General features: G+C 72.3%; 41 protein-coding genes. 24 read left to right on the forward strand and 17 right to left on the reverse strand.

Translation table 11 applies throughout. The features are described from left to right. Nucleotides 1–68 precede the first annotated feature (68 nt). The 4 genes from WME83_RS12730 to WME83_RS12745 all read right to left on the reverse strand — a co-directional run bounded on the left by WME83_RS12730 (nucleotide 69) and on the right by WME83_RS12745 (nucleotide 7,537). On the reverse strand, nucleotides 69–2,570 hold the full coding sequence (locus WME83_RS12730; protein ID WP_437319546.1) for a TonB-dependent receptor domain-containing protein: 2,502 nt from the start codon (nucleotides 2,568–2,570) through the stop codon (nucleotides 69–71). Nucleotides 2,571–2,637: 67 nt separating this feature from the next. Continuing rightward, complete coding sequence (locus WME83_RS12735; RefSeq protein ID WP_437319547.1) at nucleotides 2,638–4,728, reverse strand: serine hydrolase; 2,091 nt, start codon at nucleotides 4,726–4,728, stop codon at nucleotides 2,638–2,640. A 63-nt stretch (nucleotides 4,729–4,791) separates the two neighbouring features. Further along, nucleotides 4,792–5,886 carry a hypothetical protein gene (locus WME83_RS12740; protein WP_437319548.1) on the reverse strand — a complete coding sequence of 365 codons (1,095 nt, stop codon included), beginning with the start codon at nucleotides 5,884–5,886 and terminating at the stop codon, nucleotides 4,792–4,794. Nucleotides 5,887–6,031: 145 nt separating this feature from the next. Beyond that, a complete protein-coding gene (locus WME83_RS12745) occupies nucleotides 6,032–7,537 on the reverse strand; it encodes a lysyl oxidase family protein (protein WP_437319549.1) in 1,506 nt (501 codons plus the stop codon). A gap of 316 nt (nucleotides 7,538–7,853) precedes the next feature. On the opposite strand from WME83_RS12745, the gene WME83_RS12750 reads away from it, so the two are divergent. Both WME83_RS12750 and WME83_RS12755 read left to right on the forward strand, forming a co-directional pair. After that, nucleotides 7,854–8,333, forward strand: a complete 480-nt coding sequence (locus WME83_RS12750; protein WP_437321991.1) for a helix-turn-helix domain-containing protein — start codon at nucleotides 7,854–7,856, stop codon at nucleotides 8,331–8,333. Continuing rightward, on the forward strand, nucleotides 8,330–10,930 hold the full coding sequence (locus WME83_RS12755) for a VIT domain-containing protein (protein WP_437319550.1): 2,601 nt from the start codon (nucleotides 8,330–8,332) through the stop codon (nucleotides 10,928–10,930). Before WME83_RS12750 ends, WME83_RS12755 begins: the two co-directional genes overlap by 4 nt. A gap of 289 nt (nucleotides 10,931–11,219) precedes the next feature. Here the strand turns inward: WME83_RS12755 and WME83_RS12760 are convergent, their stop codons facing one another. Beyond that, nucleotides 11,220–12,260, reverse strand: a complete 1,041-nt coding sequence (locus WME83_RS12760; RefSeq protein ID WP_437319551.1) for an OmpA/MotB family protein — start codon at nucleotides 12,258–12,260, stop codon at nucleotides 11,220–11,222. 357 nt (nucleotides 12,261–12,617) lie between these two features. On the opposite strand from WME83_RS12760, the gene WME83_RS12765 reads away from it, so the two are divergent. After that, nucleotides 12,618–13,823 carry an AAA family ATPase gene (locus WME83_RS12765; RefSeq protein WP_437319552.1) on the forward strand — a complete coding sequence of 402 codons (1,206 nt, stop codon included), beginning with the start codon at nucleotides 12,618–12,620 and terminating at the stop codon, nucleotides 13,821–13,823. Further along, a complete protein-coding gene (locus WME83_RS12770) occupies nucleotides 13,820–14,512 on the forward strand; it encodes a hypothetical protein (RefSeq protein WP_437319553.1) in 693 nt (230 codons plus the stop codon). Before WME83_RS12765 ends, WME83_RS12770 begins: the two co-directional genes overlap by 4 nt. A gap of 90 nt (nucleotides 14,513–14,602) precedes the next feature. Here the strand turns inward: WME83_RS12770 and WME83_RS12775 are convergent, their stop codons facing one another. The 3 genes from WME83_RS12775 to WME83_RS12785 are packed head-to-tail and all read right to left on the reverse strand — an operon-like array spanning nucleotide 14,603 to nucleotide 17,396. Then, nucleotides 14,603–15,715 (reverse strand): NAD(P)/FAD-dependent oxidoreductase, encoded by a 1,113-nt coding sequence (locus WME83_RS12775; RefSeq protein ID WP_437319554.1) that lies wholly within the window; start codon nucleotides 15,713–15,715, stop codon nucleotides 14,603–14,605. Then, a complete protein-coding gene (locus WME83_RS12780) occupies nucleotides 15,712–16,305 on the reverse strand; it encodes an isoprenylcysteine carboxyl methyltransferase family protein (RefSeq protein WP_437319555.1) in 594 nt (197 codons plus the stop codon). The genes WME83_RS12775 and WME83_RS12780 overlap by 4 nt, the downstream gene beginning before the upstream one ends. After that, nucleotides 16,299–17,396 (reverse strand): type III polyketide synthase, encoded by a 1,098-nt coding sequence (locus WME83_RS12785; protein ID WP_437319556.1) that lies wholly within the window; start codon nucleotides 17,394–17,396, stop codon nucleotides 16,299–16,301. Before WME83_RS12785 ends, WME83_RS12780 begins: the two co-directional genes overlap by 7 nt. Nucleotides 17,397–17,580: 184 nt before the next feature. Here WME83_RS12785 and WME83_RS12790 point away from each other — a divergent pair, with 184 nt between their 5' ends. The 4 genes from WME83_RS12790 to WME83_RS12805 all read left to right on the forward strand — a co-directional run bounded on the left by WME83_RS12790 (nucleotide 17,581) and on the right by WME83_RS12805 (nucleotide 20,543). Continuing rightward, a complete protein-coding gene (locus WME83_RS12790) occupies nucleotides 17,581–17,952 on the forward strand; it encodes a DMT family transporter (protein WP_437319557.1) in 372 nt (123 codons plus the stop codon). A gap of 78 nt (nucleotides 17,953–18,030) precedes the next feature. Further along, nucleotides 18,031–18,471 carry a DUF3574 domain-containing protein gene (locus tag WME83_RS12795; RefSeq protein ID WP_437319558.1) on the forward strand — a complete coding sequence of 147 codons (441 nt, stop codon included), beginning with the start codon at nucleotides 18,031–18,033 and terminating at the stop codon, nucleotides 18,469–18,471. 262 nt (nucleotides 18,472–18,733) lie between these two features. Further along, nucleotides 18,734–19,423 (forward strand): SCO family protein, encoded by a 690-nt coding sequence (locus tag WME83_RS12800; RefSeq protein WP_437319559.1) that lies wholly within the window; start codon nucleotides 18,734–18,736, stop codon nucleotides 19,421–19,423. Nucleotides 19,424–19,571: 148 nt separating this feature from the next. After that, the gene (locus WME83_RS12805) at nucleotides 19,572–20,543 is read left to right on the forward strand and encodes a glycoside hydrolase family 43 protein (protein WP_437319560.1); all 972 of its coding nucleotides are present in this window, start codon (nucleotides 19,572–19,574) and stop codon (nucleotides 20,541–20,543) included. Here the strand turns inward: WME83_RS12805 and WME83_RS12810 are convergent, their stop codons facing one another. Further along, complete coding sequence (locus tag WME83_RS12810) at nucleotides 20,544–23,906, reverse strand: DNA methyltransferase (protein WP_437319561.1); 3,363 nt, start codon at nucleotides 23,904–23,906, stop codon at nucleotides 20,544–20,546. A gap of 791 nt (nucleotides 23,907–24,697) precedes the next feature. Between WME83_RS12810 and WME83_RS12815 the strand changes: the two genes are divergently transcribed. The 8 genes from WME83_RS12815 to WME83_RS12850 all read left to right on the forward strand — a co-directional run bounded on the left by WME83_RS12815 (nucleotide 24,698) and on the right by WME83_RS12850 (nucleotide 34,321). After that, nucleotides 24,698–25,066 carry a response regulator gene (locus WME83_RS12815; RefSeq protein WP_437319562.1) on the forward strand — a complete coding sequence of 123 codons (369 nt, stop codon included), beginning with the start codon at nucleotides 24,698–24,700 and terminating at the stop codon, nucleotides 25,064–25,066. 181 nt (nucleotides 25,067–25,247) lie between these two features. Next, nucleotides 25,248–25,679, forward strand: coding sequence for a chemotaxis protein CheD (locus WME83_RS12820; RefSeq protein ID WP_437319563.1), 432 nt, complete (start codon nucleotides 25,248–25,250; stop codon nucleotides 25,677–25,679). Nucleotides 25,680–25,693: 14 nt separating this feature from the next. Beyond that, on the forward strand, nucleotides 25,694–27,391 hold the full coding sequence (locus WME83_RS12825) for a chemotaxis protein CheA (protein ID WP_437319564.1): 1,698 nt from the start codon (nucleotides 25,694–25,696) through the stop codon (nucleotides 27,389–27,391). 55 nt (nucleotides 27,392–27,446) lie between these two features. Next, nucleotides 27,447–28,001: a chemotaxis protein CheW gene (locus tag WME83_RS12830; RefSeq protein ID WP_437319565.1), complete on the forward strand. Its 555-nt coding sequence runs from the start codon at nucleotides 27,447–27,449 to the stop codon at nucleotides 27,999–28,001. Then, on the forward strand, nucleotides 27,998–28,993 hold the full coding sequence (locus WME83_RS12835) for a CheR family methyltransferase (RefSeq protein ID WP_437319566.1): 996 nt from the start codon (nucleotides 27,998–28,000) through the stop codon (nucleotides 28,991–28,993). The genes WME83_RS12830 and WME83_RS12835 overlap by 4 nt, the downstream gene beginning before the upstream one ends. Next, nucleotides 28,972–30,651: a methyl-accepting chemotaxis protein gene (locus WME83_RS12840; protein WP_437319567.1), complete on the forward strand. Its 1,680-nt coding sequence runs from the start codon at nucleotides 28,972–28,974 to the stop codon at nucleotides 30,649–30,651. The genes WME83_RS12835 and WME83_RS12840 overlap by 22 nt, the downstream gene beginning before the upstream one ends. A gap of 219 nt (nucleotides 30,652–30,870) precedes the next feature. Next, nucleotides 30,871–31,986 (forward strand): CehA/McbA family metallohydrolase, encoded by a 1,116-nt coding sequence (locus WME83_RS12845; RefSeq protein WP_437321992.1) that lies wholly within the window; start codon nucleotides 30,871–30,873, stop codon nucleotides 31,984–31,986. 256 nt (nucleotides 31,987–32,242) lie between these two features. Next, on the forward strand, nucleotides 32,243–34,321 hold the full coding sequence (locus WME83_RS12850) for a sulfatase-like hydrolase/transferase (RefSeq protein WP_437319568.1): 2,079 nt from the start codon (nucleotides 32,243–32,245) through the stop codon (nucleotides 34,319–34,321). Nucleotides 34,322–34,553: 232 nt separating this feature from the next. On the opposite strand, the gene WME83_RS12855 is transcribed toward WME83_RS12850, so the two are convergent. Continuing rightward, nucleotides 34,554–37,295, reverse strand: a complete 2,742-nt coding sequence (locus WME83_RS12855; RefSeq protein WP_437319569.1) for an MXAN_6577-like cysteine-rich protein — start codon at nucleotides 37,293–37,295, stop codon at nucleotides 34,554–34,556. Nucleotides 37,296–37,837: 542 nt separating this feature from the next. Here WME83_RS12855 and WME83_RS12860 point away from each other — a divergent pair. After that, the gene (locus WME83_RS12860) at nucleotides 37,838–40,363 is read left to right on the forward strand and encodes a DUF3656 domain-containing U32 family peptidase (protein ID WP_437319570.1); all 2,526 of its coding nucleotides are present in this window, start codon (nucleotides 37,838–37,840) and stop codon (nucleotides 40,361–40,363) included. Nucleotides 40,364–40,424: 61 nt separating this feature from the next. Here WME83_RS12860 and WME83_RS12865 read toward each other — a convergent pair whose 3' ends face one another. From WME83_RS12865 to WME83_RS12880, 4 genes are all read right to left on the reverse strand, one after another. Next, entirely contained in the window at nucleotides 40,425–41,510 is a 1,086-nt protein-coding gene (locus WME83_RS12865) for a hypothetical protein (RefSeq protein WP_437319571.1), read from the reverse strand. 751 nt (nucleotides 41,511–42,261) lie between these two features. Next, nucleotides 42,262–43,560, reverse strand: a complete 1,299-nt coding sequence (locus tag WME83_RS12870) for a S1 family peptidase (protein ID WP_437319572.1) — start codon at nucleotides 43,558–43,560, stop codon at nucleotides 42,262–42,264. Between the two features lie 371 nt (nucleotides 43,561–43,931). Continuing rightward, entirely contained in the window at nucleotides 43,932–44,828 is an 897-nt protein-coding gene (locus WME83_RS12875) for a LysR family transcriptional regulator (RefSeq protein ID WP_437319573.1), read from the reverse strand. Between the two features lie 298 nt (nucleotides 44,829–45,126). Continuing rightward, nucleotides 45,127–45,822, reverse strand: a complete 696-nt coding sequence (locus tag WME83_RS12880) for a hypothetical protein (protein WP_437319574.1) — start codon at nucleotides 45,820–45,822, stop codon at nucleotides 45,127–45,129. A gap of 275 nt (nucleotides 45,823–46,097) precedes the next feature. Between WME83_RS12880 and WME83_RS12885 the strand changes: the two genes are divergently transcribed. From WME83_RS12885 to WME83_RS12905, 5 genes are all read left to right on the forward strand, one after another. Further along, nucleotides 46,098–46,313, forward strand: coding sequence for a hypothetical protein (locus WME83_RS12885; RefSeq protein WP_437319575.1), 216 nt, complete (start codon nucleotides 46,098–46,100; stop codon nucleotides 46,311–46,313). Nucleotides 46,314–46,519: 206 nt separating this feature from the next. Continuing rightward, nucleotides 46,520–47,410, forward strand: a complete 891-nt coding sequence (locus tag WME83_RS12890) for a hypothetical protein (RefSeq protein WP_437319576.1) — start codon at nucleotides 46,520–46,522, stop codon at nucleotides 47,408–47,410. Next, complete coding sequence (locus WME83_RS12895; RefSeq protein ID WP_437319577.1) at nucleotides 47,410–49,293, forward strand: hypothetical protein; 1,884 nt, start codon at nucleotides 47,410–47,412, stop codon at nucleotides 49,291–49,293. The genes WME83_RS12890 and WME83_RS12895 overlap by 1 nt, the downstream gene beginning before the upstream one ends. 207 nt (nucleotides 49,294–49,500) lie before the next feature. Then, entirely contained in the window at nucleotides 49,501–50,787 is a 1,287-nt protein-coding gene (locus tag WME83_RS12900; RefSeq protein ID WP_437319578.1) for a PAS domain-containing protein, read from the forward strand. Between the two features lie 202 nt (nucleotides 50,788–50,989). Then, nucleotides 50,990–52,069: a cyclase family protein gene (locus tag WME83_RS12905; protein WP_437319579.1), complete on the forward strand. Its 1,080-nt coding sequence runs from the start codon at nucleotides 50,990–50,992 to the stop codon at nucleotides 52,067–52,069. A gap of 31 nt (nucleotides 52,070–52,100) precedes the next feature. Here the strand turns inward: WME83_RS12905 and WME83_RS12910 are convergent, their stop codons facing one another. Beyond that, nucleotides 52,101–52,877 (reverse strand): NAD(P)H-dependent oxidoreductase, encoded by a 777-nt coding sequence (locus WME83_RS12910; protein ID WP_437319580.1) that lies wholly within the window; start codon nucleotides 52,875–52,877, stop codon nucleotides 52,101–52,103. 143 nt (nucleotides 52,878–53,020) lie between these two features. On the opposite strand from WME83_RS12910, the gene WME83_RS12915 reads away from it, so the two are divergent. Together WME83_RS12915 and WME83_RS12920 are read left to right on the forward strand one after the other, a co-directional pair. Beyond that, the gene (locus WME83_RS12915) at nucleotides 53,021–53,923 is read left to right on the forward strand and encodes a LysR family transcriptional regulator (RefSeq protein ID WP_437319581.1); all 903 of its coding nucleotides are present in this window, start codon (nucleotides 53,021–53,023) and stop codon (nucleotides 53,921–53,923) included. Between the two features lie 115 nt (nucleotides 53,924–54,038). Then, nucleotides 54,039–55,262 carry an FG-GAP repeat domain-containing protein gene (locus WME83_RS12920; protein ID WP_437319582.1) on the forward strand — a complete coding sequence of 408 codons (1,224 nt, stop codon included), beginning with the start codon at nucleotides 54,039–54,041 and terminating at the stop codon, nucleotides 55,260–55,262. Nucleotides 55,263–55,294: 32 nt separating this feature from the next. Here the strand turns inward: WME83_RS12920 and WME83_RS12925 are convergent, their stop codons facing one another. Then, nucleotides 55,295–55,771: a hypothetical protein gene (locus tag WME83_RS12925; protein WP_437319583.1), complete on the reverse strand. Its 477-nt coding sequence runs from the start codon at nucleotides 55,769–55,771 to the stop codon at nucleotides 55,295–55,297. A gap of 317 nt (nucleotides 55,772–56,088) precedes the next feature. Next, nucleotides 56,089–57,621, reverse strand: coding sequence for a hypothetical protein (locus tag WME83_RS12930; protein ID WP_437319584.1), 1,533 nt, complete (start codon nucleotides 57,619–57,621; stop codon nucleotides 56,089–56,091). Nucleotides 57,622–57,671 lie beyond the last annotated feature (50 nt).

Consider the following 57,671-nt stretch of genomic DNA (forward strand, 5'->3'; position numbering starts at 1 on the left):
GGCACATCGCGCCCCGCAGCCAGGCCCGCCGTCCGGCGCGTCCTCCAGGCTCACCTCATCTCACACCATCAAAACCCGCCCTCCAGCCCGAGGCTCGGCACCGTGACCGGCCCGAACTCGGTCGGCTCGCACCGCTCGAACGCGTCGCACATCCCCGGCATGTTCTCCTTCGACATCGTCGCGTTGAGCACGTCGAGCACCACCGCCAGCCAGCCCGATTTCCCAATCGACCAGCGCTTCTCCAGGCGGACATCGAGGCGGAAGAACGGCGGCAGCCGCTCCCACCGGGGCTCCGCGCCGGCGGCCGACCCGAGCCCCCCGGGGACGCTGCTGCCCGGCGGGAACGTCACGCCGCCAACCCGCTGGGGAAGCCCGGAATAGAACACGAAGCGCCCGCCAGCCCTGTAGCCGCGGCCGAAATCGTAGGTCAACGCGGCGTTCGCCACGTGGGTCCGATCGACCGAGGTCACCTGCCGGCTGCGTCCGATGCTCCGCGTGGAGCGGGACAGCGTGTACGACGCGAATCCACCGATGCGCTTCGTGAGCCGCCGATGCGCGGACAGCTCCACGCCGGTCGCGGCGCCGAGCGCGCGGAGCGTGAAGGCCTCGTCGATCGACCCGAAGCCGACGGCGCCGAGCGCGTCGGTCATGTTGAAGAACGCGTTGTGGAACACCGAGACCGTCGCGTTGATGTCCTCCGGCAGCGCGAACTCGAGGCCGGCGCTCGACTGGAAGCTCCGCTGGAGGCCGTCGTCGAGGCGCGGGCGGATGCCAGGGATCGGAACGACAAAGCTCGGCAGCTGGGACGCGAGGCCGTGCGCCTGCACGAACGTGACGCCGCGCCCCAGAGAGAGCCGCGCCGAGAGCCGCGGATCGACGCCGAGCGCGACCGTGCCGTCCGAATGGTAGAGATCGAGCCGGAGCCCCGGGGTGATGCGCAGGCGCGGGGTGATCGCAATGTCGGCTTCGATGTAACCACCCGTCGTGAAATCGACGCGGCTCAACAGGAGATCGCCGACCGAGACATCGTCATCGTCGTCACCGTCCGGCGCGACGTCGCCCGGGGAGTCGCCGACGTCCGTCCCGAGGTCGAGCACGTTGTCGTCGACCACGGCGTCGATGCCGGCCCGGATCACGGTCTCGTCGCGCAGCCGGTGAGCGAGCGCGAGGCGCGCGCCGAGGCTCCGCGTCAGCGCCTTCTGGCCGCCCTCGATCCCCGTCTCGTCGTGGCCGAGCGTCAGCGCGCCGCGCAGCGCGCTGCCCTGGCCATAGGCATGGTCGTACCGGAGATCGATCCGGTGGAATGTCGTGTCGAAGAGGGTCGTCGTCTCGCCGTCGGATTCGTCTCCGAGGAAGTCGTGGGCGCCGAACGCGAAGAGGCTCACCCGGCCATGCGGCGCGACCTGGTACGATAGCCGGGCCTGATAATCCCAGTAGTCGAGCGCCACCTCGGGCGCGGCCAGCGAGAGGAGCAGCGCCGTGTAGGAGTAGCGGCCGCCCACGAGCGCGACCCCGCGTCCGTCGGCGAACGGGCCCTCGACGAGCCCGCCCACGTCGACGAGCCGGAGCATGCCCTCACCGTGCCAGTACGGGAGCGGCGGCGTCGTCTCGCCAGCGACGATCCCGCCCGCGTACCGACCGTGACGCGCGGGGTAGCCGCCCGGGTAAAGGTCGACGCGATCGACGATGCCAGGATGGACCACGGACGGCCCGAGGCCGAGGTGATAGAGGTAAGGGACACGGACGCCATCGAGAAAATAACCGACGTTGCCCGGCGGCGACCCGCGGACGTAGAAGAACGGCAGCCCCGTGACGAGCGGGGTCACCCCGGGGAGCATCTCGATCGCGCGGAAGGGGTCGCCGAACGCGCCGGGGACGATCCTGACCTCGCCGCGGCTCAAGCTGGAGACGCCGGGCGCCTGCTGCTCGCCGCGCACCGTGACCTCGAGCGACCGCGGCGCGCCGGGCGGCGGCGCGGGCGCCCGGGCCGGGTCGCCGCCGGGCGTGGGCGAAGGAGCCGCTGCAGGCGCGGAGGCGTCGGGCGGCGCGGGCGGCGCGGCCTCGGTGAAGCGGACCTCGACGCGGATCTTCGCGGCGACCGGCGCGCCGTTCCGGGTGGCCGGCGCGAAGCGGAACGACGTCGCGGCGGCCACGGCGGCCGAGGCGAACGGCTCCTGCCCCTCCTCGGCGACCGCGGAGCGGACCGTCCCGTCCGCGTTGACGGTGAGGACGAGGCGGACCAGCGCGTCGCCGCGCGCTCCAGCAGGGTAGTCGGCGCCGAGCGGCGTGAGCGGTGTCGGCGGCACCAGCGCGTCCTTCGGCGCAGCGCCAGGCGGCTCTGTCGGCAGCGCATCGCGCGGCGGCTCCGCCGGCGGCACGTCGCGCCCGGCCGGCGGCGCATCGCGCCCGGCCGGCGGCGCGTCGCGCCCGGCCGGCGGCGCGTCGGCGGTCGGCTCGGCCGGCGGCTTCGCATGGGGCAGCGGGGCGTCGGGCGCGGCAGCGGCGAGGCCCGGCGCGAGCGCGCTCGCGAGCAGCGCCGCGGCTGCCGTGGATCTCCGGAGAAAGCTCATCGCCGCGCCATGGAGATGGGAAAGATCAGCCGCCGCCATCAGCCACGATCTACGCCCAACGACGCGCTCACTTCCCCTTCACCGGCTCGAACACCACCTTGCGCTGCCAGGCCCTCATGTGGAGCGTCATCTTCCCGTCCACCTCCCTGGGCACGAGCTCGGGCCAGCCGATCCACGGAGGGCTCGTGAGCACGAGCTTGACCGTCCCGTCCTCCTCCGTTTTCCGACCGACGCTGCTCTGCCACTCTCCAACATCGAAGACGCCTCGATTCCCCTCCACCCGGAGGCTCACCTTGCCAAACCAAGGGTGCTCGTACGTCCCGGCGAGGCGCTCGAGCCACGCCCGGTCGGGCTCGAGGTCGACCTTCCCGATCTCGCGGCGGAAGTCCGCTTCCTGGGTCTTCGCGGCGTAGGCCAGGTCCTCCCGCGCCTCGTCGCGACCGTCGAAGAGCAGCTCGAAGATCTTACGGCGCAAGACGCCGCCGCTGAACGGGGTCGGAGAATCGACGTTCGAGAGCATGACCACCCCGACGTCGTGCTCGGGCAAAAAGAACAGGTCCGAGCTGTAGGCCCAGACCGCGCCAGGGTGGCCGAGCACCTGGACCCCCCGGTACGTCTCCAGGGCGAACGCGAGCCCGTAGCTCGTCACGTCGCCCGATCTCGCCTGCGGCTCCCGGCGCTTCAGGAGGTTCGCCTCCGAGACGACGCGCTTCCCCTCGAGCGTCTTGCCCTTGCCCATCTCCATCGCGAGATACCTCGACAGATCCCGGACATTGGACCAGGCCCCCCAGCTCGGATCCAGCGGGCCGGTCCAGGCCGTCGCAGGGAACGGCGTCGCGACCATCTCGTACGCGGGCGACCGGTCGTGCGCCGAGGCGTGGTCCGCGCGCTTCACCGCGCCCACGTCGAACGTCGTCGCCTTCATCCCGAGCGGGTCGAACACCTTCGCGCGCATCGCGTCGTAATACGCAGGCCCCAGCGGCCGCTTCGGATAAAGGGCGTGCGCCGCGACGTATCCTGCGGCGGCGACCATCGCGTTCGAATACTGATAGGCCTCCCCGAAGCCCGTCGTCGGCGCGAGCTCCTTCATCCTCGCGAGCGCCGCCTCGGGGGTGACGCCGGCATACTCGAAGTCGGTCCCGAGGTTGTCATAGGGAACGCCGGTGCACCCGCAGAGCAGGTTCTGCATCGTCATCCGCCGGGTGAGCTCCGCGTCGCCCACGGCGAACGACGGCAAGATCCGGGTGACCGGCGTCTCCCAGCCGAGCTTCCCCTCGTCGACGAGCACCGACAGCAGCAGCGACGTCAGCGGCTTGGTCATGGACGCGAGCCGGAACAGCGTGCGCGGGGTGACGGGCTCCCTCTTCCCGAGCTCCCGGACGCCGAAACCTCGCTCGAAGACGACCTTGCCCCCCTGGAGCACGGCCACCGCCATCCCCGGGACGCTCGCAGCCTTCCGCCCCTCCTCGATGAAGGCCTCGAGCTCGCGCAGGCGATTCTCGTCGAGCACGTGCGCCTTCTTGCCCGCAAAAGACTCCTCCTCGACACCCTCGGCCTTGAAGCTGAAGAACGCGATCTTGGCGCCCGCCCAGCGCCGACCCCACCCCTCCTTCGTCCCGTCGAACAGCGCCACGTACCAGGTGTCGCCCTTGCGACGGGCGCTGGCGAAGACGTCGCGCGCCTCCTCCGTGGTCGTCTCGTAATCGACATCCATGATGCTGTCCCAGCCGCGCCGCCCGGGCGGCGCAACGACGCGCTCCGCCTTGCGGGCGAAATCCGGCTTCACCTGCCGCCAGGCCGCGGCGATCGCGGCCTCCGCGTCGGGCTCCCTGCGCTCCACGAACGTGAGGGACACCTCGCGCTGCGCATCCTCGAGGATCACGACGCCGCCCCGGGTCGTCACCCTCCAGCCCTTGGGCGCGGTGTACGAGGCGCCCGACGGCGTCTTCATCGGCGCGTCCGCGCCGACCTCGATGACGGTCTCCGCGGCCGGCGCCGCGGAATCGGCCGGCGCCGCGGAATCGGCCGGCGGCGCCGCAGGGGAAGGCCGCCCGGCGACGGCGGGCGCCGGCTGGGCGGGCCGCGGCTCGCCCCCGCCGCCGCAGGCGATCGCGCCGGAGACCATGCACACGAGCGGAACCACAAAGAGATGACGCATAGAGTCCACCTTTCCCGAGACAAGGAAGCACCGAAGAGCCATGCGAGGCGGCCTGTCGTCTCGTCACCGCCTCCGCGCCCGCTCGTACGCCTTGAGCCACCGCCTCGCGGTCACATCGAGGCTCTCCCTCAGCCAGTCGTCGAGCTTGTCGAGGTCGAGCCCCGCGAACGCCTCCCCGTGCTGCCGCGCGAGGATGCTCACCTGCGCCTCCAGCACCGCGCGGAGATCGCGCTTCGACAGCTCCTCGATGTCCACCGAGGCCCGGCCCAGGCGATCCCGGAGCAGGTACTGGCTCCTGCCGACCTGCACCTCCTGGTAGAACGGCACCTCAAGGCCGCGCCATATCGACGCCTTCGCCCGCTCGAGCCGGTCCTCGTCCTCGTGCAGGAAGTTGTTCCAGCTCGTCGCCGCGTGCGTCGTCTCCTTGAGCTCGAGGAGGCGCAGCCGCCGGTCTCCGCCCCGCTCGCGGCCGAGGATCAGGTACCGCTCGAGCCCCCCCGAGCCGCCCGAGTCGCGGTCCCGGTGCGCGAGCGCGAGCACCTCGACGTCCGAGAGCTGCCCGGACCGCCCGAGCGCCTCGAGCAGCCGATCGCCCGTCCCGGCCTCCGCGCGCGACAGCCTCAGCGAGGGCTCGTCGAACCGGAACGCGTCGCCCTCGGTCCACTTCGCGAGCTGGCGCGCGTCCCTGGCCGCGACGTCGGGGTACAGGGCCTCGGGGAGCTCGCGCAAGGGCTCGTTGCCCTGGATCATGTCCTCGTAAAGCTCCATCAGCTCGGCGAGCGCCTTCCGGTCGTCGAGCAGTAGCCGGAGCACCGTGAAGTACCGCAGCGCGTCCAGCGCGGCGAGCCCGGGGCCCGCGTCGTCGAGATCGTTGAACACGTAGCGCGGGCCCACCGTGAACGTGATGAGCCCGAAATTGTCGGGGTGCGCGTCGCCGAAGCACAGGCACCGGCCGCCGGGCACCCGGGCCCGCGGGACGTCGAGCAGATCCACGTGCCACGCCTGCGGGAAGCTCCGCATGAACCGCATCGGCGAGCGCAGCGCCGTCTCCCACTTCTCCTCGAACTCGGCCGGCTCGACGTGCGGATTCACCGCCCGGAAGAACGCCCGGGTGAGCTCCTTGACGGGCGGCAGATCGCTGTCTCGAATGGGGCGCATCGCGTCTCCTGCGGCCGGAAGCGGGGCGCGCCCGGGGGGACGGCCCTGCGCCGCCCCGCGAGCGCGCCGCCGCCCGCGCGGCGCTCTCGTAGCACGCGCGCGGGCGGACCGTGAGGAGGAGATGGACCGGGCGCGAGGCCGCGCCTTACGGGGTCGCGACGGTGGCGGAGACGTCGCAGGTAAACGGGGCCATCGCGTTGTACGACGCGACGAGCACCGTGTAGACGCCGCTCTCCGGGCAGACGAACTGCGTCTGCGGGCAGTAGCCGCACGCGTCATCCACCGAGGACAGCGCCTCCGCGCCGGTGCACGCCGAGGCGCCGTCGCACACCCGGAGCATCGGATCGTCCCCGCAGGTGCCGCCAGGGCAGCCGCAGCCCACGGTGATCACCGTGTTCGGGTCGCACGCCACGGCCTCGTAGCCGGGCGCGATCGACCAGCCGCAGTCGCGCCACTCGCCGCCCACCGGGTTGGAGCAGGCCGAGAGCGGATCGCCGGGCCCCGTCGGGCCGTCCTCCGGGATGGTCACGGGGACCTCGATCGTGTTGTTGCCGTAATCGCTCTCCGGCAGCGTGCGATCGGCGTTGATCGTGATGCGGAGGAAATAGTCCCCCGGGCTCACGCCGGTGATGTCGACCCACTGGCAGTCGAGGCCGGAGCTGTAGACGTCGCTCCAGCCGCGCTGGATGCCCTGGAAGCCGCAGTGGAAGCGCGACGTCGACGGCGCCCCCGGGATGCCCACCGGCGAGCTGTCGAGCAGGCAGAACGCCTGCTTGTGGCCGGTCGCGACGACCGCGCCGGTCCCGTCGAGGAGCTCGTACCGGGCGTACCCCTCGAAATGGTAGTGGCCGTGGCACGCGGAGTACTCGAAGCCATCGACGTCCGTCGGATTGCCGAGGATCATGTCCGCCTCGCCGACGTTCGGCGTCTCGGTCGAGAAGCGCATGAGGCGGCGGTCGCCCGCCCCGCCCACGCAGCCCTCCACGATCGCGCAGCTGTCCGCCGGGAAGCTCTCGTGGCCGATGCTCAGGCTGAACTGCGCCACGTCCGCGGAGACGGTGAGGTCGGGCAGCGGGCACGCCTCGCCCTCCCCGAGCTGCGTGCACGTGCCGACGAAGCCCGCCAGGCAGCACGTCCCGCCCGGACCGCACTCGCTGTCCTCGGTGCACAGCGTCGACGTGGAGGGCGCCTCCTCGACCTCGATCACGATGTCGAACGAGCCCCGGTCGAGCACCACGTCGTCCCCGCCGACCCGGAAGCGCAGCGGGACCAGCGTGTTCTGGTTGGGGTACACGTTGAACCACTGGGGGTTCGGCGAGAGGAACTGCGCCTGTACCGGCTCGATCGTGTTGTCCAGGTTCAGGCGCTCGAGCCGCCAGCCCTCCTGAAGGAACGTGTAATAGCTGCCCGGCGCGACGTCCGCGCTCAGGCGAGCTCGGTTCGGGTCGTCCTCGGTGTTGAAGAAGATCGTGTCCTGCGGGCCCTGGACCATCACGATCCCGTCGCGCAGACGGTACACGTTGCCCGACGCCGCCGCGCCGATCAGGTTCAGCTCGATCTGCCCCGTGTCCTCCTCCTCCGTTCCTCCCTGTCCTGCTGAACACCCGGCGAGAGCGATCATCCCAAAGAGCGCGAATTTCGAAAGCTTCATGTGAGCCGCGGACCTCCTCATCTCTCCACCACGAGACGCTTGATGCCCTCACCGCACCAGGTCCTTCACGTGAAGGCCGAGGTGCGCCGAATTTGTCAGGACATCACACGTTTCCGACGCTGTCCATCGACCGACGCCATCGGCGGGTACGACGCGCGGCTCACCGGTTCTCCCCGGGCCGCCCACGGGAGCAGCTTTGCGGCGGAAACCGGCGCCCCGCGTCCACATCGGCAGCGCGACCGGCGGCGCGACCGGCGGCGCGAAGCACGCCGCGGCCGTGAGTGTCTACTTGACAGTGGAAGTGTCGCGAGCCAGGATGCTCGTCGTGATGACGTACAAGCTCGACGAGCTCGCGGGCGAGGCGGGCGTGGCGCCGCGCACGGTGCGGTATTACGTGCAGCGCGGCCTCCTGCCGGCCCCCGAGTTCCGCGGGAAGGACACCTCCTACGGGCGCGAGCACCTCGCCCGGCTGCGCGCCATCAAGGTCCTCCAGCAGGCGCACCTGCCGCTCGAGGAGATCCAGGCGCGCCTCGCGGGCGCCGGCCTCGACGAGATCGAGCGCATCGCCGCGGGGGCGCCGCCCCCCACGAAGGCGGGCGGCTGCGCCGGTCCGGCCGAGGCGGCCGCGGCGTCGACCCCCGCCGCCGGGGCGCCGCGCGGCGCGCGCTGGGAGCGGGTCGAGATCGCCGACGGCGTCGAGCTCCACGTGCGGAGCGACGCGCCGGAGCGCTCGCGGCGCATCGCCCTCGATATCGAGTCTCGTTACGCAACCCTTGCCCCGAAAGGCTCGCGATGATCCCGTCCATCGATCCCTCGCTCCCGGCGGCGACGCCGAGCTCGTGTCTACGCTCCTCCGAGGGGCACCCGGTCCCGCTGCTCGGCGTCTCCCTCTCCGGGGAGGTCTTCGGCGGCGCGGCGCGGCTCGTGGTGCGGCAGCGCTACCGGAACGAGGAGCGCCGGCCGATCGAGGCGATCTACACCTTCCCGCTGCCCAGCGAGGCGAGCATCGCGGGCTTCGCCATGGAGTGCGCCGGCCGGCGGCTCGAGGGGGAGGTCAAGGAGCGGGAAGAGGCGTTCCAGGCCTACGACGAGGCCGTCGCCACCGGCCACGGCGCGGCGCTGCTCGACGAGGAGCGGCGCAACGTGTTCACGGCCAGCGTGGGCAACCTCCTGCCCGGGGAGGAGACGGTCGTCGAGGTCGCGTTCGTGCAGCGGCTCCAGGCCGACGAGGGGGCGCTGCGGCTCATGATCCCGACCCTGGTCGCGCCCCGCTACATCCCCGGCAAGGGCGGGGGCGAGCGGACCGCGCACGGCGCCCACGAGCCCACCGACCAGGTGCCCGACGCCGACCGCATCTCCCCCGAGATCGCGCGGGTCGAGTACGGCATCGCCGTGGACATCGTCTTCGATCTCGGGCGCGACGTCGCGATCGAGAGCCCCTCGCACGCGCTCGCCGTGCGCCGCGAAGAAGGGGGTCGGCAGCGCGTGTCGCTCCGGGGCGACAAGGCCGCGCTCGATCGGGACATCGTGCTCATCGCCGCGGGCGCGCCGGGCGTTCAGGCGGGCCTCGTCTGCGACCGGGCCGCCGGCAAGGAGGGGACCTTCGCGCTCACCGTCGTGCCGGATCTGTTCGACGCGCAGCGGTCGTCCGCCCGGCGCGACGTCGTGTTCGTGGTCGACGTGTCGGGCTCGATGCAGGGCGAGTCGATCGACCAGGCCAAGCGCGCGCTCCGCCTGTGCCTCCGCCACCTCGCCGAGGGGGACCGGTTCGGGGTGATCGCCTTCTCCAACACGTTCCGGGCCCTGGAGCCGTCGCTCGCCCCGTTCACCCAGCGGACCCTCGAGGCCGCGGACGCGTTCGTCGAGGGCCTCGTCGCGTCCGGCGGCACCGAGATGCTGCAGCCCTTGCTCGCGGCCGCGGGCATGCTCGGCGACAAGGATCGGGACCGCGTGGTCGTGCTGTTGACCGACGGCCAGGTGGGCAACGAGGCCGAGATCGTCGACCGGGTCGCCGAGCAGGGCGAGGGGGTGCGGGTCTACACGTTCGGGATCGGGACGAACGTGAGCGATCTGCTCGTGAACGATCTCGCGCGCCGGACGCAGGGGGCCGCGGAGTTCATCCACCCGGGCGAGCGCATCGACGAGAAGGTGACGGCGCAGTTCGCGCGGGCGACGGCGATCCGGGTGACGGGGCTCGAGGCGCGCTTCGAGGGCGTCGACGTCGGCGAGCTCTCGCCGGCCGAGCTCCCGGCGCTCGTCGACGGCGAGCCGTGGGTGCTCTACGGCCGCTACGAGCGACCGGGGGTGGGGCGCGTGGAGCTGCGCGGGAGCCTGCGCGGAGAGCGCTTCCACCTCGCGGTGCCGGTCGAGCTCGAGGCGGAGGCGTCGCGGCCCGGGCTCGAGGCGCTGTGGGCGGGCGCGCGCGTGCGGGAGCTCGAGGCGTCGGAGCGCGGGCTGTCGGGCAAGCGCGCGGAGGCGATGCGGAAGCGCATCGTGGACCTCGCGGTCCGGCACCGGGTCGCCTCGAAGCACGCGTCGTTCGTGGTGATCGAGCGGCGCACGGGCGATCGGCGGGCCCACGGGCAGCCCGAGGCGAGGCCGGTGCCGGTGAGCGCTCCGGCGGGGTGGGGGATGAGCCGTCGCGGCCCGGCGGCGCCGGCCGCCGCGTTCGCCGCGATGGGCGGTCCGATGATGATGCCTCCCTCCATGAAGGCCAGTCCCTTCACGAAGGCCAGGGCCTCGGCGCCCGCGCCCATGGCCATGTCGGCGCCGGCGCCGAGGGCTGCAGAGAGCGGCCCGGCGCCGGCCGCCCGCGGCCTGCTGTCGCGCGCGAAGCAGCTCTTCCAGCCGAGCGCCGCGGCCGGCCCGCCGCGCGCCGCGGCCCCTGCCGGCGCGGTGGCGCGGGGCGGGCCCGCGGGCCAGCAGCACGGGTCCGGGCCGGGCGCGCCCCCTGCGCCGGCGCCGGGCGCTGCTCCCGGAGGGACCGAGCCCCAGGGCGCAGGCCTCGGGCGCATGTTCGAGGAGCAGCTCGCGTCCGGGCTCTGGGAGCGCGGAGAGCCGACCGATCTCGGCCGGCTCACCAGCACGGCGCGGTGCCTCGCGGCGTGTCACGAGCAGGGCGTCGACTCGGCCCACGCGATCTACGGCGCGCAGGTGGCCAAGGCGATCGAGGCGCTCTGCGCGCTGGCCGGGTCGCTCCTCGAGCGCGGCGGCGCCGACGGCGAGGTCGCCGCGGCGCTCGCGGCCGCGTACCTCGTCGCGAGCGGGCGGCGGCTGCGGGCGCGGGTCCACGACGCGGTGGCGGCCGCGCCGGAGGCGGTGCGCGCGGTGCTGGGCGAGCTCGGCGACGCCGGGGCGCTCAGGAGGAGGGTCGAGGCGCTGCCCGGCAGATGAGGGGCTCGTCGCGGCCGGATGGCCTGGAGCGGGGTCTCGGCTGGGACTGAGACACCGTCTTCCGTTCCCGTCCCCGTCTTTCGTTCTCCGTTCCCGTCTCCCGTCTCCCGTCTTCGTGCGCGTCCTTCGTGCGCGTGCGCGTGCGCGCTGATTCCGGAGAATCGCGCACGCGCACGCGCACGCGCACGGAAGAGCGAAGACGAAAGACGGGAGACGGAAGACGGGGACGACAGACGGAGGACGATGTATCGGTCCCAGCTAAAACCGCTCTCGGCCGCGCGGCTCGATCTCAGGGATACGTGTCGTCCCCGCCCTTCACGCCGGCGCCCGGGCGGGCCTCGCCGGCGGGGCGCGCTGAGCCGGCCGGGCGGGGCGCCTCGCCGGCAGGGCGCGCTTCGCCGGCGGGCCGAGCCTCCCCGGCGGGGCGTACGTCGCCGGCCGGGCGAGGCGCCTCGCCGGCGGGCGCGGGCCGGGCCTCGCCGGCCGGGCGCTCGGCGATCTGCGCCGTCCCCTCCACCACGATCTCCAGGCGCGGATCCGGCGGCTGCGCAGGGGCGCCGCCGCCCGCGTCGGCAGGCGGCAGGTCGGCGAAGCTCGCAAGGCTCAAGCGCGCGACGGGCAGGCCAGCCTCCTTGGGCTGCGCCAGGAACAGCAGCACGGCGCGCGCCTGGGCGACCGTCACGTCCCAGCCGTTGCGCCACGCCACGCCCGGCGCCACGCCCGGCGCGCCGCCCGCGGTGTGGCCGACGACCTGGTAATCGAGGCCCTTGAGCGGCTCGTTGCTGCGGATGATCGCGGCGATGTCCCGCAGGATCTTCTCGCCCGCCGGGGAGAGCGCGTCGCGGTTCCCCTTGAACAGGACCCGGGTCGGGATCGAGATCGCCACGCGGCCGTCGCGCGGCGCGACCGTGACGTCCCCGGCCGCGACCGGGAGGAACGCCCTCAGGACGCCGCTCTCGCGATCGGACGGCGGGCGAGCCCCGGCCGCCTCGCCGCGCTGCGCCCCCGCGCCCGGCCCGGTGCCGAGATCGATGCCCTCCGCGGAGAGCGGATCCTCCCGCGGCGGCGCCGCGGCGCCCCCGCGCGCGACGTCCTGCTCCAGCTGGCGGACGCGCTGCTGGCTCATCTGCAGCTCGCGCTGGAGGCGCTCGGATCGATCGAGCTGGGCCTTCATCTCGAACTCGGTGTAACCGCACCCGACGAGGAGCGCGGGCGCGAGCAGCGCGACGAGGCGGCGCCCGACGCCCCCGGCCCGGACGGGCAGCGAAGGGGCGGCCCCGGCGCTCCCCTCCGCGCTCACGGCTGCGACACCCAAAGCAGGCAATTGCACTTGGCAGGCTCCTTTTCGCCGGATCATCCGGATCCATCCTCCTCGCGCCGGTGCGCTGAGCGGCGGGAGCCTATCCGAGCGGTCCGGGTCCCACAAGGCGCGCGCTGGGCAGGGGCGCGCACCGGACGTGCGGTCGCTCCAGCTCGGTGTGGCAGCGAGGGCGGCGCCGTCGCGCCGAGCATGCGGCGCACGCTGGAGCCGAGCCTGTTCGCGCCCGCCCAGCTGCGCGTTCACGACGCCCCGCCTCGTGAAGATCGGTAGGCCCCGCTCTGCCCGCTCGGTCCCAGGCAGCGGCTCCCATGCAGCCGGTGCGGCACGGATTTCTCCCGATCCGGCCGGGTGCTAGGCTCCCTCCCGATGGCCTACATCACGCGCATCCATGTCGAGCAGTGCCGCAACGTCCGGCAGCTGGACATCGATTTGTCTGTGCCGCTCCCCGCGGACGGCGCGGGCGGACCTGCTTCCGCAAGACGGCCCAAGTTCCGTCATCTCATCCTTACGGGACCGAACGGCTCCGGAAAGAGCGGCGTGCTCGAAGCGATTCGGAACGATGTTTCAGCCGGTCTGCTCCCTCCTCAGGGGCAGCAGCTCTCGCTCCCGCTGATCGGGAGCGCTCCCAATGAGCTGACCTGGAGTTGCGACGCCGACGAGCTCGGCAAGATGTTCCAGCGTGGCGATGTCATAGCCGTATATCTCGCAGCTACGCGCCGCCTGCAACGTCACGAGGTCCCCGGTCCAAGGAGGATGCGGTGGAAGCCTGCGGATTTGCGTCCGGAACAGCATGTGGCGAACAAGTTTCTCCAGTTCCTTGTCAACAAGCGCACCGACATGGCGTACGCCGCTGAGGAGGGCGATCATGAAACGGCATCGCGCATCGGCAGCTGGTTCGAGAGCTTCGAACGCCGGCTACGTCAGTTGATGGAGGATGAAGGTCTTACCATCGAGTTCGACCGGCGTGCGTACAGCTTTCACTTTCAGAAAAGCGATGGATACGTCTTCGGCTTCAACACGCTCGCAGATGGGCACGCGGCAGTTCTGGCCCTGCTGGCCGAGCTGCTGATCCGAGTGGACGCCGCCCAGCAGAGCCGCAACGACTTCACCTTCGAGCCTGAGGGCATCGTGATCGTCGACGAGATCGAGACGCACCTGCACCTGAGCCTGCAGGAACAAATACTTCCTTTCTTGACGGAGCTCTTTCCTCGCTTCCAGTTCCTGGTTGCTACCCACTCTCCCGCCGTTATTGCCAGTATTCCGAACGCGGTGGTCTACGATCTCAAGAAGCGCGAACAGACGCTCAGCGACGATTTTCGTGGTGTTCGTTATGGTACGTTGATGACGGAGCATTTTGGCATCTCCAGCGAGATCGATCTCGACTCGACGGAAAAGCTGCTTCGCCTGCGGGAGCTCGCCCGCCGCTCGCCTCGAACACCGGAAGAGGAGCGCGTGTTCGTCGATCTCGCAGCTCTGCTCTCGGCCCGCTCGCCCGCGCTCGCGGTCGAGGTCTGGATGGCGAAGGAACAGCTGGGATCGCCAGGCACCGCAGCCACGGAGCAGATGCGTTGATCGACGTCGAACGGCCCGCCGAAGCACCAGCAAGTCTCGCAGAAGGGAAGAGCTACACGGGCATCGACGTGCTCGAAACGCTCCACCATGTATTCTATGGCAAGTGCTATCTGTGCGAGACGCCGATCGCTCTCGGTACCTTCGAGGTCGATCACCGCCGTCCCAAGGCGGAGCAACGATTTGCGCATCTGATATGCGTGTGGGACAATCTTTTCCCGACCTGCACGACGTTCGACTGCAACCAGCGCCGGCCCAAGAAATACCCCGACGGCGGGCTGCTCGATCCAGGTCAAGGTGTCGAGACCCGTATCCACCAGCGGATCCAAGGAGCGGTCTCAATCTCGCTGAGTAAATCCGGAACCGTCGACATCGTCTTCCTGGCCGGCGATCCGACCGACGTGCCCGCCGTGAATACGGCGGAGGAGCTGGATCGGATCCACAACGGCACCCGCAGCTCCGCGATTCACAAGGCCAATGCTCTAAGGCTCGCGATCCTCGAGCACGTCAGCTCCGTGAGCATGGAAGTCTACCGACTGGTGAGCGTGTCTGCGAGCCCTACGGCGGATCCAGCCGTCCTCGATGAGCAGCGGCGCCGCGTGCAGGCGCTCGTCAGTCGGCGTGCTCCTTATTCCATGCTCGTGCGCAGCGTCTTCGCCTCCGTCGATCTCGTACGCGCGCTCTTCGACTGAAGCGTCTCGAATGGAAGTTTCTCGCGCTGGTGCACCGAGGCAGCGGGAGCCTCTCCGAGCGGCCCTGACCCGACAAGGCATGGGCCGGGCTCAGCGCGGGCGCAGCACCGCGCTGACCGCGTGCCGGAAGAGCCCCGGCGCGAGCGCGAGCGCGGACAGGAGCCCGTCCCGGAGGCGCGGGCGCCGCGCGATGAAGAGCACCGCGCGCGTCGCCACCGCGTAGCGCAGGAAGGCCTGCCGGAACACGCGGGCATAGGCCGCGAGCGGGGCCGCGCCGCCGCCGCGCAGGGCCGCGTCGAGCGCGGTCGACAGCGCGGCCGCGCCCACGAGCGCGAGCGAGATCCCCTCGCCGGTGATGGCGTCGATGTAGCCCGCGGCGTCGCCGACCAGCACGAAGCGGTCGTCGTGGAGGCGCGACGACGCGCGCTCGAGCGGGCCGCTGCCCCGCGCCGTCGAGTCGACCGGCGCGCCCGCGACCCGCTCGGCCAGCGCCGGGAAGCAGCGCACGAGGCGCTCGGTCGACGCGCGCCCCTCGAGGCGATCGCCGTCCCACAGGAACGCGACGCCGACGCGCTGCGCGCCCGCCGGCGTCACGTACGCCTCGACCCCGTCGCCGAGGTGCACCTCGACGAACGACGACCACGGCGCGCACCGGAAATGCTGGCGCAGGCCGAGCCGGCGCGGCCCCGCGGGCGGCGCGTCCCACCCGAGCGCGCGGCGCACGCGCGAGCCGAGCCCGTCGGCGCCGACCACGTACCGCGCCTCGACGGCGCGCCGCCGCGTGACCAGCCGCGCGCCGGCGCGCGTCCGCTCGACCGCGACCAGCGGCTCGCCCGCAGCGAGCCGCGCGCCGGCCGCGCGCGCCCGCGCCGCGAGGGCCGCCGACAGCGCGGTGCGGCGCACGCCGAGCCCCCCGGGCGCCGGCAGCGGCGCCTCGACGCGCAGCCCGTCCGGCCGCAGGTACCGGATGCCCTCGATCGGCGCCCGCTCGGCCGGATCGAGCTCGGACAGGACGCCGAGCGCCTCGAGCGCGCGGCAGCCCTCGGGCATCACGCCCTCGCCGCACGCCTTGTCGATCGGCCACGCGGCCTGATCCAGGACGAGCACGTCGTGCCCCCGCTGCGCGCAGCCGATCGCGACGGCGAGGCCCGCCGGCCCCCCGCCGACCACGGCGATGTCGGCGATGTCGGACCGCGCGCTCACGGCGCCGAGGGGCGCTCCGGCGCGGGGCGGCGGCCCGGCACGAGCCGCGGCAGGCCGCCCATCTCCGCCGCGTACGACGGCCCGAGCGCCGCCTCCTCGGCGCGGATGCGCACCGAGAGCACGGCCGCGTTGAGGGCGCTGAAGACGAGCGCGGTCAGCCACGCGCCGTGGATCATCGGGATCGCGACCATCTCGACGATCACGGCGGCGTAGTTCGGGTGGCGCAGGTAGCGGTACGGGCCGCCGGAGACCGGCGCCGCGCCGGGCACCACGATGATCCGGACGTTCCACTGCTCGCCCAGCGTGGCGATGACCCAGTACCGCATCGCCTGCGCGAGCAGCGCGGCGGCGAGCGCCGCGAACCCGACGAGCCCGGGGAACGGCCGGTCGAGCGCGTCGACCTCGAGCGCGCACGCCGCGAGGAAGGCGGTGTGCATCAGCGCCATCACCCGGAAGTGCGCCTGCCCGACCTCGACGCCGCCCTTGGCGAAGGCGCGCCGCGCGTTGCGGCGCGAGATGACGAGCTCGGCGAGCCGCTCGATGGCCACGGCGCCGAGGAAGGCGAGGTAGAGCTGGGCCGAGGTCACCATCGCAGCAGCGCGATCTCCGAGCAGAAGCCGGGGCCGAAGGCCATCATCACGCCGTAGTCGCCGGGCCGGGCGTCCGCCTCTTCCAGGACGTCGCGCAGCACGAACAGCACCGAGGCGGAGGAGACGTTGCCGATCTCGCGCAGCGACCGCCACGAGCGGGCGAGCGCGTCCTCGGGCAGCTCGAGCGTCTCGGTGATCGCCTCGAGCACCTTCGGCCCGCCGGTGTGGACGATCCAGTGGCGGACGTCGCCCCGCGACAGGCGGTGCCGCGCGAGGAACGCGTCGACGTCGCGCCGCACGTGCTCGCGCACGAGCGCCGGGACGCCGGCGGAGAGGACGACCCGGAAGCCGGTGTCCACGACGTCCCACCCCATGATGTGCTCGGTCTCCGGGTAGAAGACGGCCTGCGCGTCGAGCACCGCCGCGCCGCCGGGCCGGCCGCTCTTGCGGGCGGCCTGCGCGCCGCGCGCCACGACGGCGGCGGCGCCGTCGGCGAAGAGCTGCGCGGCGATGACGTTCGCCGCCGAGGTGTCGTCGCGCTGCAGCGTGAGCGAGCAGAGCTCGACCGACAGGAGCAGCGACGTCTGCCCCGGGAAGGCGCGCAGCGTGTCGGTGACGCGCCCGACGCCGGCCACGCCGGCCACGCACCCGAGGCCGAAGACGGGCGTGCGCTTGATGTCGCGCCGGAAGCCGAGCCGGTTGACGAGCCGGGCATCGAGGCTGGGCGCCGAGATGCCGGTGACCGAGACGAACATGATGTGATCGACGTCCTCGGGCCCGAGGCCCGCCCGTTCGAGCGCGGCGCGACAGGCGCGCTCGCCGAGCTCCATCGCGCTGGCGCTCCACCGGCCGTTCTGCTCGGCGAACGTCGAGGGCGCGTAGTAGGCGTCGATCGGCAGCGCGAGGTGCCGCCCCCGCACCTCGATCGACCGCCGCACCCGCTCGACGAGCGCGAGCGCGTCGCCCTTGCCCGCCCAGAGCCGGCGCAGCCCCGCGCACGTCTCGTCCTGCGTTGCATAGTGGGGCGGCAGCGCCGTCCCGACCGCGGCGATCGTCGGCGCGAACGGCATCTCCAGGCGTTCGGAGCTCATGGCGGGCGGCAGTCTCGCACCGAGGCAGGCGACCGACCACGTCGATTTCGCCGTCAGGAACCGCCTGAGGTTCACCGAACCTTGGGCGATGAAGGCTCGCGCGCTTCACGGTTGATCCATGCCGGCCGCTGCGCCAGAGGTCTCCCGGGAATGGCGGGCCGCCGGCGCTCGCCGCACGAGAGACATGGCTCAAGGTTACCTCTTCCTCATCATCGCCCTCCTCTTCAACGCGACCGCGAACATCCTCATGAAGCTCGCCTCGCGGCGCGTCCCGCCGATGGAGGGCCTGTCGCTCGTCGACAAGGCGCTCGCGCTCGCGACGAACTACCACCTCGTGCTCGGGCTCGTGCTCTTCGCGTCGAACATCCTGTTCTACGTCCTGGCGCTGAAGCGCATCAACCTGTCGGTCGCCTATCCGATCATGTCCTCGGGCGGCTTCCTGATCATCTCGGTCTTCTCCGTCTACTACCTGCGCGAGACCCTCACGGCGGTGCAGATCGGCGGCATCGTCCTCATCGCGGCGGGCATCGCGATGGTCGCGTACAACCTCACCTAATCCGCCGCGCCGGCCGTGATAGCGTGCGGGTCGCACGCCGCCGTGCGACCTGACGCCCTCACCTCGGAGGAAGCATCCATGCCCGACCGATCGATCCCGCGCGCCCTCCTCGCCGTGCTCCTCGCGACCGTCGGCTGCGGCAGCGCCGCGGCGGACGACGGCCCGCCGCCGGCGCCCGAGGCGACCTGCGACAGCGGGGCGCCGATGATCCGCACCGAGCTCTTCTTCGGGATGGATCGGTTCGACGAGCCCGACGTCACGCAGGAGCAATGGCAGGAGTTCGTCGATACGGTCGTCACCCCGCGCTTCCGGGACGGGCTGACGCAGTTCGACGTCGACGGCCAGTACCTCGCGACGACGGAGGAGCTGATCCGCGAGGACAGCCGGCTGATCCTGCTCCTCCACGACGGCGGCCAGGCCGCCTCGGACAGCATCGAGGCCATCCGCGAGGAGTACAAGGCGCGCTTCGATCAGGAGTCCGTGCTGCGGATCGACGAGCCCGTCTGCGTCGATTTCTGACGGCCGGGGCGTCGTGGCCTCGCCTCGCCGACGCGAGCGCGCGAGCCCGCCGGCGAAGACTCTTGACCTCCCGGGATCGCGCGACAAAGTGCGTTGTCCGCCGACCAGCCGTCGATCGCCCATCGAGCGGTCATCGAGGAGGGGCGCCGCCGCGGGGCGGCCGCTCTTCGCTCGTCGAGCGACGGCGCACGAACACCCCGGGCGCTCGGCGCGAGCGCCCCCTCGCGGGCCCCGACGGGGCGACGCCCGCAGTGAGGCCGATATGCGATCTCTCTCGCTCTCCGTGCCGAACGCCTTGCTCCTCGCCGGCGCGCTCGCCGCCGCCTCGTGCGGTCGCGGGAGCGATCCGGTGGGCGCGGGCGCCGATCGGGGTCCGTCGCTCCCGGCGCAGGGCGCCGCGGCGGTGCGGACGGCCCCGGCGACGGGGGTCGTGGTGCCGGACGAGGAGCTCGTCGATCAGGACGGCGCGCCGGTCCGCCTCCGCGATCTCGCGAAGGATCGCGTGCTCGTGGTGAACTTCGTCTTCACCACCTGCACGACGATCTGCTCGCCGATGACGGCCATCTTCGGCCGGCTCCAGGCCGAGCTCGGCGACGCGCTGGAGCGCGACGTGCGGCTCGTCTCCATCTCGCTCGACCCCGCCACGGACACGCCGGAGCGGCTGAAGGGATATGCAGAGAAATTCGGCCGGCGGCCGGGCTGGGTGTTCCTGACGGGGAAGCGCGAGCGCGTGAGCCGGGTGCTCGACGCGCTCGGCGGGCGCGCGCCCGTCAAGGAGCAGCACACCCCGATCACGCTCATCGGCCGCGCGGCCGAGGGGCGCTGGACGCGGGTCGACGGCATCGCGACGCCCGCGCGCCTCGCCGAGGAGACGCGGGCCTACCTGTGGCGAGGCCTGGCGGCGCCGGGCGCGGGCGGGCGCCGGCTCGATGATCCCTGGCGGAATTTCTGATGCGATGGTAGAGGGGCGAGCCCACTCAGCTCAAGCCCGCGTTCGCCGGGCGCGCCACGCTGCTCGACGCGATCGAGACGCACACGCCGCGGCGCCGTCCCAGGACCGGCGCGGCTGAGCTGAGCCCCTCACCACCCCACGGAGCGGCATGTCGCGACCGAAGCCCCTGGTCTCCCACATCTACACCGCGGACCCGCGCGCCCACGTCTTCGAGGGCCGCGTGTTCATCTACCCGTCGCACGACGTCGACAGCGGCATCCCCGAGAACGACAACGGGGATCACTTCGACATGCGGGACTACCACGTCCTCTCCATGGCGAGCATCCCCGGCGAGGTGACGGACCACGGGGTGGCGCTCGATCTCAAGGACGTTCCCTGGGCGGGGCGGCAGCTGTGGTCCGGCGACGCGGCGCACAAGGACGGCACTTACTATCTGTATTTTCCGCTGAAGGACCGGGACGGCATCTTCCGCATCGGGGTGGCCACCAGCAAGCGGCCGGAGGGGCCGTTCAAGCCGGAGCCTGAGCCGATGAGGGGCAGCTACAGCATCGACTGCTCCACCTTCCAGGACGACGACGGCGCGCACTACATGTACTTCGGCGGCATCTGGGGCGGGCAGCTGCAACGCTGGCAGGGCGGGAAGTACGACCCGACCGTGCCGCCCGAGCCCACGGAGGCGAAGCCCGCCATCGGCCCGCGCGTGGCGCGCCTCGGCGACGACATGCTCCAGTACGCCGAGACGCCGCGCGAGATCCGCATCCTGGACGAGAAGGGCCAGCCCCTCCTGCAAACGGACCACGCGCGCCGCTTCTTCGAGGCGGCGTGGATGCACAAGCATGACGGCAAATACTATCTGTCGTACTCCACCGGCGACACGCACCTCCTCGTGTACGCCACGGGCGACAGTCCGTACGGCCCCTTCACCTACCAGGGCGTCGTGCTCACCCCCGTGCTGGGGTGGACGACGCACCACTCCATCGTGAACTTCGGCGGCAAGTGGTGGCTCTTCTATCACGACTGCGAGCTCTCCGGCGGCAAGACGCCCCTGCGCAGCGTGAAGGTCGCGGAGCTCACCCACCGGCCGGACGGCTCGATCGTGACGATCGACGGCCGCGCGTAACTACCCGCCATCGGGGGCCTTCTGCCCCGACGCCCGCGGCCGCTTTCCGGGCCCCGGGCCGCGCCGCTCGGCCTCGCCGCGCCGCCGCTCCTCCTCGTCGGCCCGCGCCTCGTTCAGCGCGAAGAGCCGGTCGATCACCCGATCTTCGAAGGCGCCCGCCGCGCTCCGCTCGCCGGGCGTGACCGGCGCGGCGTACGGCGGGACCTCGATGTCGCCGAACCCGTACGCGGCGAGCACGGCGCGGTCCATCTCCTCGTGGAGCCGGCGGAGCTCGACGACGCCAGGCCGCGCGCAGGCAGGGTCCTTGAGGAGGTTGTACATCGCGGTCAGGCCCTCTCCCAGCTCGACCATCAGCCGGGCGCGCGCCGTGTAGAGGCGCTCGCCGGCGGCCTCGAGGGGCCCGCCGGCCGCGAGGTGCTCCGGGGGAGGGAAGGGGAACGTCTCCACGCAGTCCGACGGCGCGTACCGCAGGCCCTCTCCCATCGTCGAGGAGAGCAGGCGCGCCCACGACTCGTGCGCTCGCGACTGGAGGACCGCGAAGCGCGCGTAGTCGTCGATGGCGAACACGCACAGCTGGTCCGAGAACGTCCGCCCCGCGGGCTGGAACGCGAAGCACAGGTGCTTCGTCACCCGCGCCGCGACGAGGCACCGCGCGAGCGGCGCGACCCTGCGCCGGAGCTCCGGCCGCGGGTTGGCGAACTGCCACCATCGCGCCCGGTGGCCCGCGTCGATCCCGGTGAGCTTCAGGCGATCCCGCGCCGGCTTGACCCGACTCCGCACGATCGACAGGAGCGCCGGCCACCGGGCCGCGTCCTCGAGCCCGCGCTCGCCGAAGTCGATGACGTGGCGGTGCGGGCTGTGCGAAGGCGACGAGTTGACCTCCTCGCCGCCGAGGAAAGGGCGGAGCACCTCGCCGGCCGCCGGGTCGCCCAGAGAGAGCGACCGCGCCTCGCCGTCGGTGAGGACGAAGCCGTCGCCGCGGAGGAAGCAGCCGATGAAGCAGAGATCCCGGCTCGCCTGAAGCGGCCTCGGATCGGGCCGCTCGGGCATCGCGCGAAGGTGGGAGTTGATGTGGCGGACAGGGACGCCGTCGAGCCGGGGCGGCGGGACCCCGTCGGCCGGCGACATGCCCACGGCGAGGTGGACGACGGCGACGTGGACGGCCGCGTCCCCGGGCCACGGGACGCTGCGCACCGCGTGGTAGATGACCGCCCGCCCCGCCTCGACGAGCGGCTGCAGGCCGGATCGCCGGGTGTCGCCCTGCGCGATCGTGTTCGTGGCGATGAGCCCCACCGTGCCGCGGCCCCCGAGCAGCGCGGCCGCGCGGCGGAAGAAGTGGGCGGCGAGATCGGTGTTCTTCGTGGCGCCGTGCAGCTGCTCGAGCCACGCGGCGTAGACGTCCCCGTGATCCGTCGAGATCCGCTTTCCCCCGAGGAACGGCGGGTTCCCCACGAACGCGTCGAGCCGCGCCGGCCCCGGCGCGCGCTCGCCGCCCGGCCCGCCCGGGCGCGCCTCCTGGACGCCCGGCCCCTCCGGGCGCTCCTCCTGGAACACCTCCGGGAACTCCAGCGCCCAGTGGAACGCCGGCAGCGGCGGCGCCCCGCCCGGCGCGCCCTCCCGGAGCGCCCGCTGCATGGCCAGGAGCTCCTCCGGGGGCGGCCCCCCGCCGCGCAGCCACGCGATCGCGAGCCGCGCCCGCCGGTCGCGCTCCCTCCGCCGGTCCCGGTCCCTCTCGTGCGCGAAGAACGCCCCCACCACGAGGTCGCCGAGGAGCCGCGCCCGGCCGATCGCCTCGTCCGCCTCCCGCGCGAGCCGCTCCCGCGCGCGCGCGGCGTCGCCATCCCCTCCCGGCGTCGGCGCGGCGAGCGCTCGCCGCAGCTCGAGCGCCCGCTCCAGCGCGGCGTCGATCGCGTCGCAGAGCGGCGGCTCCGGCGCGGCGGGCTTCCAGTGGAAGCCGCGCAGCTGGCCGAGATCGAGCCCGACCAGCGAGTCGCCGTGGCGGAGGGCGTGATCGACGAACGTGAACGGCTCGTCCCGCGCGCGCGTCACGAGCCAGAGCGACAGCCTCGCCAGGCTCACGGCGAAGGGGTTCTTGTCGGCGCCGTACAGGCAGCGCCGCGCCACGAGCCGCCGCGCCTCGCCCACGGCGTCCTCGCGCCCCCGGGCGAGCCGCTCCGCCGCGGCCGCGTCGCCGGCCGCCGCCTCGCGGGCCCAGGCGGCCACCACCTGGTCGGCCAGGTACCGGCACGCCTCCAGGAGAAAGGCGCCCGACCCCATCGCCGGGTCGCAGATCGCGAGCCCGAGGAGCCGCGCCGACGGCGGCGCCTCGCCCAGCTGCCGGAGCAGGGGCTCGAGCGTCCGGGCGACGATGGGCGCGGACAGGCTCCTCGGGGTGTAATGGGAGCTCGTCCGCCGCCGCTCGGCGACCGGCTGGAGGAAGAGCCGCCCCGCCGCGAGCACCTCGGTGTCCCTGGCGCGCAGCGGCCCCAGCGCCCCGAGGAGCTCGTCCTCGGTCCCGGCGGCGGCGAGCGCTTCGCCGAGCCGCTTCGCCTCGCGCCGCGAGAGCCCCGCCCGCTCGGCGAGCCACGCCGCCCGCCGCGCCCTCGGCTGCGCGAGCGCCTCGGCCGCGCTCACCCAGACCCGCTCGGGCCGGAGGCACACCGTCGGCCCGGCGGCGCGCTCGACCCGGTAGCCCATGAGCGCCTCGTAAAGGCCGCCGAGCTGCTCGACGTCGAGCGCCCGGTACGACAGCGGCCGCCCGTCGAGGACGAGGAGCCGCTCGAGCACCGCGTGCACCGCGGCGTCGTCGAAAGGCGGCGCGCCGGTCCCCGCCCGCTCCAGGAACGGGTAGCGCTCGGGGTCGAAGAGCTGCCCGCGCCGCGCCGGCAGGGTCAGCTCGGGGCGGCCGAGCCCGTGAAAGACGGCGCGGAACAGCGCGACGAGCCGCGCCCACGCGCCGAAGCGCCGCCGCATCGCGGCCGGGCGCGCGGCGTGCTCCGCAGCGAGCTCCCGGAACAGCGAATGCACGCCGAGGCGCGCCGCGTAGCGCGGGTCATCGACCGGCAGGAGCCCGCGCGCCTCGGCGTGGAGCAGGAACGCGAGCCGGAGGAGCGCGGTGAGCAGCCCGCCGTAGAGGTGCTCCGGGCCGCGGGCGAGCGCGCCCTCGAGCGCGTCCGGACCGTCGCGCTCGGCCGCCGCCTCGACGCCGCGGAGGAGGACGCCGAGCGCACCGAAGGCGCGATCCGCGAGCGCGCCCGCGACGTCTGCCTGCTGCGCCCTGCTGTCCCCGTGGGCGGGCCGATCCATGCCGAGCGCCCGGAGTGTACGCGAGCGCGCGGCGATCCGCTGCAGGTTCTGCCTCACCCGCGTCGCGAGCGGCCGCTCCGTCGCGTCGGCCGAGCTCGAACGGAGCTGTTTCCGTCTTCCTCGCGCGCGCTCCCCGGGCGCTTGACGGCCTTCGTCGGAGCCCAATAGGGCCGTCACCAAGCTCGTCCCTGGCTCCGTGATGGGCAAGAAGTCGAACACACAGCCTCTGCGCCAACGAGGTTCAGAGTCAGAGGACGCAGAGAGTCTTCGTCCTCTCCCCTGTGTCCGCCGCCCCGGTGACGCGGGGAGCCGTCGACCCGGTGGACGATGATCTGCCCTCGGCTCGACATCCGAACGCACCCGCGCATCGCTCCTTCAGGCTCGATGTGCGCTGCGGCGCACATCCTTTGCTCCCCTGCTACCTGCCTCCCTACTGCCTCCCTTCCGCCTGTGTTCGACCTCCATGGACTCTCTATCGCGGAGCTCGTTCGCTTGTTCAGCGCGCGATCGCCGTCGCTGTGGGGATGGCGTCTCCACTCGAGGCCGCGCGCTCCGGCAGCGGGCCCACCGGCGCCTGCCCGCCTGCGTGCCACCAGAGCCGTGGCCTCGAACCTCATTGAGGCTCCGGGCGCGCCGGCAAATCAGCGCGACCGACAGGGACCAGATGTGTACATGTTGAAAATTCTCTGTGGAGCTTCTACAAACCCTCGTGGTAAGGTGTTTCTGCCCAGGGGGGGAACGCCCTGTGCGCAGGTGCTGTACGCAGGTGGAGGAGGGGGAGTCTCCTTGCCCTGCGTGAGGGCACGGCCGCGGCCGCGGCCGCTGAATCCGCTCGAGGGGGTGCAACGGTGCCTCGGAAGAAGATCCTGCTGGTCGACGATTCTCAGACCATCCTGCGCATCGAGCAGATGGTGCTGCGCGAGCACTACGACACCATCACGGCGAACGACGGCGGCCAGGGCGTCGCCGTGGCCGTGGAGCAGCGGCCCGATCTCATTCTGCTCGACGTCGTCATGCCGCACGTGAACGGCTTCGACGCATGCCGGCAGCTGCGCGCGGACGAGGCGACGCGCGGCACGCCGATCCTGCTCGTCACGAGCCGGAGCGATGTCGCGCACATGGAAGAGGGATTCCGGTGCGGCTGCTCCGATTTCGTGACGAAACCCATCGACACGATGGAGCTCCTGGAAAAGGTCAGGAACTGCCTTGGCGACTGACTCAGCGGCCAGGGCATCCGAGGACGCGCACCGCGCGCCTCCCGGCGACGCGGATCGAGCCGGGCCTCCCCACGACGATGTCGGCGGAGAGGACAGGACCAGGCCGCCTGACTCCACGACACAGTCTCTATCCATCGGGCCGCCCAGCTGGCGCTCGCTGCCGACCAAGGCGCACCACGTCATGCCGGGCCAGCTGTTCGTCTCGGCCGAGCCGACCTCGGTGACCACCATCGTTGGGTCATGTGTGGCGATCTGCCTCTGGGACGCCACCACCGGCGTCGGCGGGATGAACCATTACGTGCTTCCGGGGTGCCCGAGCCCGGCGATGGCGTCGGTCCGCTTCGCCGATATCGCATGCCAGCGTCTGCTCGAGCAGCTCCTGGAGCTCGGGGCCTCCAGCCGGGCGCTGCAAGCGCGCGTCGTCGGGGGCGCCTGCCTCATCTCCGCGTTCCGGGAGCGCGGCACCCACCTCGGCGCCCAGAACGTCGACGCCGGGCTCGGGTTCCTGCGCGCGGCGGGGATACGGATCGCGCAGCTGGATACGGGCGGCAACCGGGGGCGCAAGATCGTCTTCCGGACCCACGACGGCGCCATCTCCATCCAGGCGCTGTGAGCCGCATGGCCCCCGTGAGCAGCATCGATAGAGAGCGCGACGAGCTGCTCCACACGTTCATGGCAGAGGCGCACGAGATCCTCGACGAGATCGAGCGCGCGCTGCTGCAGCTCGAGACCGGGCCCGACGTCCACGACGTGCTCCAGCGCGTCTTCCGCGCCACGCACACGCTCAAGGGGAGCGCCGGCTCGGTAGGTCTCGGAGGCCTGAGCGATCTCGGGCACGCCGCGGAGGACGTCATCGAGGCGCTCTGCCGCGGCGACCTCCCCCTCACCACGCCCGTCGTCTCGCTGCTGCTCGAGACGGTGGACGCCGCCCGACGGCTCGTCGCCGAGATCGAGAGGGGGCAGGTCGAGCCCAGCACCTCGCACCAGGAGGTCATCGCGCGCCTCCAGGAGGCGCGGCGCAGAGGGCCAGAGGCGCTGCAGGGCGCGTGGGCGACGGTCGCGCGCCGCGCGACCGAGGACGACGCGGAGGGAGCGACCACCCTCAAGAGCATCCGCGTCGCCGTCGAGAAGCTGGATCGCATGGCGGATCTCATCGGAGAGCTCACCCTCGGCCGGAACAGGGTGGCGCGGATGCTCCGCGCGGTGCGCGGGGAGGCCGGCGCCGCGCTGCGCGACCAGATGGAGGAGCAAGATCGGCTCTGCAGGGAGCTGGAGGAGGCGGTGCGCGCCGCGCGCATGGTGCCGGTCGGCCCCTGGTTCCGGCACTACGAGCGCACGGTGCGCGATCTCGCCCACGCGCACGGCAGGCTGGCGCGCCTCGTCGTCCTGCACGGCGACGTCGAGGTGGATACGGCCGTGGTCGAGCGGTTCCGGGACGCCCTCACGCACCTCCTGCGCAACGCCATCTGTCACGGCATCGAGGCGCCCGAGGCGCGGCGCGCCGCGGGCAAGGACCCCTGCGGCACCATCACCCTGCACGCCGCGCACGAGCGGGGCGGCATCGCGCTCCGGATCTCCGACGACGGCGCCGGCATGAGCCGCGAGCGCATCGCCGCTCGGGTCCGCGCGCAGGGGAGGCTCCCTGCGCCCGACGCGCTCCCCGACCACGAGCTCTTCAGCCTCGTGTTCGAGCCCGGGTTCTCGACGGCGGCGGAGTCGTCGCACCTGGCGGGGCGCGGCATGGGCATGGATGTCGTCCGGCGCAGCGTCGAGTCGATCCAGGGCACGATCCGGATCGAGAGCCGCGAAGGGCACGGCACGTCGCTGCTGATCCAGCTCCCGCTCACGCTGGCCACCATCGAAGGGCTCTCGGTGGGGATCGGCGACGAGCGGTACGTGATCCCGCTCCGCGCGGTGCTCGCCTGCTGCGATCTGCCGCGCGGCTCGCTCGCGCACGGCGGCGCCCAGGGGCTCATGGTCCGGCGCGGACGCGCGCTGCCGTGCGTCCGCCTCCGGGCGCTCTTCGGGCTCGGCGGCTCTCCCCCGCCGGACGAGCGCGTCGTCGTCGTCGCGCACGGCGGCTCCGAGGCCGGCCTCGTGGTCGACGCCCTCGACGGCGAGGGGCGCACGGTGGTCAAGCCGCTCGGCCAGCTCTTCCGCCGCGTTCCGGGCATCTCCGGCTCGACCATCCTCGGCGACGGCAGCGTGGCGATGATCCTCGACGTCGACGCGCTGCTCGGCGGCGTCCTCCGGGACGTGGTCCCGGCCGACGCGCTCGACGAGCGCAGGGCAGCGCCATCGGCCGCCGGAGGCGCCCCAGGATGATCGGGCGCCCCGGCGCGCAGGGCGCCCGTTTCCCCTCTCTCTCCATGGAGGCGTCATGAACTCCGACGCATCGAGCCCCGTGTCGCAATACATCTCCTTCATCATCGCGGGGGACGAGTACGCGTTGAACATCGTCCGGGCGCGGGAGATCGTCGAGCACAGCCGCACGTCGCGGGTCCCGATGATGCCGGCGTGCGTCGTCGGCGTCATGAACCTCCGGGGGCGCGTCGTGCCGGTCATCGATCTCGCGGTCCAGCTCGGGCTGCCGCCGACGAGGGTGAGCCGGTGGACCTGCGTGCTCATCGTCGAGACCGAGCTCGACGGCGAGGACGCCCGCCTCGGCCTGCTCATCGACGGCGTGGGCGACGTGCTCACGCTCTCCGAGGACGAGATCGAGCCCGCGCCGACCTTCGGGACGCAGGCGCGCCCCGATCAGCTGCTCGGGCTGGCGAAGGTAGGCCAGAAGCTCGTGATGCTGCTCAACATCGACCGCATCCTCTCGCCGGCGGAGCTCTTGGCCTCGACGGCGCTCGGCCCCTCGGCCCCCGGGGCTCCGCCGGCGCTCCCGGGCAGCCACGGCGCGCCGGCCGGCGACGGGGACAGGCCATGATCTCGATCGCCGAGCCGAGCCCGCGCACGCTCAGCGACGAGGAGTTCGCGCTGTTCCAGAAGCTCGTCAAGCGCCTCTCGGGCATCGCGCTGGGCCCGCAGAAGAAGCCGCTCCTGATCTGCCGCCTCGGGCCCCGGCTCCGCGCGCTCGGGCTCCGCAGCTTCGGCGAGTACTACCGCCGCGTGACCGCGGCGGGCGACGAGGGAGAGCTCGTGCACATGCTCGACTGCATCTGCACGAACGAGACCCATTTCTTCCGGGAACGCGAGCAGTTCGAGCTGCTCGAGCGCGAGATCCTCCCGGCGTGGCATGAGAGCGCGGGCCACGGACCGCCCTCCGCGCGCGGCCGCCGCCCGCTGCGCGCCTGGAGCGCGGCCTGCTCGACCGGGGAAGAGCCCTACTCGATAGCGATGACGTTGCTCGACAGCCTGCCCTCCCGGGATTGCCGCGACGTGGCAGCACAGGCGCCGCCGTGGGCGGGCGCCGCGTCGACGGGCGCTCCGGGGATTTGCATCCTCGCGACCGACCTGTCCGTCCGCGCCCTCGACCAGGCGCAACGCGCGGTGTGGCCGATCGAGCGGGCCTCGGAGATCTCGGAGGAGCGCCTGCGCACGTACATGCTCCGCGGGACGGGCGCGAGCGCGGGCCTCATGAAGGCCCGGCCGGAGCTGCGCCGGCTCATCACCTTCCGGCGCTTCAACCTGCTCGACGCGGCGCCCAAGCGGTTCGGTCTGTTCGATCTGATCTTCTGCCGGAACGTCCTCATCTACTTCGACGCCGCGACGAAGGCGTCGATCGTGGCGAAGCTCATCGCCAGCCTCGCGCCTTCAGGATACCTGTTCCTCGGCCACGCCGAGGGCCTCCACGGGGCGGACCACCGCGTGCGATGCGTCGCGCCGTCCGTTTATCGGCTCCAGCCCCCGGCGGGGCTCGAACGAAGCCGCAACACACCCAGCCCGGAGCATGCATCATGCTTGCGCACATCGGAGTAGGCCGGAAGCTCTACCTCGGCTTCGCCGCCATGGTCGTCATCGTCCTCGTACTGGCGGGCATTGCCTACAAGAGGTTCGCGGAGCTCGACGAGGCCCGCTCATGGGACCAGCACACGTATGAGGTGATGCTCGCGACGAGCGATATCATGGAGTCGCTGCTCGACACCGAGACAGGGGAGCGCGGCTTCGTCATCACCGGGGTGGAGGCCTTCCTGGAGCCGTACCGCAGCGGGCGCGACCGGTTCGACAAGGGCCTGAGCCGCGCCCGGGAGCTCACCAGGGACAACCCGCGCCAGCAGATGCGCCTCGAGAAGATCGACAAGGACCACGACGAGTGGCTCTCCTCCGTGCTGGAGCCGACCATCCAGCACCGCCGCAGCGCGGACGAGGCGAAGGTGCCGCCGGATCGCGCCGCCGAGGACGTCAGGCAGGGGCGCGGGAAGAGCCTCATGGACCAGATGCGGGCGACGCTCAAGGAGATCGACGACGAGGAGATCGCCCTCCTCGGCCAGCGGCAGGCGGCGACGAACGCGCTCGTCCAGACGATGTACGTGACGCTGCAGATAGGAGGTCTGCTCGCGCTCGTCGTCGCCGTCGTGCTCGCCGTCATCTTCAGCAGGATGGTCCTGCTGCCGCTCAACCAGGCGGTGTCGCTCCACCAGCGCATCGCCGGGGGCGACTTCACGGGCGACGTCACGGTGAAGAGCTCCGACGAGTTCGGCCAGATGCTCGGCGCCGTGAAGGCCATGTCGGAGCGCCTGGCGGGCCTCATCGGCGAGGTCCGGAGCGGCGCGGTCTCGGTGTCCTCGGTCTCGGTGCAGCTCTCGGCGACCGCGCAGAGCCTGTCGCAGGGCACCAGCGAGCAGGCTGCGTCCGTGGAGGAGACGATGACCAGCCTGCAGCAGCTGAGCGGCACGATCGCGAAGAACGCCGCCAACTGCAAGCAGGTCGAGGAGACGGCGCACCGGAGGACGAGGGACGCGGAGCAGAGCGGCCAGGCGGTCCGGGAGACGGTCGAGGCGATGAAGGCGATCACCCAGCGGATCGTGATCATCGAGGAGATCGCGTATCAGACGAACCTGCTCGCCCTGAACGCCGCGATCGAGGCGGCGCGCGCGGGCGAGCACGGCAAGGGCTTCGCCGTGGTCGCCACGGAGGTGCGGCGGCTCGCCGAGCGGAGCCGGGACGCGGCGAAGGAGATCGGCTCGTTCGCCGCGTCGAGCATCATGGTCGCGGAGCGCTCGGGGCAGCTCATCGCGGAGCTCGTCCCGTCGATCCGGGAGACCGCGGAGCTGGTGCAGGGCGTCGCCGTGGCCTCGAAGGAGCAGTCGAACGGCGTGGCCCAGATCAGCGGGGCGGTGGAGCTGATAGAGCAGGCCACGCAGCGCAACGCGGCGATCGCCGAGGAGCTCGCCAGCACGGCGGCCGAGCTCTCGGCGCAGGCAGAGCAGCTCCAGAACGTGATGGCGTCGTTCCGCCTCTCGCAGGAGAGCGACGGCGAACCGGGCCACAAGCCGCCGGCGCCGGGGCGTCACCCGGACCGCCACGGCGGCAAGGCGCTGTGGCGGTCGCCGCAGAAGGGCCGCCCGGGCGGCGGCGCATCGAGCAACGGGCGCGCGCTGCACGCCACGGGCGATCAGGACTTCGTTTCGTTCTAGCTCCGCCCGACCGGAAGCCCAGCCAGGGATGGCCGAGCTCCGGCGCCGCTTCGCGGCGGCTCGCGCGGCCTGACTGACTGACCTGACTGACCTGCCTGCCAGCCATGACTCGAGGCATGGATACGTCGCTGCCTCCGCATGGGCCACGCTGCGCGACCCGTGCTACAATGATGCCCAATGTCGCGCGGCTCCGACCCGACGCCGAGGATAGCCGACTTGGTGGTGAAGCCCGCCATGGTGCGGCGATGCGCGCGATGGGCCGCGGTGGCGACGGTCGCGGCCGCGCTCGCGGCGGTGCTCGGGCGCGCGGGGACGAGCCAGGACGTGGCTCCGACGGGAGCGCTCGACATCTCGCGGGAGCCGTTGCCCTCGCGGCCGCCGCGCTTCGTCCAGCAGCTGGACGTCAGCGTCTTCCAGCGCGGCAACCTCCATGCGCACTCCGCCCGTTCCGACGGTGACAGCCCGGCGCAGCTCGTGTTCGCCTGGTATCGCGATCACGGCTACCAGTTCCTCGCGCTGACGGATCACAACAACTACCTCGACGTGACGCGCCCTCCTGCCTCGCAGGTGCAGGATTTCCTGGTCATCCCCGGCGAGGAGGTGACGATGGCCGCCGCCGGGCAGCCGGTGCACGTCAACGCGCTCTGCACGAAGCGGCGGATCGGCGGCGGGACCTTCCGCACCGCGCGGGCCGCGCTCGCCTGGGCGACGTCGGAGATCCTGGCGCAGGGGGGCGTGGCGCTCGTGAATCACCCGAACTTCCACTGGGCCATCGAGGCCGAAGACATCTCGGGGGCCGAGGGCGCCCAGCTCCTCGAGATATTCAGCGGTCATCCGCACGTGCGGAGCGACGGCGACGCCACCCACACCTCCGCGGAAGAGAAGTGGGAGCAGGCGCTTTCGTCTGGCCAGCCGATCGCCGCGGTCGCGGTCGACGACATGCACTCGCTCACCGGCGCGGACAAGCAGGTGCCTCAGGTGGGACCTGGCACCGGGTGGGTCGAGGTCTTCGCCGAGGAGACGTCGCAGGCGGCGATCTGCGCTGCCCTGGGCGCGGGTCGGCTCTACGCCTCGTCGGGGCCGAGGCTCACGCGCCTCGCCGTCGCGTCGGACACGTTCACGCTCTGGGTCGAGCCCCCCGACGTGATGGTCGAGTTCATCGATCGGTGGGGCGTGCTGCTCGAGGCCGCGCCGGCGACGGCCGAGGCCGAGATGTCAGGCGCGGCCTACCGCGCGAGCTATCAGCTCCGCGGCCCCGAGCAGTACGTGCGCGCGCGCCTGACGGCGCCGGACGGGTCCCGCGCCTGGACGCAGGCTTACTGGGTCGCGCGCTGACCTCGGCGCGCGGCGGCCAGGGGGGCGCGCCGAACAGCGCGGCGCGCGCGACCGCCGGGCGACCGGGCGGCACCGTGGAGAGCAGCGAGAGCGCGCGCGGCCCCACGAGGCAACGCCGCTTGATGAACCCGGCGCCGTTTCCTACGCTCGCGACGGCGTGCCTCGGACATCACTACACGCCGCTCTGCGCTGGATTCCGCGGCTCGCCCGGGTTCCCGCGGGGCGCAGGCGATCGCGCGACGAGCTCGCGCGGTGCGTGTCGGCGGGCGTCACGGTCGGGCTCGGCGCGGTGGCGGCCGATACCGCCGTGCGCCACGACATTGCCAGCGTCGCGCTGGCTGGGCACCTCAGGGCCGCCGTGGGCCTCTACGTCGCCGTCGGCGCGGGCCTGGGGCTGGCCGCCTGGGCGCTCGTCACCCTCGTGCGCCTGCTCGCGACGCCGCTCGAGCGGCGGGCGCCGCAGGCCGCCGAGGTCGCGCGGGCGGCGGCCTACGGGTCGATCGCGGTCGCGGCGCTCTCGAGCACCGCCTTCTGGGTGTTCTCCGGGCGCCTCGCGCATGCCGGCGCGCTGGGCACCCTCGGCCCCTACCTCGCGCTGACCGCCGTCGGCCTGGCCGCGTCCACGGTCGCGCTCGTCCACAGCCGCGCCCTGCGCGCGGCGGACGTCGGGCGCGCGGGCGGCTGCGCGGTGGCGGCGGCGACGGCGGCCGCGCTCGGGGTCCTCGGGGGCGCGCTCGTGATCGTGGACCTCACCGTGCTCGTGGCCATCTACAGGCGCGTGCACACGGCCCTCGAGCTTTGCGGGGCGGCGCTGCTCGGGTGCGCCTGCTTCGCCGGGCTGACGCTCGCCGCGCGGCGCGCGCGGGCGCGGGCCGCGATCCGGGCGGCCGCCGTGGCCGCCGCGGTGTGGGTGCTCTTCCTCGCGTCGTCGCCCAGGCTGCGAGGCTGGCATCAGGAGATGCTGGCGCACACGGGCCGAGACCCCGTCTACGTCGGGAGGATGCTGCGCCGCATCGAGCTGGCGCAGGCCATCCTGCGCGGCGAGGACGTCGCCGGGATGCGCGCCAGCCGTGTGGAGGCGCTGCGCGAGCGGTACGACGTCGACCAGCCGACGCGCGACCCCCGCTGGGACGCGGGCTGGAGCGATCGGCCGGGCGCGGGCGCGGCCGGCTCGGGGGGACGCGCGCTCGCGGCCGACTTCAACGTCCTCGTCTATTACGTGGACAGCCTCCGCAGCGACGTCGCCTACGACGACGAGGTGATGCCGAACGCCGCCGCGCTGTCGCGCCGGGCGGTCCGATTCGAGCGCGCGTACTCGACGGGCTCCGACACGCTGCGCGCGCTGCCCGGGCTGCTCGGCGGCAGCTACGACGGCCTGGCGCGCAGCCCGGGCAGCCTGCTGGACCTCGCCAAGCGCGTGGAGGTCCCGACCACCCTGTTCATCCCCGCCTCGGCGGCCGACTTCATCTCCCTGCTCCTGCCGACGTTCGCGTTCGATGAGACGTATCGCCTGCCCGACCACGCCCGCGGGGGGGTCTGGGGCTACGGCGCCGACCAGCCGACGGCGGGGTCGATGGTGGATCAAGCCCTGTCCTGGCTCGCCCAGCGCGGCTCGCAGCGGTTCTTCGCGTGGCTCTTCAACTTCGATGTCCACAACTGGCACGAGCTCGATGGCACGTACGTCGAGGGCGCCGCCGAGCGCTACCACGTGCCCGCCGAGGGCCGCTGGAACTGGCGCTACCGGGTGGTGGCGCGGAGCCTGGACGAGCACCTCGGGCGGCTGCTCCGCGGCCTGGAGGAGCTCGATCTCGCCGACCGCACCCTCGTGCTCTTCGTGTCGGACCACGGCGAGGCGCTCGGTTACCGCGGGTTCTGGCCGCACTCGACCTTCCTGTGGGAGTCGCTCTTGCGGGTGCCGCTGGTCCTGCGCGTCCCCGGCATCCCACCCATGGTCGTCGAGGAGCGCGTCTCGCTCATCGACGTGGCGCCGACCATGGCCCGGCTGCTCATCCCCGATCCGCCCATGAACGGATACCACGGCGAGGATCTGCTCGGTTTCCTCGATCCCGAGCCCCCCCCGCGCCGGCTGCCGTTGCTCGCGACGGCGGTCTCGGACCAGCAGATCGCGCGCGTGGGCATCCTCGATGAGCGCTACAAGCTCGTCTTGCCGTTCGAGTGGGGCGCCCCCGAGCTGTACGATGTGACCGCGCCGGATCCGGACGACGTGGACGTCTCCGCGGCTCACCCCCGCGAGGCGCTGCGGCTGATGGGCGCGCTCCTGCGATCCCCCGTGTTCCTGGCCGCAGAGGCCGAGCTGGAGCGGGCGGGGAGGTGAGCGCCGCGGCGCACCAGGAGGCGGCGCCTCCGTCGAAGATCCGCGGGATCGATGCCGTGCCCCGCTGGCCGCCCCCCCTCTGATCGCGAACGGCGATCTCGGCGCCTCCCGCGCCACGCTCGCGTCCGGGCCCCGCGCGGGGGGGCGCAGAGCGGGATTGTCGCCCGAGAGCTGGGGCAGCATCGCGAGATGCGATTCCGCGGCGCCGCCCGGCCGCGCGGCGCTGCGGGGATCAAAGCGCTATGTTGAGCTCGTAATGCCCGTATTCCATGAACCCGTCGACCACGATGACGACGGTCTGCCCTGCTTCGAGCGACACCTCGAGCTCCGACACCGGCTCGAACCACTCTTCGAGCACCACGTCGTCGTTGCAGGCGAGCTCCTCGCCCTCGCAGCTCCCGTCGAAGACGGCGAGGACCGTGTCGAACTCGGAGCCGACGGTGTCGATCGTGTAGGTCCCCGCCTCGGGCGCGGTGAATGAATAGGCCACGTCGGGCGCGTCCGAGCCGCCGCAGCTCGCCGCCGCGACGTCGTGGCCCCCCTCCGTCGTCCCGGCCGCGCTCAAGGGGACGGAGGGCTCCAGCGCGACGGGCGCCGCGCACGTGCCGGGGCCGTCGAACTGGCTCACGTTGAGCGCGTAGTCGCCGCCCTCGCCGCTCGCCTCGACGCTGATCAGGACCGTCTGGCCGGCGTCGAGCCGCACGATGGCGCGCGAGCTCCGCCCGCCGCTCTCGCAGGCCATCTCGTCGCCCCTGCACCCGCCGTCGCGCACGGACAGGACCGTCTCGATCGTGGAGCCGGCGGTGTCGATGTCGTAATACCCGTCCGCCGGCGCGGTGAAGGCGTACGTCGCCTCGCCGCCGGGGCCGCCGCCGCACTCGGGCGTCAGGACATCGGCATAGCCCTCGTTGTTGCCCGTGACCGTCTGAGGGACCGAGTCGCCGAGATCGAAGAGCGGGCAGGGCGGCGCCTCCTGCTGGGTGACGCTCAGCGTGTACTCACCGCTCGCCTCGTAGCTGTCCACGGACACGACCACCGACTGACCGGCGTTGAGGAGCACGCTCAGCCGCGAGTGGGTGAGGACCCCCGTGGGATCGGCGTTGTCGTTGCACTTGAGCGAGGGGCCGGCGCACGAGCCGTCCCGCACGTCGAGGAGCGTGTCGAACGTCGAGCCCTCCGTATCGAAGGTATAGAGCGCGTAGGCCGGGGCGGTGAACAGGTAGGTCGCCTCGCGGCCTCCGAAGTAGCCGCATCCGGGCGCGAGGATATCGCTGAAGTCGGCGGTCGTGCCCGTGACCGTCTGCGGCGCCGTCGCGCCGAGATCGATGACGGGACACGCGAGCTCGGTGATCTCGAGCGCGTAGTCGCCCGCGTCTCCATGGCTGTCGAGCACGATGACCGCGGTGTCGCCGGACGCGAGCGGGACCGCGGCCCGCGCGGGGTTGGACGTGCCGTCGAGGCACGTGACGACCTCGCCCGTGCACCCGTCGCGGCGCACCTCCAGGAGGGCGGGGAAGCTCGAGCCCGTCGCGTCGAACATGTACACGCCGTCGTGCGGCGCGGTGAAGCCGAAGGTCGCCTCTCCGCCGCTCGTGGGCGCGAAGCACGGCGCGAGCACGTTGGAGAGCTCCTCGTTGCTCCCGGTCACCGTCTGCGGGACGGTCGAGCCGAGATCCACCCCCGGGCACGCCGGGGCCTCGAACACGTCCAGCGTGAACTCGCGCATCGCGGTGACCGGGCTCGCCACGGCGACGAGCACCGTCTTCCCAGCCTCGATCTCCGCGACCGCGATCGACTCGCCGAAGCCGAACTGGCATTTGAGCGAATCGCCGGTGCAGGTGCCGCCGTCGAGGATCTCGACGAGCAGCTCGGACACGGCGGCGCGCGCGCTGAAGACGTACTGGCCCGTCTCGGGGGCCGTGAAGGTGTAGGTGGCGTCCAGGCTCGAGGTGTAGTCGCAGGTGGCGAGCACCGAGTCCTCGAGCCCCACCGTCGAGCCCACCACCGTCTGCGGGACGACCGGATTGAGCGCGGTCGGCGTGCACTGGACCGGCCCCGGCTCGGTCACGCGCAGCGTGAAGTCGCCCTCCGCGCCGCTCACCACCACGAGGATGGGCTCGCCCTCGGCGAGGTCGACGGCGATCTGCGACTGGCGGCTCCCCGCGTCGTCGTTGCAGGCGACCTCGGCGCACGTGTCCGCCCGCAGCGCCCCGAGCGCGGTGTCGTGCGAGGCCTCGAAGGTGTCGAACAGGTAGGTCCCCGCGTGCGGCGCGGTGAACAGGAACGTCTGATCGGCCGCGCCCGACCCCGCGCAGCTCAGCGAGCGGCTGTCGTCGGCGGCGAGCGTGGTGCCGCTCACCCGCTGGGGGACCGCGGAGCCGATGTCCTGGGACGGCTCGGCGCTGCACCCGCAGGCGCCGCCCTCGCACGGCTGGCCGGGGTCGCAGGCGCGATCGCACTCGCCGCAATGCAGCGGATCCGCGGTGAGGTCGACGCAGGCGCCGGCGCAGTCGGTGAGGCCCTCCAGGCAGGTCCGCCGGCACAGGGCGCCGACGCACGCCCGGCCCGGCTCGCAGGCCGAGCCGCATCGGCCGCAATGGCTCGGGTCGGTGCGCGTGTCGACGCATTCCCCGTCGCAGCGCTGTAGATGGCGGTCGCCGCCGCACGCCTCCGGCCCGCTGCCGCCCCCGCCCGCGGAGCCGCCGCCCTCGCCCCCGCCGCCGCCCCGGGCCTCGCACGCGCCGGCCACGCACGCCTCATCGGCCGAGCACGCCACGCCGCACGCGCCGCAATTCGAGCGGTCGGACCGCAGCGCCACGCAGACCCCGTCGCAGGCCGAATCGGGAGGATCGCAGAGGGCCGCCGGCGGGCTCACGTCGCCGGCGCACGCGGAGGTCGCCGCGAGGAGCGCGGCTGGCAGCCAGAGCACGGCCGGCGAGAGCGCGTACCCGAAGCGAAATCCGTCTCTGTTCATCGGCATCCCTCTGCGGCATGCGCCGCCCTGGCGCATGGGCGGGCGGGAAATGCAAGCGCCTCTCCGACGTTCAGCTCCCGAGTTCCGCGCTGGTGGTTGATGGCTGTCGTCGCTCCGCGCATCCGACCCTGCCGCCGGGGCCTCGCCGCGCCGGCCGGCGAGGATCGGATGGCATGTCGGCCGGGTGGGCTGCGAGAGCGCCGAGCAGCTCGAAACGCCCGAGAATGAAGAGGTTGGAACCACAGAGACACAGAGGGCACAGAGGGATGAAGAAAAGATTCTGAGCCCTCTCTTCTCTCTTCCTCTGTGTCCTCTGTGCCTCTGTGGTTCATTCTCTCGGGGTTTCAACCCGTTCGGTGTCCTGGCCGATCGTGCCCCACCTCGGGAAGGCAGGTCAAGGCGCTCCGGCGCGCCCGAGCCCGCCGGAGAAGGCGCTTTCCTGCTCGCTTCGCCGTCGCGCGAGCGCCGGCGAGCCGGCTCATCGGGGCGGCCGCTCGTGCGAGAGGGGGACAACCGCGCCGCCCCTTGCTAGAACGGCGCGGATGATGCGGCCTGCGCGCCCTGAAGTCCTCGCCCCGGCCGGCGATCGCGCCGCCCTCGAAGCCGCCGTGCGCGGCGGGGCCGATGCCGTCTACTTCGGCCTCCGGGGGGGCGCCGCGGGCAGCGGCGCGGCCTCGCCCTTCAACGCCCGCGCCCGCGCCGCGAACTTCGACGCGACCGAGCTCGCGGAGACCCTGCGCTTCCTCCACGCCCACGGCGTGAAGGGCTACGTCACCCTGAACACGCTCGTGTTCGACGACGAGCTCCCGGCGGTCCGCGGCGCGATCGAGGCGTGCGCCGCGGCCGGCGTCGACGCGGTCATCGTGCAGGACCTCGGGGTGATGCGCCTCGTGCGCGCGCTCGCGCCCGGGCTCCCCATCCACGCCTCCACGCAGATGACCTGCACCGACGCGGCCGGCGTCGAGCTCGCGCGATCGCTCGGCGCCGCGCGGGTCATCCTGGCGCGGGAGCTCTCGCTCGACGACATCGCCGCCATCCGCCGGGCGACCGACGTCGAGCTCGAGGTCTTCGTGCACGGGGCGCTCTGCATCGCCTACTCGGGGCAGTGCCTGACGAGCGAGGCCATCGGCGGCCGCAGCGCCAACCGCGGCGCCTGCGCCCAGGCCTGCCGCCTGCCGTACCGCCTCGTCGTCGACGGCGCGCTCCGCGACCTCGGCGACGCGGCCTACCTGCTCTCGCCGGAGGATCTCGACGCCACCGACGTCATCCCGGACCTCGTCGCGCTCGGCGTCGCCTCGGTGAAGATCGAGGGGCGCCTCAAGGGCCCCGAGTACGTGGGCGCCACCGCGCGGCTGTACCGCGCCGCCATCGACGCCGCGCTCGGCGAGGGGCCCGGCCCCGGCGCGCTCGATCGGGAGGCGGCGCTCCAGGCGTTCTCGCGCGGCTCGGGGCCCGGCTTCCTGCGCGGCGTCGACCATCAGCGCCTCGTCGACGGCCGCACCTGCGATCACCGCGGCATCGAGGTCGGCGAGGCGCGCGGCGCCTCGCGCCGGCGCGGCCACGAGGTCGTGGTCGTGCGCGCCGCCCGGCCGCTCGCGCGCGGCGAGGGGATCCTCGTGGAGGGCGGCTTCGCCGGCGAGGGCGAGATCGGCGGCCGCATCTGGGGCCTGTGGGTCGACGGCCGCGAGGTCGAGCGCGCCCCGGCGGGCGTCGACGTCGAGGTGTGGCTCGGCCCGGACCGGCGCCTGCCCGACGACGTGCTGCGCGGCGCGCGGGCGCTGCGCGGGCGCCGGGTCTTCCGCACGAGCGACCCTGCCGGCGCGCGCGCGGTCCGCGAGGCGCTCGAGCGCGCCCCGCGCCGCGTGCCGATCGACGTCCGCCTGGAGGGCCGCCTCGGCGAGCGCCCGCGGCTCTCGGCGGCGGCCGAGGGCGGCGCGTCGGCCGCCGTCGAGGTCGACGCCCCGCTCGGCCGCGCCGATCGGTCGCCGCTCGACGAAGCCACGCTGCGCCGGCAGCTCGATCGGCTGGGCGACACGCCGTTCGTCCTGCGCGGCGTCGCGCTGTCGCTCGACGGGCCGGCGCTCGTGCCGCCGTCGGCGCTGAACCGCGCCCGCCGGGCGCTCGTCGCGGCGCTCCTCGAGGCGTCGCACCGCGCCCGCGCGTGCGCTCCGCCGCCGGACGAGGGGCTGCTCGCCGGCGCCGTCCCCCCGGCGATCGAGCCGCCGCCGCCCGGCCTGTTCGTGCTGTGCCGCAACGCGCTCCAGGCGCGCGCGGCGCTCGACGCCGGCGCGAGCGGCGTCTACCTCGATTTCCTGGAGATGGTCGGCCTCGGGTCCGCGGCGCGCGAGCTCATCGCGGCGGGGGCCTGGGTGGCGGTCGCGCCGCCGCGGATCCGCAAGCCGGGGGAGGAGAAGATCGATCGGTACCTCCTCTCGCTCGGGCCGGCGGCGATCCTGGTCCGCAGCCTCGGCGCGCTGCTCGACGCCCCCGAGGGGACGCCGCGGATCGGCGATTTCTCGCTGAACGTCACGAACAAGCTGGCCGCGCGCGAGGTCCTCTCGCGCGGGCTCGCCGCGTTCACGCCGTCGTTCGACCTCGACGCCGCGCAGCTCGTTTCGCTGCTCGACTCGCCGTTCGCGCCGTTCGCCGAGGTGGTGGTGCACCACCCGATGCCGCTGTTCCACATGGAGCACTGCGTGATCGCGGCCGCGCTCTCGGAGGGGAAGGACCATCGCACCTGCGGGAGGCCGTGCGAGGAGCACGCGCTGTCGCTGCGGGATCGGGCGGGGATGGATCACCCGCTCGAGGCGGACGTGGGGTGTCGTAACACGGTGTTTCACGCGGCGCCCCAGAGCGCGGCGCACCTCGTGCCGAAGCTCGCGAAGGGCGGCGTGCGGCGGTTCCGGATCGAGCTCGTGCGCGAGGACGCGGAGGGGGCGCGGCGGGTGGTGGAGGCGTACCGGCGGCTGCTCGCCGGGGAGGTGGCGCCCACGGAGGTCGCGCGCGGGCTGCGGGTCGAGGGCAGCTATGGAGTCGTGCGCGGGTCGCTGCGGGTGCTGCAGGCGTGAGCGGGGGAGGGGGTGACTTGGATGGCAGGGGAGCGGGCGCTCCGGCACCTTCAACGCGAGGTCATTCCCAGTTCTTGCGCTGGGGGTTCTCCCAAGGCGCCTTGCACAACACGCAATCGTCCCCGAAGAAATGGTCTCGCGCGCCCATGTCGTTGTAGATCCAGTAGCGCATCCACGCGACGATCGCGGGCCGCTCTTCGCCGCCGCCGTCCCTCTCGATGTATTGATGAGGCGCGCCCGTCAGCGTTGCCAGGAATGTCGGCACTCCGGACATGTCGTAGGTGGCCTGCTGGAGGGGCATGCCGACGGTATCCTGGGTGCCAGTCGTCTGCAGCATCGTGCCGTGGAGGTCGGCCGAGGCCCTGTGGCCGTGGATCGAGACGACAGTGGCCACCGCCTCGTGACCGCCGAGTTGCACGGCCGAGGTGCCGCCGACCGAGAAGCCCATCGAGACCGCGTGATCGACGTAGAGCTTGCCCTGGTATTTGCCTGGCGCGTCGTTCTGCTCCAGGATCCAGTTGAGACCATCCTCCATCTTCTTGCGATTGCCCTCGTCGCCGGGGCCGCCATTGAGGACGGGGGACCCGACGACCACGAAACCGTGAGAAGCAAAGTTCGTCAGCATGGTCGTGTGCACCGCCACCTGCTGGCCGATGCCGGGGCCGAAAATGATCGGAGCGTGCAAGAAGCCGTCCATGCCCAGGGGTTCGGGCCTAAACACCGTATAGGCTCCGTTCGGCCCCACGTTCTGCTCCACGACTGTATCGAAGGGGCCCTCGTCCGAGTAATCGGCGATCGGCGGCAGGGTGGGACCGCCCATCCCTCCCGCGCCGCCGCCTCCTGCCTCGCCGCTCATCCCTCCTGCGCCGCCGCCTCCTGCCTCGCCGCCCATCCCTCCTGCGCCGCCGCCCATCCCTCCTGCGCCGCCGCCGCTCCCTGAGGCGTTTCCGCTCCCCGCGCCGCTCCCGGTGGTAACGCCGAGATCGCCGCCCACGCCGGCTGAACCGGCGCTACCTTGCCCAGAGCCGCCTTGACCGCTCGCCTGGTCGCCGCACGCCGCGATGGGCATACAAACTGCTATCGCTATCGATGACATCAGCGACAGCGACGCAAGGCGCACACCCGTGAAAGCACTGATGGACTTCATATGGATACATCACCCTCCATATCCGGCCGTGTCACGTATCGAAAAATTACGGTAGGGGTCCATAAAGCCTTCACCACCCCTACCGGGCAGCTCGCGCCGGTCCCGCCGAGCCCGCAGTATCCTCGCCACCTTGCATACCGCGGTCAGCTCGGCTGTTATCGAGCGCAGTACTTGATGGACAGGAGGCCCTCGGCGATCCGGTTCTTTGATGACTCGTTCGTCTGACTCCGGAACTCCGCGCCAGCTTCGAAACTGCCGCCGCAGAAGCGGCGCGCACGAACATGATCCGTGATCTCTTCATCGCCGTCACGCGTACGCCGTCATTCCGGGCAGCCGCCGAGTAGGTCGACCCCGTGGGCGAATGGCCTCATTCGCTCGCGGGGCTGGCGATCGAGCCTAGGTGGTTGTCAGACGTTCCGCACGTGGAGCGCGCCCTGATGTCATCCCAGCCGAGCCCAGCTTTTGTGAACGTTCACATGGCGGACGTCAATCGAAAACTGACGCGCGGCGATGGCCGGCGCGCGCGAGGTCGGCGTCGCGCGGGCAACGGAGCTGGTGAGGGAGCGCCGGCCTCGGGCCCTGCACGGAGAAGGCGCCGTATCACGGGCCCGCGGGCTGCGGGTGCGGTCAGCGGGGATGGATCATCCCGCTCGAGGCGGACGTGGGGTGTCCAAGCACGGTGTTTCACTTCGTCCGCGCGCGCGACCGCGCGCCCGGGGTGAGGCGCGCTGGCCGCTCCGCGCGCTCGCTCCTACAAGCGCTCGATGAGGAAGCTCCGGGTCTTGTCGTTGAAGCTGTGGGTGGCGAGGTTCGTCACGTCCGTCGTGAAGACGCGCGACTCGGCCGAGTATCGCCAGAGCCCGTCGTAGAGCGTCAGCTTGAAGCCGGAGGGGACGCGGACGGAGCTGACCCTCTGGTCCCATGGGGTGCTTACAAAGTGGGAGGAGCCGATGCCGTACATGACCGAGGCGCCCGAGAGCCCGGCGTTCTCGTACAAGGTGACCACGTCCGGCTGCGGGTCCGAGGCGTTCGCGACGACGATGCTCGACATGGTGTTGTCGAAGCCCGCGGCCGCCAGATTCGTGTCCGAGGTGAAGACGCGCGCCTCGCCCCCGCGGTCGGGGTGCATGAAGGCCGTGACCCGGAGCCCGGCGGGGACCCGGATGGCGCTCGCGCGGTTGTCTCCGATGATCGTCGCGTCCGTGAGGTCGTGGCGGCCGAGCCCGAAGCCCTGCGAGATGCCGGAGAAGTTCGAGAGATCGTAGAGCACCACCTGGCCGCTGGGGTGGACGGTGGGGCCGCCGGCGATCGTGGCGTCGATCCACGCGCGGTGGCGAGCGACGTCGACGCCGGTGACCCTCGCGTGCAGGTTCGTGCCGTCCTGTCCGTTCGAGGCCGAGAACACGGCGACCTGACGCCCGTCGACGAACCACGGGCCGCCGGAGTCGCCGCTCCAGCCCGAGCCCGTCACGCCCGTCCCCAGGAGCTCCTCGTCGGAGTACCAGCCGTCGATGTGGAGGATCGCCTTCTTGAGCGACGGCGCCATCACCAGCGGCGTGCCCTCGCTCCCCCAGCCGTAGGCCGTCGCGTCCCTGCCGGTCGCGACCGACGTCGCCTCGGCCAGCTGGACGAACGGTCCAGCGGCGGCCTCGGTCAGGTGGAGCAGCACGATGTCGGCCCTGGCCGAGGGCACCTGGACGGCGTCGACCGCGATGCGCTGGCCCGCGAGGTACGTGTTGCTGCCGACGCGCACCGCCGACGTCTCGCCCTCGTCCGCGATGCAGTGCTGCGCGGTGAGCACCCAGCGCGGCGCGACGAGGGTGCCGGTGCACTGGTAGAAGTCGCCCGTGCTCCCGCGCACGTCGAAGACCTGGACGGCCCAGGGGCTCGCCTCGGCGACCTCGCCGCCGACGATCTCGGACGACTGCGACTCGAGCGCCTCGAGCGGCTCGTCCGACGCGCCATCCATCGAGCAGCCCGTGGAGAGGCCGAGCGCGGCGCCTGCGCACACCGCGAGACCAAGCTGATGAATAAGATCTCTCTTCTTCATTCTACCTCTACATCATTATTATGATGATGTTGTTGTTCACACGATCGTTCGCGCCGAGGGAGTCCGCCTCCGCCGGGCGGCTGCCAGCGCGATCGAGGTCAAGCCAGCGTTCGTTCGCGATTCGTCAGCAAGCAGAGCGACAGGGCCTGTGATGACGGCACGCCCGGCTCGGCGACGACGCACCGGGCCCAATACGGTGGAGGGACCACCGGAGCGGGAGGCCCGGCGGCAGGCGTACGAAATCCGCCTGCGACCGCTCGAGAATCACGTCCAGAATATGCCTCGCCACCCGGAGCGACGCCAGGCGGCGATCTGGAACGCCCGCGTTCGAGGCGTGGAACGAGGCGGCATCGCAGCTGTCCCGAAATGGGTCAAGACAGCGCGGCGTCGACCTCGATGGGCCGGCTGGCCAGGAGGTCGTCCAGCAAGGCGCGCAGCGCCGCCGATTGGCGGGCGGCCCGGGTATACAGGGCGGTCGCCTGGATCACCGGCATCTCGACGTCGGGGAGCAGGCGTACCAGCGACCCTCGCTCCAGGTCACGCGCCGCGAGGAACTCGGGGACGAGGGCGATGCCCAGCCCGGCCCTCGCCGCGTCCCGCGTGACGATCATGTTGCTGGTGCTCATGCGCCAGGGGACGCGCACGGTCTCCCCGCCGATCTTCCACTGGATGATGTCGGGCCGCGGGACGACGACGGCGTGCCGGGCGAGATCGGCGGGCCTCCGGGGCATGTCGTGCTGCTCCAGCCAGCTCGGCGAGGCGACGATGACCATCGAGATGTCGGCCAGCTTGTGGCTGATCAGCGCGCTGTCCTGGATCGCCCCCATGCGGATGGCCAGGTCGTAGCCGTCGTTGACCAGGTTGACGCGCCCATCATCGAGGCGCAGGTCGACGCGGACCGCCGGATAACGCCTCATGAACGCGAACACGCGCGGCGCGATCGCCGCCTGGCCATAGGCGACCGACGCCGTGACGCGCAGCAGCCCGGAGGGGGCCGCGTGGCGGCGCTTGACCTCGGCGGTCGCCTGCTGCGCGTCTCGAACGATGGGCTGGACCCTGTCGAAGAAGCGCCTGCCCGTATCCGTCAGGCTGAGCGCGCGGGTGGAGCGGATCAACAGCGGCGCGCCGAGCCGCTTCTCGAGCAGCGCGAGGTTGCGGCTGATGGTCGCCTTCGGCAGGCCGAGCGCCCGGCCGGCTGCGCTGAGCGAGCCCTCCTCGACGATGCGCACGAACATCGACAGACCTGACAGATCATCGGGCTCCCTCAATGTTCCACTCCTCGAACGCGGCCTTTCCGGGACGCCACCTGGCGCCGCCGCGGGCATCTTCGCACACTCCGGACGTGATCCTAAGCGTGGCGGCGGCGGCGGTGGGCCCGCACAGGTTGGGGCTCGAGGCGAAGGGGGCCTGCTGAGCAAAGGACCGCGGGAGCGCGCCGAGCTCGCCTCGCGTGGCCAGCCTGGGTTGGGCTCGGCGCCCGCCGCGGCGAGGGCGCGGCTGCAGGCGGCCGCGCGCGCGCCGGCGCGCTCGGGGTGAGGCGCGCTGGCGCGCTGCGCGCGCGCGCTCCTACAGGCGCTCGATGATGAAGCTTCGGGCCTTGTTGTCGAAGCCGTGGGGGGCGAGGTTCGCGTCTTCCGTGAAGACGCGCGACTCCGGCGAAGTCCAGAAGTACCCGTCGTAGAGCGTCAGCTTGAAGCCGGGGGGGACGCGGACGGAGCTGACCCGAAAGTCCCATGGGCCGTTGAAGAAGAAGTTGCCGCCGACGCTGTACACGAACGATTGGCCCGAGAAGTTGGCGTTCTCGTAGAAGGTGACCACGTCGAGCTGCGGGTCCGAGGCGTGCGCGACGACGATGCTCGAGATGATCTCGTCCGCGCTCACGGACACGCCGTTCGTGCCCGCGGCGAGGTTCGTGTCCGAGGTGAAGACGTATGCCCCCTCCTCGAAGTTGGCGTTGAAGAAGACCGTGGCCCGGAGCCCGGCAGGGACCCTGATCGAGCTCGCGCGGTCATTGCCGATGATCGTCAGGTCCTCGACGTCGTAGCGCCCGATCCCGAAGGCCTGCGAGACGCCGGAGAAGTCCGAGTGCTCGTAGAGCACGACCTCGTCGCCGATGATGGCGGACGAGTGCGGCTCGATCGGCTCGAGCGGGTCGAGCGGCTCGTCCGACGCATCGGCGACCGAGCAGGCCGAGGAGAGGCCGAGCGCGGCGCCCGCGCAGACCACGATACAAAGTCGATTGCCAAGTTCGCTTGTCTTCATCCTGCCTCCACGTCATCCATCGATTCAGACGATCGTTTGCGCCGAGGGAGCCCTCCTCCGCCAGGCGGCTGCCAGCGCCGTCGATGTCGAGCCCGCGTTCGTCAGCGAGCCGATCGACGGGCCTGTGATGACGGCATGCCGGGCTCGGCGACGGCGCCTCCGAGAAGACCCGTGAGCGCACCGGCCCGAATGCGGAGGAGGGGCCGCCGCATCGAGAGGCCCGGAGGCGGGCGTAGGAAACCCGCCCGCGGCCGCTCAAGAATCACGTCCGGAGCATGCCGCGTTACACGGAGCGACGCCAGGCGGCGATTTGGAACGGCCGCGTTCAAGGCATGGAACAACGTAGCATCGCGCTGTTCGCGTCGAGCTGCATCTTTATGTCGCGCGCGCCGATCGGGTCAACGCCGTTCACGCCTGGTCATCGGCGCAAGCTGGATATCGGCGCTTCCGGGGAGATGCATGGCGATCACGAGAGCTCGGAGAGGGAGTGACGACGGCTCCCGTGCCGGCGGCGCGATGTGCCCTGCATGGGAAGGCGCCGTGTCGCGCGCCCGCGGGCTGCCCGGAGGGGTCAGCGCGCTCGTCGCCGGCGCCCGCGAGCGATACGCGCGTTGCGCACGTTTGTGACGCGCCTTCGCGCTTGACGGTGGATCGAGGATTCGACGACCTTTGCGTGACCTACGCTACAGGAGCCTTCATGCGCCATCGGTTCCCCATCATCGCCACGTTGACCGCTGTTTCGCTGCTGCTCGGCGCGAGCGCCCGCGCCGCCGACGGAGAGGACGAAGTCACGCTCAAGAACGGCGGCACGATCCGGGGCACCGTCGTCGCGTCCGAGCCCGGGGAGAGCGTGAAGATCATCGAGCTCGGCGAGAAGGAGGTGCGCGTCATCCCGTGGTCCCAGGTGTCGGACGTGGAGCGCGGAAAGTTCGCGGAGAAGAGCGCCGCGCAGCCGGGCGCTGCGGGCCCGGGCTACGGCGCAGCGCCGCCGCCGCAGCCGGTCCCGGCCCCTGAGCCGACGCTCGGCGCGCCCGGCGTGGTGCGGCTGCATGTCGACAGCCCGACGCCCGTGCGGGTGGTCGAGGAGGCCTCCACGACGTACGGCGCCTACGGCGGTTACGGCTTCGCCGTCCAGCAGATCCGGCCCGTCTGCGCCTCGCCGTGCGACAAGGTGATCGACGGCAGCGACGGGCGCCGGTTCTCGCTCTCGCCGGAGGACGTGCCGCCGCCGGCGCCGTTCACGCTCGCGCAGATGAAGGGCGACGTCACGCTCCGCGTCGACCCCGGCAGCTACGGGCGCCGCACCGCCGGGTTCTGGCTGACCCTCCTGGGCACCACCGCCGCGGTCACGGGAGGCACCTTCATGCTCGTGAGCTCCATGAGCTCATCCGTCGACGACTCCGGTTCGGAGGACGGCGGGGTCTCGACCCCGGGCCTCGTCTTGGCCATCGGCGGCGGCGTCGGGCTCATCGGCGGCATCGTGCTGATGGCGACGTCGGGCACGTCGGTCTCGCTCGAGCAGCGCGACGCAAGGCCGGCCGGCAAGGCGGCGCGGGTCGAGCCGCGCTACTGGCTGGGCGAGTTCTGATGCGCCCGCGCCGGCTCCGCGTGCTCCTCGCGCTCGCGCTTTCGCTCGGCGCGGGCTGCGGCCACGGCGCGACGCCCGTGAGCCCCCCGCGCGGCGCCGAGCAGCCCGCGGGGTCGGCGCCGCGGAGGACGTTCACGCTCGACGACGGCGCCATCGAGGGCGTCGTGCGCGCGGTGAGCGCCGCGCGGCAGCTCGCCCCGCGGAGGCCGGTCGTCGTCGAGCGGCTCGACCGCGCGCGCTTCGTGGAGCGCCTGCTCGGCAACCGGGACGCGGAGCCCTCGCCGGGCGACGCGCTCAGCTCCGAGGCCGCGTTCCTGCTCGGCTTCGACTTCCTCCCGCAGCCTGGAGAGCGCGGCGGGCTCTCCACCGTCGACGAGGTGCTGGAGGAGCAGGTCGTCGGCTTCTACAGCCGCGCGACCGACAAGGTCTTCATCCCCGACGTGCCCCTCGCGTCCGAGGACGAGCTGCTCGAGCAGCGGGCGGTGCTCGCGCACGAGGTGCAGCACGCGCTCCAGGCGCAGCGCTTTTCGCGCCCGCCCGAGGCGAAGAGCGCGGACGAGGCCATCGCGCAGCTCGCGCTCATCGAGGGCGACGCGATGGTGGCGATGGGCGCGTGGCTCGGCGCCGAGGCCGGCGCGCCGGTCGGGCGCACGCTGCGGCGGATCGTGGAGGTGACGAAGCGCGTCCCGCTCGCGAGCGTCACGCGCGGGGAGGCCAGCACCAAGCTCGACAGGGCGCTCGACGTGACGCGCAAGCGCCTCGAGTTCCCCTACCGCGACGGGATGCTGCTGGTCACCGACGTGTATCGCGCCGGCGGGTTCCCGCTCGTCGACAAGATGTACACGCGCTTCCCGCGCAGCACCGAGCAGGTGCTGCACCCCGAGAAATACCTCGCGGGCGAGCCGCCGCGGCCGTTCGCCGATCCGAGCCCGCCGCCGGGGTACGCGCTGTCCACCGCCGACACGCTCGGCGAGCTCAGCACGCGCGTCCTCCTCGAGCGCTGCGTCGACGCGGACGTCGCCGAGCGCGCGGCCGCGGGCTGGGCGGGCGACCGCTTCGGCGTGTTCGTCGGGCCGGATCGGCGCCTGGCGACGGCGTGGATCAGCGCGTGGGACACCGAGAAGGACGCGGAGGAGCTCGAGGCCACGCTCGGCCAGAGCGCGGCCTGCTGGCGGGAGAACGCCCTCGGCCTAGAGCGCGGCGACTACACGATCGGCGCCAACACCGCCGTCCATCGTCGGGGCAAGCTCGTCGCGTTCGTGCGCGGCTTTCCCGCGCGCGCCGAGGCCGCGCTCGCGTCGCAGCTCTTCGCGCTCGCCGGACCGGAGCCGGTCCCCACGCCGCTCGCCGATCTCCCGATCCCGCCGCGCGTCCGCCTCCCCGAGCCGGAGCCGGGCCGCCTCGACGGCGACGTGTACCGCAACGAATGGCTCGATGTCGTCGCCCGCGTGCCGCCGGGGATGCTCGGCCGCCTGGGCGGCGATGTCGAGTTCGTGATCGAGCGGCCCGGCACGCTGGCGCACGGCGGAATGTCGGTGTCCACGCGCATCACCAGCGATGTCGAGAACGAGAAGACCTTCGGCGAGGTGCAGGCGTCGTTCGCCCGCGAGGTCGCCGCGCTCTCCATGCGCGTCGAGGCGCTCGGCGGCGGCCCGGTGAGGACGGCGCTCGGCGCGGGCATCGAGCGGAGATGGCGGGTCAGCGGTACGTGGGTGGAGCTCCGGCTCGTGCTCGTCCCCATCTGCGCCGGTACGGGGTCGATCGTGTTTATCCAGGCCTACGGCGACCCCTATGCGCGCGGCGTGCTCGACGGATGGATGGAGAGCTTTCGCTGGACCCACGGGCGCAATCTCACCGCGTGCGACTTCCTCGATCCGAAATGAGGCTCTGCCAGCCCGGGGCAGGTCACGCAGGTGGGAATCGACGTCATCGGAGTGAACGAACTGAACGATGTGGACGATGTCTCCGCAACGATTGAATTTCCCCAGACTGTGCGCCATGCACGCCAGGGCTGCTCGTGAAACTCTGGAGGTTTAGGAAGATTGTGATCCAACTCAGCGAAAGTTTGGGGTAAAATCCCCCGGGACGCGATGAGCGAGCAGCAGAAGACCGTGGCGCTCGAGGCGGAGCTGGATGCGTTGCGGAAGGAAGTGCAGCGCCTGCGCGCCCGCAACGCCGAGCTGGAGGAGGCCGACCGCAGCCTCCCGGGGCGCTTGCTCGACGCGCTGCCCAGCCTCGTTTACGTCCTCGATCTCGAGCAGCGGCGGTACATCTACTGGAACCGGGCGCTCGCCGAGCTCGCCGGAGAGGGCATCGGCGCGGCGGCAGGCTCGCTCCGCGGCGACGGCCTGTCGTCGATGTTCCATCCGGACGATATCGGCCGCATCGAGGAGTACCGGGCTCGCGTGGCCGCGTCGGAGAGCGGGGAGCCGGCGACGGTGGAGTACCGCGCGCGCGGTCGCGACGGGGGCTTTCGCTGGTTCCTCGAGCGAGGCGTCGCGCTCGGCCGCGATCCGGAGGGCCCGGGGCGCCGGATGCTGGGGGCGGCGCACGACATCACCGCGCGCAAGCGCACGGAGCAGATGCTCGAGCGGAGCGAGAGCCTGCTCCATGCGTTCCTCGAATACACGCCGTCGATGGTGGTCGCGGTGGACGTCGAGGGCCGGCTCCTCCTCTTGAACCACGAGATTGAGGCCTATTACGGGATGAGCCGCGAGGAGCTGCTCGGGAAGTCCGTCTACGACCTCCTCCCGCCGGCGGCGTCCGCCTCGATACGAAAGGCCAATGACGAGGTCGCGGTCTCGGGGCAGCCGGGCGCCTCCGAGCACGTGCTCGTCTATCCCGACGGTCCGCGCAACTACCTGTCGACCAAGTTCCCCATCCGCGACGCCGAGGGGAAGCTCTACGCGGTCGGGACGGTCTCGGTGGACATCAGCCGGACCAAGCAGGCCGAGGCCGAGCGCGCCGAGATGCAGCGGCGGCTCATCGAGATGCAGCAGGCGACGATCCAGGAGCTCATCACGCCGCTCTTGCCCCTGGCGCGCGGCGTCGTCGCGATGCCGATCGTCGGGGCCGTCGACCCCGCGCGCGCCCAGCAGATCCTGACGACGCTGCTCGAAGGGATCGCCGCCCGGAAGGCCAGGATCGCGATCCTCGACATCACCGGCGTGAAGGACGTCGACGCGCAGGTGGCGCAGTCGCTCGTCGGCGCGGCGCGGGCCGCGGGGCTGCTCGGCACCCGGGTCGTGCTCACCGGGATCAAGCCGCAGATCGCGCAGACGCTCACGATGACGGGCGCGGATCTGAGCGGCATCGTGACCAAAGGCACCTTGGAGAGCGGCATCGCCTACGCGCTCCGCGCCCGGCGCCGCTCTTGACCGAGCGCGTTTCCGCCGTGAGGCCGGGTGGTCGCGCGTGCGCGCAAGGCCTCCACGGCTTCGGCGGGGCGCGCGAGCGCCGCCGAAGAGCGGTTCTCCAGCGCTCCTGACGGTGTACACTGTGGAGGACATGCGTCCGCGCCCATCACGGGAGCGCGGGGCGCTGTCGGTACAACGTGCGATGTAGCCCAGGAGGTTGTCGATGAAGCCTGGAGTGATGCCGTTACGGGGCGCGTTCGTGGCGACCGTGGCCATCAGCCTGATCGGAGGCGCGGCGCTGGCCCGCGGCGTGCCAACGCTGGCGCTGGCTGGGTATGATCCGATCCCTGGCCCCTCGCCGTGGGGCCCTGACGACGAGGCGGGCGCCTCCAACACGCAGACGGACGACAAGGTCCTCGAAGGCAAGCGCCTGATCAAGGAGGGCAAGGTCTATCGCCTGGGCCACGTCTATGAGCCGGGCATGGCGACGTTCCCCGGCAACCAGGGGCTCTCCCTGGACGCCGGGCCGATGTCGCGGATAGGGCAGCAGGTCACGAACTCCGAGGTGATGCACGGGGAGTTCGGCCAGATGGGGACGCAGTTCGACGCGCTGGGGCACTTCGGCTACATCCCGCCCGGGAGCACGGACCCCGACGACGCGCTGTTCTACAACCAGTTCACGGGCGCCGAGGTCATGACGGAAGACGGGCTCGCGCACCTCGGCGTCGAGAACGTGAAACCCCTCGTCACGCGCGGCGTGCTCCTCGACGTCAAGCGCTACGCGAACGGCGGGGAGACGCTCGCGTGGGGCCAGGAGATCACGCTGTCGATGGTGATGAGGACGCTGCGCGCGCAGAAGATGGATGCGGGCGACATCGGCGTCGGCGATGTCGTGCTGATCTTCACGGGCTGGGAGGAGAACTGGGAGCTCGGCACCGAGGGGTTTTACACGCAGCCGGGCGTGGGGATGGCCCAGCCGGGGATCGGGCTCGAGGTCGCGAAGTGGCTCTCCTCGAAGGGGATCGCCTGCGTCGGGTCGGACAACTTCGGCATCGAGGTCACCCCGCCGAAGCCCCCGGTCGCGCCGGGGGTGGTCTTCCCGGTGCACCATCACCTGCTGGTGAAGAGCGGAATCTTCATGCAGGAGGCGATGGTGCTCTCGGAGCTGGCCGCGGATTTGGCTTCAGAGCTCGAGGACCGGCCGCACGGCCACAAGAGCCCGTACGAGTTCTTCTACGTCTACAGCCCGCTGCCCCTCCGGGGCGCGTCCGGATCGCCCGGGATTCCCCTCGCGATCCGGTGAGCGGATCGGGCTGGGGCCGGGCCCGGTCGGCTCAGGCCCGGTGCAGCCGCAAGCCCTGCTGTCCCGCCCCGAGCCCGTCCTTCAGCCTCATCGACGGGATCTCGTAGTCGCCGTGGTTCTGCGGCCGGTAGGCGATCGGCCGATCGGTGAACAGCCCCGCGAGGCGCCGGTCGAGGTCGGCCGCGATCGTCCGGAAGCGCGCCTCGTCCACCCGCTCGGCGCGGTAGACGACGAACGGATCCAGCACCGAGAAGCCGGGGTAGAAGAGGATCCCGTGCTGGATCGGGAACAAGAGGTCGTCGATCGGCCCGTTGATGCCGCGCTCCGCGTAGTGGTCGGCCCAGCCGCCGGCGGTGAGCACGAGCATGGCGCGCTTGCCGGCGAACACACCCTCGCCGTAGCGGTCGCCCCAGCGTCGGTCCGAGTGCTCGCCGACGCCGTAGGCGAAGCCGTGCGCGAACACGCGCTCGACCCAGCCCTTCAGGATCGCCGGCATGGAGAACCACCAGAGCGGGAACTGGAGGATGACGGCGTCCGCCCAGAGGAGGCGCCGCTGCTCCTCGGCCACGTCCGGTGTCTGCGTCCCCTCGGCGAACGCGCGGTGGGAAGCGTCGATGAGGCGCAGGCGGGCGCCTCCGGCCTCGGCCGGGAAATCGGCGCCGTCGAGCGCCGCCTTCCAGCGTTGCGCATAGAGGTCGGAGACGAGCACCTCGTGCCCGGCGGCGGTGAGCGTCGCGACCATCCGGTCGCGGAGCGCGCCGTTCAACGAGCGCGGCTCGGGATGCGCGTAGACGATGAGGATGTTCATGGCATGTCCTTTCCGAGGGCGTGTTCGCCGGCTCGCGCGGTGGATCCCCGGGCCTCCGCGGCGCGGGCGGGTCGACGCCTCGAACACTACGCCTCTCCCCGGCATCGTTGAAATCGCGTTTCTTCTGTGCTGCTATCGCCTGGGTGGATAGCAGCCGACTCGACCTGAACCTGCTCGTCGCGCTCGACGTGCTGCTCGCCGAGCGCAACGTGACGAGGGCCGCCAGGCGGCTCAACCTCAGCCAGCCGGCGCTGTCCGCCCAGCTCCAGCGGCTGCGCGAGATCCTCGGCGACCCGCTGCTGCTCCCCGCGCAGCGCGGCATGACGCCCACGCGGCGCGCGCTGGAGCTGCAAGCCCCGCTGCACGAGGCGCTGGAGGGCGTGCGCGCCGTGGTCGCCGCGGGGGCCGGCTTCGACCCGGGGACCGCCGCGCTGACGGTGGCGGTCGCCGCGTCCGATTATGTGCAGTACGCGCTGCTGATGCCGCTCGCGTTTCAGCTCCGGCGCGAGGCGCCGGGCGTGCGGCTCGCGTGGCGGGCCCTCGACGGCGCCCAGCTCGCGGACCAGGCGGAGCGCGGCGAGGTGGACGTCGCCTTCATGACGCCCGAGACCGCGCCCGAGCGCCTGCGCAGCAGGAAGGTGCTCGACGAGCGCTATGTCGTCATCGTCCGCCGCAAGCACCCGCTCGTGTCGCGCGCCGTCAGCCTCGACCAGCTCTGCGCGCTCGACCACGTGGTGGTGAGCCCGCGCGGCGGCGGCTTCGCGGGCGCGACCGACGCCGCGCTCGCCGCGCACGGGCGCGAGCGGCGCGTGGTCCTGTCCGTGCCCTCGTTCCTCATGGTGCCGGAGATCGTGGCGCGCTCGGACATGGCGGCGCTCGTCCCCGAGCGCATCGCGCGCGACCGCGCCGGCCGGCTCCAGATCCTCACGCCCCCCGTCCCGGTGTCGGGCTTTGCCATCGCCATGGTGTGGCACGACGGGACGGCCAGGCACCCGGCGCTCACCTGGTTCCGGGACCGGGTGCGAGCGTTCGCGGCGGGCGTTTGAGGCGAGCGGCGCCGATTCGGTCGGTCCGACCGGGATGTTGAGGAGGCCACGACGTGCTAAGCGCTCGGAGATGGCTTCGGGAATGGGGGTATTGTGCTGCGCACCGCTCGCCTTGATGATTGCCTGCGCGTCCGAGCCCTCGCGCGCGCCCGTCGACGCGGTCACCGACGCGCCGCCCGCGGGCACCGTCACCGCGCCCCCACCGCTCCCGCGTGAGGCCGCCCTCGACGCGCGCTTCGTGAAGATCACGCTGCACCGCGAGTTCACCTGCGAGGGCGCGAGCTTTGCGGACTTCAATCACGACGGGGTGACGGACGTCATCGCGGGCCCGGATTGGTACGAGGGTCCGGGGTATGGCGCGAGCCATCCCGTGTGGCCGAGGGAAGCCTTCGATCCGCACGGCTACTCGGATTGCTTTTTCGAGTTCCCCTACGACTTCGACCACGACGGGTTCACCGACGTCCTCGTCGTCGGCTTTCCGGGGGCGCCCGCGGCTTGGTACCAGAACCCGCGCGACGGCGACGCGCTCTGGGCTCGTCACGACACGCTGCCGTGGCCGATCGACAACGAGTCGCCCCTGTTCGCCGACATCACCGGCGACGGCGTGCCCGAGCTCGTGCACATGTCGGGGGGCGTGCTCGGAACGTCGTCGCCCGGCGTGGACCCGACCGAGCCGTGGGTCTTCCGGGCGCTCACCGAGGATCGGGGGTACGGCGCGTTCACGCACGGCCTCGGTGCAGGCGACGTCAACGGGGACGGCGCCATCGACGTGGTCGAGGCGAGCGGCTACTTCACGCGGAGCCCAGGGTCGCCCGACGGCTCGCCGTACACGCGCGTCGAGCAGCCGTTCGGTGCCGGGGGAGCGCAGATGCAGGTGATCGACGTGGACGGTGACGGGGACGCGGACATCGCGACCACGCTGGCCGCTCACGGCTACGGGCTCTCCTGGTTCGAGCAGGTTCCCGACGTGGCCGGCGCCGCGTTCGTGGAGCACGTCGTCGTTCCGGGGACCCCGCCCGACGCCGCGTCGAGCGTGTTCATGCACGAGCCGCACGCGCTCGCTCACGCCGACATCGACGGTGACCGGCTCCAGGACCTCGTGAGCGGCGAGCGCTTCTGGGGTCATGTGCCTGACGGCATGCCCGACTTCGACGCGCCGGCCCGGCTCTACGGGTTCGAGCAGGCGCGAGCGGCGGGACGCATCGACTTCCAGCCCGTCCTCATCGACGACGATTCGGGGGTAGGCACCCAGCTCACGGTCGCGGACGGTAACGGAGACGGTCGACCGGACATCGTCATCTCGAACAAGAAGGGCGCTTTCGTCTTCCTACAACGCTAGGACCTGACACGCCCGCTGGATCGCGGCTGGCCTCAAGGCGTGTAGACGATGTCGCCGTCGTCGAAGAAGCCGCCGGGGATCGAGACGCCGACCGGGCCGTAGAAGTTCACGTCGACGGTGTCGACGCCCGCGCCTGGGCTGCCCAGGTCAGAGAAGGCGAAGCGGTTCGCCGCAGCGAACGAGCCGCCCGAGCTCCAGCACGTGCCATGGCCGTCGAAGCTCCAGCTCCCGCCGCTCACGGTATGGGGACGGAAGCGCAGGTAGCGGCAGGTGACGGGGTCTTCGCCGGGATTGTGGATGATGATCGTGAAGTGCCCTCTGAGCGAGCCGTCGACCTGCTGGCTCACCGAGCCCATGAAGCTGGCGTTGCCGCGCACGCCCCATCCGGAGAGCGTCGGCAGCGGCCCGGCCGCCGCAGGGGACGTGAACGCCGTAACGGCCAGGCCGGCGGCCATCGTGAGCGACAGGACGAGGGAGCGGGTCTTGGGGATCGTGTTCGTGGGCAGCATCGTCTCTCCTTGATCGTTGCAGCAAGTCTCGCGGGCGGCTTCCTTCGTGCGGAGACAAGGCGGACACTGGCAGGAGGCGTACCAGGGCCCACGAGGGGAGCGGGGCGAGCGGGGAGGCTGGTTCAGCCGAGATCCTGGAAGGGGCGCGGCGCGAGGGACGCGGGCTGGAGGGGCGCGCCTCCATGTCTGGTGGTGGCTCGCGGCACCACCGAGGGCGCGCGAGCCGTCGTGCCTTGGAGGAGGGCGGCCGCCGAGGGCTGAGCCGCCGTCGCGCGGCGCTCCTACGCGGGCTCCGCGACCGGCTCAGCGCTTCCGGCTCAGCGCTTGAAGACGCTCAGGAACCCGTCCCGGGTGCCGTCCGCGGGAGGGCTGAGACCCACGGCGTCGAAGGGGGATCCGGAGAAGTCGCCGCCGGCGACGACGAAGCGCTCCGAGGTCCCCACCGCCTGCGCGGACGCGGAGACGCCGCTCTTGCCGAGCACCTTCGACCAGATCACCTGGCCTCTCGGGTCCAGCCGCACGAGCAGCGCCGCGTTGACGAAGCAGTCGCCCCAGGCGGGCTGCCCGGTGCACGTGCCGACCACGGTGACGAGCCCGTCGCGCGCGACCGACACCGCGCTCGGCGTCATGTCGGGGAGGCTCACCAGGGTGACGTCGTCGCCGAGGTCCGCGTCGAGCCAGGCGACGAACCCTCCTTCCTGCGCCGTGGTCTGGCCGCCGATCCTCGCGCCAGCCTGGGCGGAGCCGGCGATGACCACCCCGGCCCCGTCAGGGCGCGCGGACATCCCGGAGACGCTCACGTTCAGCGGGCGGCGCGCGAGCACGGCGTCGAGGTCTTCCGAGTACTTCACGAGGTGACGCCCGCTCTCGAACGTGGCTGTGCCCACGCAGGTGTCACCTGCTGAATCGAGGACGGCGTAAAGCCCGTCCGAGCCCATGCTCAACTTGCGAAATGACGACGAGCCGGAGGAGTCCGCGCACGCTTCGGTGGGGACCGCCGACGCGGCGATCCTCAGGTCCGACGAGTAGCGGTAGATCGCGGCGCCGCTCGGGGACTGGTACGTGCCTCCCACGTACACCGAGCGCGAGTCGCCTGCGGCCAGGGACGTGGCCTCGAACGGCGACTCGAACTCGACGAACACGGGCGGCTGCCCCGGCGTCACCCGCGCCAGGTTGGGGGCGTCGGTCACGGCCGTGTCGCCGAACGTCGTGATCACGTCGGGGCCGGCGGCGAGGGAGAAGGTGACGAACGCCTCGCCCTGCTCGTTCGCGTCGAGCAGGTGCAGGAAGGAGTTGTACGTGCTGACGAGCGGCCGAAAATCCACGACGGTCAGGGCCGGGAGCGGGCCCAGCCGCGCATAGAACGCGCCGTACTCGTCCGCGTAGGACTGGCCCTCGAAGGAGATGGCGCCCTCGAAGTCGGCGATCACGTGGACATAGCCATACCCGTCGAGGCGGATGTCCTGAACGACGAGCTGCTCCGTGCCGTGGCTGTCGACCAGCACGCTCCCTGCCAGCTCGCCGCAGGCGCTCGTGTCGCCGTCGCAGTCGAGGTCGAGCGCGGGCGCGTCGCAGACGGCCTCTCCGAACGGCAGCGGCTCGGCGGGGAGGCACTCCCCGGTCGGGAGCCCATCGACGCACGCCCGCGAGCCCATGGCGCAGGCGCCGGGCGCCTCCGCGGCGCAGGGCACGGCCTCGCACTCCATCCCGCCCGCGCCGCCGCCCGAGGCTCCCGTCCCCGTCGCGGCGGCCGCGCCGCCCCCGCCCGCGCCGGGAGCGCCCTCGCCGGCGCCGCAGCCCGCCGAGAGCGTGAGGGTTGCCATCAACGAGAGGCGCAGGCCGAGGCGCATCCAGAGCTCCTTGCGGGGTGGACGCGCCGGGGCGCGCCGAGGGGGTGGCC

Source organism: Sorangium sp. So ce385 (assembly GCF_051474135.1).
In the GTDB taxonomy this organism is placed as follows: domain Bacteria; phylum Myxococcota_A; class Polyangia; order Polyangiales; family Polyangiaceae; genus Sorangium; species Sorangium cellulosum_D.

Coding starts and splice junctions, on each gene's coding strand:
- WME83_RS12830 (WP_437319565.1), top strand. CDS start 27,447: ATGAACTCCGACGCATCGAGCCCCGTGTCGCAATACATCTCCTTCATC.
- WME83_RS12765 (WP_437319552.1), top strand. CDS start 12,618: ATGGCCTACATCACGCGCATCCATGTCGAGCAGTGCCGCAACGTCCGG.
- WME83_RS12900 (WP_437319578.1), top strand. CDS start 49,501: ATGAGCGAGCAGCAGAAGACCGTGGCGCTCGAGGCGGAGCTGGATGCG.
- WME83_RS12890 (WP_437319576.1), top strand. CDS start 46,520: ATGCGCCATCGGTTCCCCATCATCGCCACGTTGACCGCTGTTTCGCTG.
- WME83_RS12855 (WP_437319569.1), bottom strand. CDS start 37,295: ATGAACAGAGACGGATTTCGCTTCGGGTACGCGCTCTCGCCGGCCGTG.
- WME83_RS12920 (WP_437319582.1), top strand. CDS start 54,039: ATGATTGCCTGCGCGTCCGAGCCCTCGCGCGCGCCCGTCGACGCGGTC.
- WME83_RS12820 (WP_437319563.1), top strand. CDS start 25,248: ATGCCGGGCCAGCTGTTCGTCTCGGCCGAGCCGACCTCGGTGACCACC.
- WME83_RS12895 (WP_437319577.1), top strand. CDS start 47,410: ATGCGCCCGCGCCGGCTCCGCGTGCTCCTCGCGCTCGCGCTTTCGCTC.
- WME83_RS12790 (WP_437319557.1), top strand. CDS start 17,581: ATGGCTCAAGGTTACCTCTTCCTCATCATCGCCCTCCTCTTCAACGCG.
- WME83_RS12800 (WP_437319559.1), top strand. CDS start 18,734: ATGCGATCTCTCTCGCTCTCCGTGCCGAACGCCTTGCTCCTCGCCGGC.
- WME83_RS12840 (WP_437319567.1), top strand. CDS start 28,972: ATGCTTGCGCACATCGGAGTAGGCCGGAAGCTCTACCTCGGCTTCGCC.
- WME83_RS12780 (WP_437319555.1), bottom strand. CDS start 16,305: ATGGTGACCTCGGCCCAGCTCTACCTCGCCTTCCTCGGCGCCGTGGCC.
- WME83_RS12750 (WP_437321991.1), top strand. CDS start 7,854: ATGCTCGTCGTGATGACGTACAAGCTCGACGAGCTCGCGGGCGAGGCG.
- WME83_RS12870 (WP_437319572.1), bottom strand. CDS start 43,560: ATGAAGAAGAGAGATCTTATTCATCAGCTTGGTCTCGCGGTGTGCGCA.
- WME83_RS12735 (WP_437319547.1), bottom strand. CDS start 4,728: ATGCGTCATCTCTTTGTGGTTCCGCTCGTGTGCATGGTCTCCGGCGCG.
- WME83_RS12785 (WP_437319556.1), bottom strand. CDS start 17,396: ATGAGCTCCGAACGCCTGGAGATGCCGTTCGCGCCGACGATCGCCGCG.
- WME83_RS12805 (WP_437319560.1), top strand. CDS start 19,572: ATGTCGCGACCGAAGCCCCTGGTCTCCCACATCTACACCGCGGACCCG.
- WME83_RS12795 (WP_437319558.1), top strand. CDS start 18,031: ATGCCCGACCGATCGATCCCGCGCGCCCTCCTCGCCGTGCTCCTCGCG.
- WME83_RS12860 (WP_437319570.1), top strand. CDS start 37,838: ATGATGCGGCCTGCGCGCCCTGAAGTCCTCGCCCCGGCCGGCGATCGC.
- WME83_RS12755 (WP_437319550.1), top strand. CDS start 8,330: ATGATCCCGTCCATCGATCCCTCGCTCCCGGCGGCGACGCCGAGCTCG.
- WME83_RS12740 (WP_437319548.1), bottom strand. CDS start 5,886: ATGCGCCCCATTCGAGACAGCGATCTGCCGCCCGTCAAGGAGCTCACC.
- WME83_RS12905 (WP_437319579.1), top strand. CDS start 50,990: ATGAAGCCTGGAGTGATGCCGTTACGGGGCGCGTTCGTGGCGACCGTG.
- WME83_RS12730 (WP_437319546.1), bottom strand. CDS start 2,570: ATGAGCTTTCTCCGGAGATCCACGGCAGCCGCGGCGCTGCTCGCGAGC.
- WME83_RS12885 (WP_437319575.1), top strand. CDS start 46,098: ATGCCGCGTTACACGGAGCGACGCCAGGCGGCGATTTGGAACGGCCGC.
- WME83_RS12910 (WP_437319580.1), bottom strand. CDS start 52,877: ATGAACATCCTCATCGTCTACGCGCATCCCGAGCCGCGCTCGTTGAAC.
- WME83_RS12930 (WP_437319584.1), bottom strand. CDS start 57,621: ATGCGCCTCGGCCTGCGCCTCTCGTTGATGGCAACCCTCACGCTCTCG.
- WME83_RS12835 (WP_437319566.1), top strand. CDS start 27,998: ATGATCTCGATCGCCGAGCCGAGCCCGCGCACGCTCAGCGACGAGGAG.
- WME83_RS12925 (WP_437319583.1), bottom strand. CDS start 55,771: ATGCTGCCCACGAACACGATCCCCAAGACCCGCTCCCTCGTCCTGTCG.
- WME83_RS12880 (WP_437319574.1), bottom strand. CDS start 45,822: ATGAAGACAAGCGAACTTGGCAATCGACTTTGTATCGTGGTCTGCGCG.
- WME83_RS12745 (WP_437319549.1), bottom strand. CDS start 7,537: ATGAAGCTTTCGAAATTCGCGCTCTTTGGGATGATCGCTCTCGCCGGG.
- WME83_RS12865 (WP_437319571.1), bottom strand. CDS start 41,510: ATGAAGTCCATCAGTGCTTTCACGGGTGTGCGCCTTGCGTCGCTGTCG.